This is a genomic window from Streptomyces olivochromogenes, assembly GCF_021538895.1.
GTDB classification, from domain to species: Bacteria; Actinomycetota; Actinomycetes; order Streptomycetales; family Streptomycetaceae; genus Streptomyces; species Streptomyces olivochromogenes_A.
On the sequence record NZ_JADDRL010000028.1, the window covers coordinates 1 to 57671 of the forward strand.

A 57671-nucleotide genomic window follows, 5' to 3' on the forward strand; every position below is an offset into this window, starting at 1 on the left:
CGAGTGAAGGCCGCGTACCTGCACTCATCGCTCAAGCCCCTGACCTCGTCGAACAGGGTCTACCGCTTCAGGAGGTCTGGACGGCAGCATCTGCTTCTCGTTAGCGCGATCGAGGTTGCAGTTGCAAGGTGCTCGGCATCGTCGGGGACCGAGGCGATCACTCGATGAGACACCGCGGCGAACGGGAGCCCGGCCAGAGGGTGATGCGATGAACCATCCCGCCCTACGACTTCGACGACGAAGACGAGCGATGAGCCCTGTTGTCGGCGACGGCTGAAAAGTGGTTCTGGATCACTTTCAGTGCCGGAGCCACGGAGGGTCACCACAACCGCGATCACGACCGAGTGCAGCTAGTGTGATGTGCCGGAAATTGCGGGCTTAAGTATCTTGCTGGTTTTCGGTGGCTGGAGGAGTGACCTTGGTGAGGTAGTCGGCGAGGGATTTAAGGATCTCGTCGGCGGTCTTGGTCCAGGTGAAGGGCCTGGGGTTCTCGTTCCACGAGTCGATCCAGGCGCTGATGTCATCCTCCAGCGCCTTCACGGAGGTGTGGACGCCGCGGCGGATGAGTTTGTCGGTGAGCAGGCCGAACCATCGCTCGACCTGGTTGATCCAGGAGGAGCCGGTCGGGGTGAAGTGGACATGGAAGCGGGGGTGCTTGCCGAGCCACGCCTTGATCTCGGGGGTGTTGTGGGTGGCGTAGTTGTCACACACCAGGTGCACGTCGAGTCCGGTGGGGACCGCGTTGTCTATCGTGACCAGGAACTTCTTGAACTTGATGGCCCGGTGGCGGCGGTGCAGTTCACCGATGACGGTGCCGTCGGCGATGTTGAAGGCGGCGAACAGGCTGGTGATGCCGTGCCGCAGATAGTCGTGGGTACGCCGTTCGGGCATGCCCGGCATCATCGGCAGCACCGGCTGCGAGCGGTCCAGGGCCTGGATCTGTGACTTCTCGTCCACGCATAACACCACTGCCTTCTCGGGCGGGTTGTGGTACAGGCCGACGACGTCGACGACCTTCGCGACGAACTGCGGGTCGGTGGAGAGCTTGAAGGCATCCTGCAGATGCGGCTTGAGGTCGAACCGTTTCCAGATCCGGCCGATGGTGGACCTCGACAGCCCGGTGCGGGCGGCCATGGAGGCCCGCGACCAGTGCGTATCCGGGCCCGGAGTGGATTCCAGCGTCGCGACGATGACGTCTTCGACCAGGCCGAGCAGGATAGACGGCGGCCGCCCCGGCCGCGGCTCGTCGACCAGACCGTCCAGCCGCCGCGTGACGAACCGGGCCCGCCAGCGGCTCACCGACTGCTCGCGCACACCGAGTTCCGCCGCCACCTGCTTGTTCGTCCCGCCCTCCGCGCACCGCAGCACGATCCTCGCGCGCAGGGCCAGGAACTGCGCCGTCTTCGCCCGCCTCGCCAGGCGCGTCAGCTGAGCCCGCTCGTCATCGCTGAGCACCAACTCCAGCTTGCGCCGGCCCGACCGCGGCTCATCCCAAAGCCCGGCCATCCGCCGGTCAACGAACCGCGAGCGCCACTTCCTCACCGTGTCCACGGTTACCTTGAACTCCGCCGCCACACGCGTATTCGGCTTCCCCTCCGCGCACGCCAAGACCATGCGCGCCCGCTCGGCAAGACGAGGCGCCATCGCCCCGCCTGCCCAGCGCAGCAACTCGGCGCGCTCCTCATCAGACAGCACAACTTCGACGGCACGAGGACCCCGAGACATGAAAACAGGCTACAGACTTAAGCCCGCAATTTCCGGCGCATCACACTAGGGGCCGTCCCGTACTGGGGCCCGGTGAGGCAGTGGGAATCTGCGCCTCCACTCACCGGGCCCCAGCCCCATGCGTGGCGGCTCGACCAAGGAGTTGAACGCGTTCAAAAATAGTGAGAGCATGCTGGTCGGCCGGTCCCAGGAGGAGAGGCGATGGAAGGCGGACCAGTGCGTTCGGAGGAGACAGCAGGGGGGCGGGCCCCGGCCCGACACTTGGCGGCACCCGCGGTGTGGGCGGTGGTGATCGGCGTCAGTCCATGGCTTCCGGCCGCCGCCGGCGTCGAGGAGGACCTGAGTGGCGTGTCCGTCGTGTTGTCCATGGTGGCCTGCGGCCTTATGGCCTCCCTGCTGCTGGGGGCGTCCCTCGGGCGTGCTCGCTCCTGGTCGTTGCTGGCGGCGTGCGCCGTCCTAGGCCCCGCTGTCTGGGTCTTCGACTTCACCGCTCTCGGGGACCCCGACGTCCATGCCGACCCCGCTTTCGCCGTCCTCGGGATGGGGTTCCTCGGCTTCTGGGCCCTGGACGCCCCCCTGCTGGCGGGCGCGCTGGCCGGCCGGTTCTGCTGGTCGGCCACGCGCGGACCGGTCGCTCGGGCGGGGAGCGGCTGCTCAGGCGGAGGCCGGTCGGTCGGCAACTAGAAGGCCGATGAAGATCTTGGGGCCAGTTGGTGGGGAACCCGCAAGATGGCGGGTCTCGGCCGCCTGCCCAGGGCCACAGTTGTAGGGGTGATGGGGCAATCGCGGAGCGAGTCGGTGGGGCCCGATGTGTGGTCTACCTGCCGGGAATTGATCCCGGCGGGAAGCGTGTTCGCGTTCTTGGCCGAGCATCGCGACACGCTGTTCCCGGAAGCGTTGTTCGCGGACATGTACCCCTCGCCGAACGGCCGGCCCTCGGTGCCGCCGGGTGTGCTGGCCTGCGCGATCGTGCTGCAGACGTTGCAGGGCCTGTCCGACATGGAGACCGCGCAAGAGCTTCACTGCGATCTGCGGTGGAAGGCCGCCTGCGGCCTGGGGCTCCACGATCTCGGGTTCCATCCCTCGCTCCTGGCCTACTTCCGGCGCCGCCTGGCCCGTTCGGTGCGACCGGACCGGCTGTTCGACGCGGTGCGTGAGGTGGTGGACGCCACCGGTGCGCTGAAGGGAAAGAACCGCAGGGCCCTGGACTCCGCAGTCCTCGACGACGCGGTGGCCACCCAGGACACCGTCACACAGCTCATTGCCGCTATCCGCAACGTGATCCGCGAGGTCCCAGGCGCCCACTTGGTGGCCGCCGCTCACTGCCGGGGCCACGATTACAGCGAGCCCGGCAACCCCCGGATCGCCTGGAGCGACGAGCAGGCACGCGCCGAGCTGGTGGACGCACTGGTCACCGACGCCCTGCAACTGCTGGGCCGTCTGCCCGATCAGGACCTTGGCCCCCACGCAGCGGATGCCGTGGGGATCCTGGCCCTGGTCGCCGGACAGGACGTCGAACCCGCCGACGGCTCTGACGGCACCGACCGACGCTGGCGCATCGCCCGCCGCACCGCCTACGACCGGATGATCTCCACCGTCGATCCCGACGCCCGGCACGCCCACAAGTCGTACTCACAACGACGTGAAGGATTCAAAGCCCATCTCGCGATCGAGCCGGAGACTGGGCTGATCACCGCTGTCACCCTGCGGCCGGCCGCAGGAGCCGAGCACCACGAGGCCGCCGTCGCCACCGAAGTCCTCGAAGACGAGAGGGGCTCCCTTCACGTCCTCGCCGACTCCGCCCACTCCACCGCTCACCTGCGGCAGCACCTCACCACCGCCGGACACCACCTGCTGACGTGACGAGCGTGACGGCGGCAAGTAACAGCCACTACAGGGCAACGATCAGACTGGGTTCCGATTCGGGCCTGCGACTCGTCATGGCTCATGATGCCGCTGAACCTTGTGCTCGTGTGGCCGCTTCGGGCGACTCCATGGCCCATGGCTGTACACACCTGCGCTCTGAGCCTGGGAAGCTCGTGGCCTTTGGCGGCAGTTGTTGCGCTGGCCTGCGGCGGAGTGTTGATTGAGCTTTGGTTGCCCAGTGGGCAGCCGCTGCGGGCCTTGGGGAAAGGCCCGAGCCTCAAGGCACCCACGACTCGCACCCAGCGGGGTCCGCCCCGCGCCGCCCACACCACATAGACTCACCCACCGACGACGACCACCACCAGCAAGCCGACCAGTACCAGAACCGCCATGTTCCCCACCCCTGTTGCCAAACCGCTTTTGGGAGACCGGCCGCTGTGAAAAGTCCCGCGTTCCTCTCACACGGACGGCCCGGCGCCGGCTGAACGCCCGCCGGGAGCACGGCCGATGGCACATGACCACCGTGGTCACATGCCATCTCGGGTGCCTCGGTCCGGCGGACCGTGGGGGTCAGGCCGTCCGCCCCGGCAGTACGTGGGCGTCGCGCACCGGCGGGCAGCCCAGCCGGCCGCGGGTGGCGATCAGCAGGACGGCGGCCGCGGCGGTGGAGCTGAGCAGGAAGGCGTGGGCGGCGTATCCGTCGGGCAGGGACGGGAACATGTCGGACCAGGCCAGCGAGAAGTAGTTGTTGACCCCGCAGTGCAGCAGCATGGCCAGCGGCAGGCTCTCGCCGGTGCGGTTGAACACCCACGTCATGACAAAGCTGAAGGCGATCGTGGTGGCGATGAACTCCAGCGGCGTGGTCCAGGTGACGTGCGGCCCACCCCACTCGGTCAGGAACAGCGGCAGGTGCCAGGCACCCCACAGCGGGCCGACGACGAGGGTGCCGAGCAGCGGGCCGTAACGGCGCTGCAGGCGGGGCATGGCGAACTCGCGCCAGCCGGGCTCCTCGGCGAGGCCGGTGGTGATCATCTGCAAAATCAGGCCGGGCAGGAACGCGGCAAGGACCGCGGCGGGCGGCACCGCGGGGCCGCGGTCGGACAGTGCGACCGAGGCGAGGGTCAGCGTGGCGGGCACCGAGAGCAGCACTACGAGGTACCAGCGCCAGCCGACCTTGAACTTGGTCATCCGCCCGCGCCAGGCCCGCAGTCCGCGGCGTCCCTCGGTGATCCCCGTGACGAGGAGTGCCGCCGTGATCGGGCCGAGGTAGGCGCCGGGCAGGACGCCGAGGAGCTGGGTGGTCCCGCCGACCCCGGGGAAGCCGAAGTGCAAGACGCCCACGCCGTTCTCGGACAGGATGTACGGCGTCCAGGCAATCCAACTCAGCAGGTAGGCCAGCGAGAAGAACCAGGTCAGGGGGCGGCGGCGGATGCTGCCCCGCAGGCCGGAGCCCGTATGTGCCGGTCGGTTCTCGATGCTGACGGGGGCTTGGATGCTCACCGCGGTGTCCCTTCGGATGCTGGCTGACGTGACGTGTTCAGCACACCAGTCAGGCGTCCGCGGATCATTGCCGTGCGCCCCCCAAGTGGAGGTACAGCAGGCTGTACCTCCGTCGGCGCATACGCCTCAACCGGCCGCTCGAACCGCCGCTTCGGTCAAGGTCGTCGCAGTCCGTACGGCGCTGGTGACGGCCTCGTCGGGAGTGAGCCCGCAGAGGTCGGTGAGGGTGAACAGGGCCTCCGCGCCGACCACCACCGCGAGGTCCCGCTTGAGTTGCGCGAACGCCTCCGGATCCGCCGCCCCCAGCGTGTCCTCCAGAGGTACGAGCGCCTGTACTTCCGCGACCTGCGGGACATGATCGGCGGCGGCCAGGAGTTGGACGCCGAGTCGACCGTCAGGGTCATGAGCCGCTACGCCACCGTTCCCGCCACCGACTTCGCCTGAACCGGCCGACTTCCGACTTCCCCGAGGAATCAGCATGATCAGCACCGTCCGCACCCTCTCCCTCCAGTCCGGCGGCCTCGACGTCACCGTCGACGACCAGGGGCAGGGCCACCCCTTCCTGCTGCTGCACGGCGGTGGCGGTCCGCAGACGGTCGCGCCGTTCGCCGGACTGCTCGCCGGACGGCGGCCGGCCAGGGTCGTCACCCCGGTCCACCCGGGCTTCGGCGGCACCGCCCGGCCCGACTGGCTGACCGATGCCGCCACCCTCGCCCAGGCCTACGTGCGGCTGCTCGACGAACTCGGCCTCACGGACGTCACCGTCGTCGGCAACTCCATCGGAGGCTGGATCACCGCGGAGATCGCCCTGCTCGGCAGCGACCGGATCAGCAGCATCGTCCTCGTCAACGCCGTCGGCATCAAGGTCCCTGGCCACCCCATCGCCGACACCATCTCCATCACTCCCGCCGAGCTGTCGCGGCTCGCCTTCCACGACCACGCGAAGTTCGCCGTCGACCCCGCCACCCTCCCGGAGGCCGCCCGCGCGGTGATGGCCGCCAACCGCGCCGCCCTCGAGGTCTACTCGGGGCCGTACGCCATGGAGGACCCCTCCCTTCGCGAGCGCCTGGCCAAGGTCGGGCGCCCGGCCCTGGTGGCGTGGGGGGAGAGCGACGAGGTCGTCGACGCCGAGTACGGGCGTGCGTACGCGGAGGCCATGCCTGAGGCCCGGTTCGAGCTGCTGCCCGACACCGGTCACATGCCGCAGATCGAAACCCCCGAGCAACTCCTCGCCGTGGTCTGGGACTTCGCCGACGCCCACGCCACGAACCGCCCTGAAGGGAAGCATCCCGTGCCCCGACCCCGTCGCGGCGGACCGACGTCGGTCCTGGCCGTCTGCTGTCTGAGCGTCCTGCTCGTCAGCCTCGACACCACCGCCCTCAACGTCGCTCTGCCCGCCGTCCGGCGGGACCTCGGCTCCTCGGTCTCCGGGCTGCAGTGGACGCTGGACGCGTACACCATCGTGCCGGCCTCGCTGCTGACGGCGGCCGGCTCCACGGCCGACCGGGTCGGGCGGCGGCGGGTCTTCCAGCTGGGCCTGGTGCTGTTCACCGGGGCCTCGGCACTGTGCAGCCTGGCGCCGACCACGGGGTGGCTGGTGACCTTTTGCATGGTGCAGGCGGTGGGCGGCTCCGTGCTCACCCCGGTCGCGATGGCCATCCTCGCCAACACCTTTCCCGCGCCCCGGGAGCGGGCGCGGTCGATCGGTGTGTGGGGTGGCGTGGTCGGCGTCAGCATGGCGGCCGGGCCGGTTCTGGGCGGCGTACCGGTGCAGTCGGTCGCGTGGCGGTCGGTGTTCTGGCTGAACGTACCGATCGGGCTGGCCGCGCTGGTCCTTACCGCGCTGGTCGTCCCGGAGTCGCGTGCGGCACGGGCCCGGCGCGCGGCCCCTGTGGGGCAGCTGCTGGTGATCGTCCTGCTCGACGCGCTGACGTATGCCGTCATCGAAGGGCCCGGCGAGGGTTGGACCTCCCCGCTGATCGCGGCCTGCCTCATCGCCGCGGCGGGCGCCCTCACCGGGCTCGTGCCATACGAGAACCGGCGCGCCGAACCGCTGATCGACCCGCAGCTCTTCCGCAGTCCGCCGTTCAGCGGAGCCACCCTGACAGCCGTCTTCGCATTCGCCGCACTCGGCGGCTTCCTCTTCTCCAACGCCCTCTATTTGCAAGGCGAGTGGGGCTCAGCCCGCTGGAGGCAGGGCTGCGGTTGCTGCCGATGGCGGCGCTGTCGCTGGTGTGCCCGCCGCTGTCCGGGCGGATCGTGGGCAGTCGGGGCCCGCGGGTGCCGCTGTTGATCGCCGGGGCCGGTATCACTGCCAGCGGTGTGCTGGCGATGCTCGTCACCCGCTCCATCCACCCCTCGTACACCCTTCTGGCCTTGGCCTACACGTTGTTCGGCCTCGGCTTCGGCTTCGTCAACGCGCCGATCACGGACACTGCGGTCGCCGGCCTGCCCCGCGACCGGGCGGGGGTGGCCGCCGCGGTGGCCGCGACCAGCCGGCAGGTCGGCTCCGCGATCGGCATCGCGGCGATCGGCGCCGTGGTCGCCGCCGGGTCGAGGGCGGCGCCCTGGTGGATCATCGCCGGGTGCGGGCTGGCCGTACTCGCCCTGAGCGCCGTGACCGCCGGCCGCCGCTCTCCCGGTGGCGCCGGACGTGGCGCCACCGACGTCAACTCCGAGCAGTCAAAGCCTGTTTCCCGTACTGCCAGGTAGAGTCGGGCAACCCCGGCGGAGGCCGCAACCGAACACCAGATCGGTGCGTCTCTTGCGTTCGCGGCTCGAAGAGGCGTGAGCGCCGTGCCCGAGGAGGAGGAAGCTCGTCTGCCCATCGGTGCTCTGGCGTGCGGGGCGGCCGCCATGCTGCTCTTTGCGGCCATGCTGCGGGAGACCGTGGTGGTACGGCGGTTGCGGCAGCACGGGACGCGGACGCAGGGTCTCGTGGTCGACAACGCGCGGACCCACGACTCCGACGGGCCGACATGGGTGCCGGTCATCGCCTTCACCGAGCATCGCGGGTACCGGGTGGAATTCCCACCGCGAGCCCGGGGGAGCGGGATGGGGCTGGCGACGGGGCGGGAGGTGGGAGTGGTGTATCTGTCGCACGACCCGCAAAGGGCTCGCGTGCTCATGTGGCGGCACACGACGGGCCGGTGGTGTTCCTGTTCTTCGGCAGCATCGTCTTCCTGGTCTTCGCTGTGTGGATCGCCTTGGCGGGCTGACCGCGTCTGGGGAGGCGCGCTCACTGGGCACGGATGGCGTCCGCGGGCGGTGTGCGCAGGGCCTGCCGGGTGGGGAGTTCGATGGTGAGGAACGCTGTGACGGTGACCGTCAGGGCGAGGGCGGGCAGCAGCCACACCGGGCCGGCGGGCCAGGGGCGGTCGAGGAAGCCTTGGCCCAGGAGGGCGAGGGGCACGGCAGAGAGCAGTAGAGCCGCGGTCAGCGCGGTGGCTGCCGTCACCGCTGCCTCGCGGCGCATCATGGCGCGGATCTGGCGAGGGGTCGTGCCGTTCAGGCGGAGGGCCCCCAGTTCGACCCGGCGCTGGGCGGTGGCGGCGACGAGCTTGTTGGCGATGCTGAGCAGGAGGTAGACGAGCAGGACCACGATCGTGGCCAGGTTGATCCACACCTCCGGCGGCGCGTCCTTCAGGCCGTCTCCGGAGGCCAGGTTGGTGTCTTCGAGTGCCAGGCCCGGGTGGGACGCGGCGAGGGTCGTCAGGGCCTGCCGGGCGGTCGCCGTTCCGTCCGTGCGGATCAGGATGCTCTGGTCGAGCCCCGTCGTGGTGTGGCCGGCCGCCAGGTCGTGGGAGAGAACCACCGTGCCGAAGCCGAGGCCGCGGGCGTAGACGGCGACCACCTTGGCGTCGACCTTCGCGCCGTCGCCGAGGACGAGACGGACTCGATGGCCCACCGACGCGGAGCGCGAGCGCGCGACATCGCTGCTGACGGCGACGGTGGCGCCGGTGAGACGGTCCAGGCTGCCGTCGCGTACGTCGAGGTCGAGGAGGTCGGACGCGTCCGGGGTGAGGATCATCGCCGAGCCGGAGTCGGTCTCCGGGTCGCCGAACATGTCGTACGTCCAGATGGCGGTGGTGTCACTGACGGGGACGGCCGCCCGTACCCCAGCGGTCCTCCGTACGTTGGCGAGCGTCCCGGCGGGCAGTCCGCCCAGGCCCGGCGCACTCAGCCGCTGCTGGGCGAGGGTGCCGGTGCGGGTGTCGTCCGCGGTGGCGGCCAGCACGGTGGTCTGGGTGAGGGTGTACGTCAGGACGAACACGACCGCCATGGCCAGGGTGCTGACGATCCCCGCGTTGCGCAGGGCGTAGGCACGGACGTTGGCCATTGCCAGCCAGGTCGGGGCGGAGACGCCGGACCGGGCGCGCCGGGCCGCGGCGTTCCCGATGCCCCGTACCAGCGCCGGGCCGGACAGGGCCAGGCCGATCGCGCCGAGAATGCCCGCCATGGACGTGGCCGTAGCGCCGAGGACCGTGCGGGAGAAGAGCGGCAGGACCGACATGGTGGTCGCGGCGACGATGACCAGCAGGCCGATACGGGTCCGGGTCCGCGACGGATTGCGCGGCTCGCTGCGCGATTCGGCGACCGCCTCGGTGGCCGGCATCCGCGAGGTGCGCCACGCCGAGCCCCGGGCCGAGACCTGCACGGCCAGGGCCATCAACAGGATCGTCGCGAGGGCGGGCAACGGGCTGAGGGTGAGCGGGAGTTCGGACGGAACGACCCCGCGGTCCGCCAGCAGCCCCCGAAACTGGCCCGCCAGCAGATAGCCGAGCGCGACACCGGGTACGAGGGCCACGGCCGCGACGACGGTCGACTGGGCGGCGGCAAGTCGCCTGATCTGCTTGGGAGTTGCACCGACGGCTCGCATCAGCGCCAGGTCCCGGCGCTGCCCGGCGATCGACACGGCCAGCGCGCTCGCCATCACGAACCCGGTGATCAGCAGGATGATCCCGGCGAGCGAACCGGCGAGGAGGATCAGGAGGGAGCGGGACGCGCCCGCTCCGGGGGACACCAGGTCCCCGCGGCCCGCACCGGTGACTGTCTCGAGGCCGGTGCCCTTCAGCTTCGTACGGACCTCGGCGGCGACCTGTTCCGCGGAGCCGGGTGCGGCGCGGAGGCCGATCAGGTCGACGGTTCCGGCGCGCGAGCCGCCGTCCCGCCCTGAGAGTCGTACGGCCGTCGTATCGGCGAAGAAGACACCCGCGCCCGGCGCGTCGACGACCGCCGAGACCCGGTAACCGGCGGCGGGTCGGGCATTGGCGACGACCTGGACCCGGTCGCCCACCTTCACCCCCGCCGCGGCGGCGGTGGCAGTGTCCACTGCGACCTCACCGGAACCGGCCGGCCCGCTGCCGTTTACATGCGCACCGTCCAGCAGCTTCGTGGAGGACCAGCCGTGCCCCGACGCCTGGGGAGCCCCGGTCACCACGACGCGCCCGCGGGCATCGACAAGCGCGGCGGGGAAGCCGATGTCGCCGACCGTGGCGGTGACGCCCGGCAGGTCGGCCAGTTCGCCGACCAGGCGGGCCGGGACCGTACGTCGCTCCGGGAGCGCGATCGGCAGGTCCCCGGACGGATGGAACTTCTGGTCGGCCGCCACGACGACGTCCGCGCCGGCGAGGCGGCCGACGGGCAGGTGGGAGCGCAGGCCGGACTCGGCCAGGACGCCGGTGCCGGTGATCAGGGCCGCGCCGCCGAGGACCGCGCAGGCCACGGCGATCAGCGCGGTGATCCGGTGCCGGACCATCTGTATCGCGAGACGAAGCATGGCTCAAACCTCTCCCAACGCGACGAGATGGCGGGCCAGTTCGGGGGCGGTCGGCGCTTCGAGGGCCTCGACCACCCGGCCGTCGGCCATCACCAGCACATGGTGCGCGCGGGCCGCGGCGGCCGGGTCGTGGGTGACCATCACGACCGTCTGGTGCAGGTCGTTCACCAGGTCCCGCAGAAGGTCGAGGACCTCGTGGGCGCTGCGCAGGTCGAGTGCGCCGGTTGGCTCGTCGGCGAACACGACGGCCGGCTTGGCCACCAACGCCCGGACGACGGCGGCCCGTTGCTGCTGGCCGCCGGAGAGCTCGGCCGGGCGGTGGGTGAGCCGGTCGGTCAGCCCGACCCGCTCCACCAGCGTCCGCAGCCAATCGTGGTCCGGGGCGCGTCCCGCCAGTCTCAGCGGCAGCGTGATGTTGTCCTCGATGCTGAGCGAGGGGATCAGGTTGTACGCCTGGAACACGAACCCGACGCGCTCGCGGCGCAGTTCGGTGCGGCGGGTCTCGTTCAGGCCGGCGATCTCGTGACCGTCGATGCGGACACTGCCCGAGGTCGGGGAGTCCAGCCCGGCGGCGCAGTGCATCAGCGTGCTCTTGCCGGAGCCCGACGGGCCCATCACCGCGAGGAACGTGCCGCGTTCCACGGCCAGCGACACCTCGTCGAGGGCACGTACGCCGCCCCCGTACTCCTTGCTGACCCGGTCCAGGGCGATGGCGGACGTCGGCGCGCCGGGGATGCCGGAGACGGTCGTCGCCGAGCGGCGGGCCCGGGCGAAGGCGGGGCTCATCGACGGCCCCGCAGGTTGCGCACGACGAGGGTGCCGCCGCAGAACACGGTGACCGCGCCGCAGGCCAGGCTCACCCAGGTGTTCGAGTCGCGGAACGAGGCAACCATGTTGGCGACCGCGCTGATCACCACCAGGATCCAGAGCAGGGCGTGGGCGGCGTCCCCGCGGGTGAGGGTGGGCGTCGACGACGTGCCGGGCGTGGCGTCGGCGCTGGTCAGGCGGTAGGGGTCGGCGTTCGGCATGGGGCTTCCTCTCGAGCTCGGCTGTCGTCACCGACGCTATGGATCGCGCCCCCCGTCGGCCGATCCCGCAGCCCGCCCGGTTCGAGGTACAGCAGGCTGTACTCCTCGGCCCCCGGGCGGACTGCGAACGGGCCCACGCCGTAAGGTCCTTCGCGACGAAGGGAGGGCGCTGTGGCCATCCATCAGGACGCCGCGGCCGGTGACCGGAGCGCGGGGCTCGAGGACAGTACAGGGCCCAGGGACGGTGCGGGGCTCAAGGACACCGTCGTACGACCCCTGAGCGCCGCGGGTGCCGCGACGGCGCAGCTCGCCTCCGGGCTCAATACGGCACTCCTGGCGCTGCTCGTGCTGCTCTGGCTGGCCGTCACCGCCGTGACGAGCCTGGTCGGCGTGGGGCTGCTCATGGCACCCGCGCTTCTGCGCGCGCTGCATGCCCTGGCCGGCCGGGAGCGTGAGCGGCTCGGCCGCTGGGGTCCCGAGGTCGTCGCTCCGGCCCCCTCGCCGACACGGCTGCAGCCCGCCCTCGTCGACCCCACCACCCGGCGGGAGCTGTGCTGGCTGGTCCGGCATGCCACCCTGGGGTTCCTGCTGGGGCTGCTCGGCGTCATCCTGCCGATCTCCGCCGTGCGAGACACCGCGTTTCCGCTGTACTGGAAGTTCGTGCCCAGGGACGTGACCGCCACATCCGTGGGGTACGGCAACGCGCACTCCTGGCCGGACGCCCTCGCCGTGGCCATGCTGGGCGTGGGCTGGATCCTCATCATCCTCGGACTCGGCCCCGGCATGGCCCGGCTGCAGTCCCGTCCGGGACGCCTCCTCCTGGCGGTCGGCTCCGACACCGATCTCTCATTGCGGGTGGCGGAGCTGACCGCGACCCGCGCCGCCGCCCTCGACGCCCACGCCACCGAACTGCGCCGCATCGAGCGGTCGTTGCACGACGGCACACAGAACCGGATCGTCTCCGTCACCGTCCTGCTCGGCGCGGCCCGCCGGATGGTGGCCCGCGACCCGGCCGGCGCCGACGAACTGCTCGAACGCGCCCAGTCCGCCGCCGAACAGGCCCTTGCAGAGCTGCGCACGGTGTCCCGGAGCATCCTGCCCCCGGTGCTCGCCGACCGCGGGCTGGCGGGCGCGCTCTCCGGGCTTGCCGTGAACTGCGCGGTGCCCTGCCGGATCGACGTCGACGTACCCGAACGCTGCGCCGCCTCCGTCGAGGCCACCGCCTACTTCGTCGTCGCCGAGGCCCTGACCAACATCGCCAAGCACAGCGGCGCCGAACAGGCCACCGTCATGGCACGCAGCCGCGGTGGCCGTCTCCTCCTGACCGTCGAGGACGACGGCCGGGGCTGCGCGGACGAGGACGGCGGCTCCGGACTCACCGGCATCCGCCGCCGGATCGCGGCGCACGACGGCACCCTTTCCCTGGCCAGCCCGCCCGGCGGCCCGACAACCCTGAAGGTGGATCTTCCCTGTGGAGCGTGAGATAAGGATGGTGACATGCGGATCGTGATCGCCGAGGACGACCCGTTGCTGCGCGAGGGCCTCGCCCTGCTGCTGCGCGCCGAGTCCCTCGACGTGGTGGCCACCGCGGGCACCCCCGACGAGGCGCTGGCCGCCATCGACGAGCACAAGCCGGACGTCGCCATCCTCGACGTACGGATGCCGCCGACCCACACCGACGAGGGCATCGTCGCGGCGGTCGAGGCCCGGCGCCGATGGCCCGACCTGGCCGTCCTCGTACTGTCCGCATACGTCGAGCAGAGCTTCGCCACCGAGCTGCTCGGCGGCGGTGTGGGCGGCCTCGGCTATCTGCTCAAGGAACGCGTCGGCCGGGTGGAGGAGTTCCTCGACGCCCTCCACCGGGTGGCCGCCGGGGGCACCGCCATCGACCCCGAGGTCGTCGCGCAGCTGTTCACCCGCTCCCGCCAGGACACCCGCCTCGACCGGCTCAGCCCCCGCGAACGGGACGTACTCGCCCTGATGGCCGAGGGATTGGGCAACACCGCCATCGCCGAACGTCTCGTCGTTACCGGGGGCGCCGTCCACAAACACATCCGCAGCATCTTCGCCAAGCTCGACCTGTCCCCGACGGACAAGGTGGACCGCCGGGTGGCCGCGGTCCTGCAGTATCTGGAGGATCTGCGGCGGCTGGCCTGAGTACAGCCCGCCGTATGCCTATGCCCTGATCGAGAGGTCGCCGCTCTCCCGGTCTGACCATCGCCCGACCCATCCGCAATCGGCCCTTTCCTGCCCCTCGGTTGCATGGTTGGTCAGCCGGGCGCACCCAGGCGGAGGCACGCGCTTGAAGTGCCACGCCGCCCAGACTGGTCAGACTGGCCAGGAGGGCAATGTCAGTCACGCACCACCCACGTCACGGTCCGTGTCGCCCCCTGCGCCACCGCTTCGGCCACACCCCAATCGACCATGTGCACAGTGTCACGCAACCCGAAACCCGCACCGAAGATCGGGGTGGCGAAAAGGGAAATATCGGACAGCTGTCGTTCCCGGAGTGTTCCCATCTCGACAGCAAGAAGGCCCTCCGCGCTCGCCGCGAAAGGCCTCCAAGGCGCTGAACTGCACCTTCCTGAGCCGCCTTCGGGATTCGAGCCCGAGACCTACGCATTACGAGTCGGCACATGATCTTGACTGGCCGTCGCGACCTTGCTCACTCTTCGTGATACATACAGCTCAGGCGGCATCCACCTACGCAGTCCTTCTCGGTCTTTCTCGATCGTTCTTAGAGGTCGGACAGACAGGCGCGGTGCTGGTACCCCGGCAGCGGGACAAGCATAGGTCCTGGCGATCATGGAGTTGCGACGCTCTGGGATCACTGGGGAGACCTGTGCCTGTGCTGCCATCATGGCTGACCGAACCACTCTGGGGCCAATTCGCGGCCCTGCTGCCCGAGCGGCCGGAGTACCACCAGGACCAACCGCTGGGCTGCCACCGCCCACGCATCAGCGACCGGATCATCATCACCGCGTCCGGAAAGAAGGAGTGGATCGGCTATCGCGATCATCAGAGCGAAACCTGTGGTGATGGCCCGCACGTGATCGTGCAGGTCACCACCCGGCCGGCGCCCGAGCAGGACATCGACGCCCTCGAACAGATCCATCAGAACCTGGTCCGGCAGGGATTCACGGACCTGGAACACTTCGTCGACGCCGGATACATCACTCCTGAATCCATCGACCGTGCCGAGCGCGCCCACGGGGTGGTACTGACCGGTCCGGTTCGGGCCGACCCGAGGGCTCGTGAGCATCCCGGCTTCACCAAGGCGGATTTCACGCCCAACTGGCAGGCCCGCACCCTCACCTGCCCCCGTGGAGTGACCAGTCATCCCTGGAAGGCAACACAGGGTGACGGACATGAATGGCTGTCCGTGCTGTTCCCCAAGCCGGCCTGCCGGACCTGCGAAGCCCGACAGGAATGCACGGGCACCGCTGAAGACCGCAGCCGCCACATCATCTTGCTGCCCCAGCTCCTGCAGGAGATCCAGACACGGGTCCGACGCGAGCAGGAAACCGTCCAGTGGAGGCAGCACTATGCGATCCGGGCCGGCTGCGAAGCCACCGTCTCCGAAACCGTCCACGCCCACGGACTACGGCACTGCCGCTACCGAGGCATGGCAAAAACCCACGTCCAGCACATTCTCACCGCCGCCGGAACGGACATCATCCGACTGAGCGGACACTTCCCACCAGGTACTTCACCACCACGCCAGCCCCGTCCCGCGAGTCGATTCAAGCGACTCTGCCGAACCCTGACCAACTGAAGATCACCAACAGCATCTAGTCGGTGGTTTCGTCGAGTAGCCGTCAGTGATCACGATCTTGTGATGGATATCAACTCCCTTATAGGGAAGGTGTTTTCCGGGCTGTCGGCGCTGGTCATTGAGGACGTGACGGAGGGCGGCGGCACGGTGCTGATCACGGCCCGCACTCGGGATGTAGCCGTACTGTGTCCGGTGTGCGGGACTCCGACGGCGAAAGTGCACGGGTATCACCACCGGACAGTGACGGACGTGCCGGTCTACGGCCGCCAGGTCGTCCACCTGCGCGTACGGCGGCTGGTCTGTCCGACGCAGGTTTGCCGACGGCAGAGCTTCCGGGAGCAGATTCCCTGGCTGCTGGAGCGCCACCAGCGCCGCACGGTGTGGCTTGCCCGGCAGATATCCCAGGTGGCGCGGGAGTTATGCGGCCGGGCAGCCGCACGCCTCGCCGGCTTCCTCGGCGTGCCGGAGTCCCGCAACACTGTGCTGCGCCATCTACGGCGCCTGCCGCTGCCGCAGCAGACGGTCCCGCGGGTGATCGGCGTGGACGATTTCGCTCTGCGCCGCCGCCACCGCTACGCCACGGTCATCACGGATGCCGAGACCGGCCGACGCCTCGCGGTCCTGCCCGACCGCGAGGCGGCCACCCTGGAGTCCTGGCTGCGCGAAAATCCTGGCGTCGACGTCGTGGGGTGGACGGGCAGTGCGCCGAGCTTTCTGCTGCCCCCGACATACGCGGTGATCGTTTCCCAGGTCGTCGGCGCAGTCCTGTACACGCCCGGTCAGCCGCCGCACTGACTTTACGAACTCGTATACCCCGATCAGCAGTAGAGATTGCCGCCGGGCGACGTCCCGAGGATCTGCGTGAACCGCTGGTAGGCGTCCACGCGGCTCTGTACCTGCGCCGGGTTCTTGCCATCGCACTCGAGGGAGCCGTTGATGCTACGGATTGTCTGGCCGAAGCCGGCGCTACTGACCATGGCGTTGTGGGGCGTCATGGTGCCGGGCCCGGTCTGGGTGTTCCAGTACCACAGGGCCGTCTTCCAGGCCACGGCGGCGTCGTTCTGCACCAGCCACGGGTTGTTGAGGAGGTCGATGCCGAGCGCGTCGCCCGCGGCCTTGTAGTTGAAGTTCCAGCTGAGCTGGATGGGGCCGCGCCCGTAGTAGGCCGCCTGGCCGGCCGGGCAGCCGTACGGCTGGCTCCAGTCGCAGTAGTGCGGGTAGTTGGCCGTGTTCTGCTCGACCACGTACACCAGACCGCCGGTCTCGTGGCTGACGTTGGCGAGGAAGGCCGCGGCCTCCTGCTTCCTGACCATGTCGCTGCCGGTGTTCGCGAAGGCGGGGTAGGCGCTCAGAGCGGCGGTGAGGCCGCTGTACGTGTAGAAGGAATTCCGGTTCGGGAACATCTGGTTGAACTGGGCCTCGCTCACCACGAAGGTGCCGACGGGGGTCCCAGGGCCGCTGTCGCAAGCGTAGGGCTCCCAGTACCAGGTGCTGATGGTCGGGTCGTAGCCCGGGTTGTCATGTTCGGCGATGTAGGCCTTGCCGTCGCTGTAACGCACGATGTCGCCGGTGATGTACGGCCTTCCGGCGACCCAGCTCGGATAGCTCGAACACGCGGCGGCGGACGCGTCCGCGGTCGGCAGCAGGACCGGCACGGTGCTTCCGAGGACGAGTGCGGTGACCACGGCGGAGATGCGGCGCCTCGACACAGGATCAACTCCTTTGCGGAGCACGGCCGCACCCGAACAAGGCAGCGTGTATCCGGGCCTTGGTGCGCACGTGCCGGTCGGACCGTCACGGCGTGGGCGCGGCTGTGGTGGGGGGGTGTGGAGGCACACTCAACCGCTTTGGTCTGTACCAGTCAAGGGTGTAGACCAGTCACGCGCTCCGCGGAGGGCGACGCCCCCGGCGGTGGGCTGTGGCTTGCTGGCGGCCGCGGTGACGAGGTGGGCTGCGAACTGGCAAGAGAGGCCGCGCGAGCCGCCGATGGACGGCACTGCGCCGGCGGAAAGTCGGCGAACGCGGTGATGTCCGTCGACGCTCCAGCAGCATCGTCGGGCAAGCCGCACAACGCGCCGACGGCGACGCTCAGCGCCGCGCCCAAGGGATCGAAGCCTTGCCGCCTTCGACGGTTACCCGGAGCTCAGTGTGTACGTCGGCAAGGGGTCGTCGGCCGACTCCAAGCCGATGGGGTCCACGCCGGTTCATCTGGTGCTGGAGCCGGGCCACAGCATCGCGATCCCGGTCCTTCTATGGCGCGATCGGGTCGCCTTCCGGGGTGACGAGTGCGTCGATTTGCACGGTGCCAGTGGGGTGTTCATGGTGGCGTGCGCGGTGGCGAGTATGTGCTCGGAGGGCGTGGTTCTCCGAGCAGAGGGTGTGCGCAAAGCTTGTACCAGGTCTCTGCGGAGCCCGCACCGTCACCGGTTGGCGAGTACGGCGACAGGCCCGACGCCGACCGGACACCTTTCCGCGCCACCCTCACCGTCACCAACGGCACCGGCAAGCCATGCGACCTGGACACCGTTCCGTCGACGCCCAAGGGGTCACCACAGGCCGCCGGCAAGGTCGAGGAAGAGCAGGTAGTTGCGGTGCTTGCGTTCGTGGTGCGGGCTCAGGGGTCAGTAGCGCGTTCGGCCTTGGCCTGTGGCTGGCTTTGCATCAAATGCGCTGCCTTGCTGCGCGCACGGCACAAGCGAAGGCCGCCCCGACCGACCCCACTGGGCACCGTTCGTCCCGCCTGTCGTCGCCCATGGTTCCCGCAAGGCTTGGGGCGCAGGAGCGGGGGACCGTACAGCTGCAGTGAAACCGGTAAGTCCCGCATGAGAGGCACCGGTTACACGACGTTAACGCCCGTGACTCGGCCGCGAGACCGCTTCGCCCCACCATCGCAATACCTGTCAGTCGACAGGTAACCATCGATCGGAGGTGCGGTGATGAATCGATCAGAGCTCACCCCTGGGCCACGCCCTGCCGGCGACGTCACGACCAGTGCCGTTCCCGTCGGCTACCACCAGGAACTGCGCCGCGGAATGGGTAGCTTCGCGTCGTTCGCCGCGGGATTCTCTTTCGTGTCCATACTCACCACCGTCTTCCAGCTCTTCGGCCTTGGCTTCGGCCTCGGCGGTGCGGCGTTCTTCTGGACCTGGCCGCTGGTTTTCGCGGGTCAGTTGCTGGTCGCTCTGTGCTTCGCCGAACTGGCGGCTCGCTGGCCCATTTCCGGGGCGATCTACCAGTGGTCGAGCAGGCTGGCCGGCACCACGGTCGGCTGGTTCACCGGCTGGATCATGATCATTGGGCAGATCCTCACCGTCGCGGCAGCCGCGATCGCCGCGCAGGCGGTGCTGCCGGGCATCTGGACAGGCTTTCAGATCATCGGCGGACCGCACGCCGATCCGTCGGTCGCCTCACCGACCGGGGCCCGGAACGCGGTTGTCCTGGGGTGCCTCCTGTTGGTCGTCACGACAGTGGTGAACATCCTCGGCATCCGCCAAATGGCCGCCGCCACCAGCATCGGCGTCACGGTCGAGATCGTCGGTGTGATCGCACTGGTGCTGGTGCTCTTCTTCCTGCCCGAGCGGGGCCCGCAGGTCGTGGCTCACGACACCGGCGCGGCCGGCGACGGCAGCTACTTCGGTGCCTTCCTCGCGTCTTCACTGATGGCGGCTTACGTCATGGTCGGCTTCGACTCTGCGGGCGAACTGGCGGAGGAGACGCACAGCCCACGCCGGACCACTCCCCGGACCATCCTGCGGGCACTGATCGTTTCGGGCGTCGGTGGCGCGCTGCTGATCCTCGCAGGGCTGTTGGCGGCGAGCAGCCTGACCGACGGTAACCTGGCCGCCGGCGGTCTCTCCTGGGTACTCACCGACCGGCTCGGAGGCGCTCTGGGACGGCTGTTGCTGTGCTGCGTCGCGGTCGCGGTGTTCGCCTGCACCCTGGCCGTGCAGACCTCAGGCGCCCGAATGATCTACTCCATGGCGCGTGAGGGCGCCTTGCCTTTCCACCGGCACCTCGGGAAGGTCTCAGCCCGCACCGGTGCGCCGATCATCACGTCGGTCGTGGTGGGCGTGGGCGCCGCGATTGCGCTCCTGGTGAACGTCCGCCAGTCGGCGATCTTCACCGCGCTCTCCAGCCTCTGCATCGCGATGCTCTACCTGGCCTACCTGGGCGTGACGCTGCCGCTGTTGGTCGCCCGGTTCCGGCGCCGGGACACCGGCCGCCTCCCGGACGGCGTCGACGAGACGGGCCGACCGCTGTTCTCGCTGGGACGCTGGGGAATCGTCGTCAACACGCTCGCCGTGCTCTTCCAGGTCGGCATGACGGTCAACTTGCTGTGGCCACGCACGGAGATCTACGACCTCACCCAGGGCACCTGGTGGTTGCAATGGAGCGCCCTGCTCTTCATCGGGCTCAGCCTCGCCGTCGGTGTCGGCTACTTCCTCGCCCGCCGGCTGCACCGCCGGATCGAGCTGAGGCACGTACCCCACACGCACATCGAGCCGATTGCCGAGGCGGTCGCCGAGCCGGCCTGACGGCTTGGCGGCCCGCCCGCCCCGCACCACCGGACGCGCTGACGCCGCACCGACGAAGGGACGACGACACACCCATGTCCACGACCGAAGGGCCGACGGCCATCACACCGCACGGCCGGCACTTCACCGCACACCCCACCGGGAACGCTCGCGAGCAGCAGCCCTCCGGGAGGGCTCCTGCCGGCGTCCGTGATCTGCATCTGACCGACAGCGTCCGCAGCGCCCGGGACGACGCGCGTGCCCAGGGCGGGCAGACCGGCCAGTGGACGCCGTATCTTCCGGCGTCCGCCGGCCCGTACTGCCCGCCGGGAGTGGACCCGGCCGCCCTTGTGTGGGCGGAGACGGTCGCACCCGGCGGCTACACCCACAAGGTTCTCGCCCGTGGTACCCGGCTGCGTTTCGACGACCCGACCGGTGACGCCTGCGCCCATCTGCTGCTCTTCAACGCTCTGGAACCGGTGGAGCGGCTCAACGTCGCCGATACACAGAAGATCCCCTGGCAGGCCTACCTGGGCGAGGACCACCCGCTGTTGTCCGGCGACGGCCGGGTCATGGCCGTCGTCACCGGCGACTCCTCCGGTCGGCACGACGCCTTCTGCGGCACCACCACGGACACCTGGAACGAGCGCAAGTACGGTGACGCCCGGCCCGAGGGACCGTCCCCGTCAGGCCGCGGACTCTTCGTCAAAGCAGCCGCCAAACACGGCCTGAGCCGGCGCGATCTGCCGCCCAGTGTGTCCTTCTTCCAGGGGGTCCGTGTCGAGACGGACGGCACCCTCGCCTGGCGGGGCAGTGCGGGACCGGACGCGCACGTCGAACTCGTCGCGGAAATGCCCCTCTTGGTGCTGGTCGCCAACGTCGCCCATCCGCTGGACCCGCGCTCGGACTACGTCGTGGGGCCACTGCGGGTGCACGCCTGGCGCGGCACCGCGACCGGCCCCGACGACCCGCGGTTCACCGCAACACCCGAGCTGCACCGGGCTTACCTCAACACCGTCGACTACTGCGAAGCCCAGGGACTGTGACATGGCGACCATCCATCAGGCCGAGAACACCGTGATCACCTACCCCACTGCCTCGGGCGGCACCGTCGCCTCAACCGTCCCTGTCGGCGCCGTGTATGCCGAGGGCTCCGCCCTGGACTGGGGAGCGAGCCTGGTCGAGGGCGCCGTCGTCCAGGACGAGAACGTGGCACCCAACGCGCCCTGGTCAACGGTGGTGACCGAGGGGCACGTGCTGACGATCGTCGATGTCGGCGGCAACCAGTCCGCCGACTGCCTGCTCTACAACGCCGACGACCCCGAGGAGCGCTACAGCGTCCCCGACACCTTGGCCTGGCAGGGCAACGCCTATGTGCGCACCGGCACTGTTCTGCGCAGCAGTGAGGGCCGCCCGCTGATGACCGTCGTCGGCAACGAGATCGACCGCCAGGACACCATTGGGGGAGCCTGCGGCAAGGAGTCCAACACCCTGCGCTACGGCCACCACGTGATGTTCCATCACGGCTGCCGCGAGAACTTCCTCGCTGAGGCGTCCCGGCGCGGCCTCGGGGTGCGGGACCTCGTCTCCAACCTCAACTGGTTCATGAACGTGCCCGTCGAGGCCGACGGCGCGCTGGGCATCGTGGACGGCATGTCGGCACCCGGCCGCCGGGTCGCGGTGCGTGCCGAGACGGACGTTCTGGTGATGGTGTCCAACTGTCCGCAGATGAACAACCCGTGCAACGACTTCAATCCGACCCCGCTGCGGATGATCGTCGTGGACCCGTGCGGCCCCGCGAGCCCCGACGACGCAAGGCCGCCGTCCGCGCAGGACACGAGCACCCCGGAGGACGCCGCGTGACCCGCCCCGCCACTGTTCTCGTCGCCAACCGCGGTGAGATAGCCCGCCGTGTCATCCGCACGGCCAACCGGATGGGCCTGGCCACCGTCGCCGTCTTCTCCGACGCCGACCGGGCCGCTCCGCACGTACGCGAGGCCGACCACGCGGTCCGCCTCGGTCCGGCGCCCGCCCGCGACTCGTATCTGCGCGGCGACGCGATCATCGAGGCCGCACTTGACCATGGCGCCGGAATCATCCACCCGGGCTACGGTTTCCTCTCCGAGAACGCCGCCTTCGCCCGCGCCGTCGAGGAGGCCGGGCTGCGTTTCGCGGGCCCGACCGCCGACCAGATCACCGCATTCGGTGAGAAGCACACCGCCCGCGCCCTGGCCAAGGCGGCCGGGGTGCCGCTGTTGGCCGGGACAGAACTTCTCGCGAGCGCCGAGGAAGCCGTCACCGCAGCCGAGTCGATCGGGCTGCCCGTGATGGTGAAGGCCACCGGTGGTGGCGGCGGCATCGGCATGCAGGCCTGCGCCACCACCGACGAGGTGCGTGAGGCCTTCGCCCGCGTGGCCGCGCTCGCCGAGGCCCACTTCGGATCGGCCGGAGTGTTCCTGGAGCGCCTGGTGTGCCCGGCCCGCCACGTCGAGGTGCAGGTTTTCGGCGACGGCACCGGTCGGATCGCCGTCCTCGGCGACCGTGACTGCTCTCTGCAGCGCCGCAACCAGAAGGTGATCGAGGAGGCGCCGGCCCCCGCCCTGCCCGACCCTGTCCGCGCACTGCTGCACGACTCGTCGCGCCGACTGCTTGCATCGGTCGGCTACCGCGGCGCGGGGACCGTGGAGTTCGTCTACGACCCCGTGCGCGAGGAGGCCGCCTTCCTCGAGGTCAACACCCGGCTCCAGGTCGAGCACCCGGTGACCGAGGAGGCATACGGCGTCGACCTCGTCGAGCTCATGTTCGCCCTGGCCCGCGACGGCCGGGTCGACGAGGCGATCTTCGAGCGGGAGTGGACGCCCACCGGACACGCCGTTCAGGCCCGGGTCTACGCCGAGGACCCCGGCAAGGACTCGATGCCCTCCTCGGGCCTGATCACCCGGGCGTTCTTCCCCGGCCAGGGCACCGACGAATGGCCCGGTGTCCGGGTCGACGGTTTCGCTGAGACCGGCCTGGAGATCTCGCCGTACTACGACCCCATGCTCGCCAAGGTGATCGCCCACGGCCCCACCCGCGACACGGCGTTCGACGTGCTCGGCGAGGCCCTGGGCGCGAGCCGGGTCGACGGCATCGTCACCAACCTGGGTCTGCTGCGCTCGCTGACCGTGCGACGAGAGGTGCGCGAGGCCGTGCACAGCACCAGCACGCTCGCCACCACCGCCGACCCCGAGCCACGCATCGATGTCCTGGTGCCGGGAGCGATGACCACTGTCCAGGACCTGCCCGGCCGGCTCGGCCACTGGCACGTGGGCGTGCCGCCGAGCGGTCCTTTCGACCCCGTCTCCTTCGCCGAGGCCAACCTGGCCGTCGGCAACCCGGCCGAGGCTCCCGCGCTCGAGGTCACCGCGGGCGGCCTGACCCTGCGCTTCTCCGCCGCCACCGTGGTCGCCGTCACCGGCGCCCCCGTCCCGGTCGCCGTGGACGGCATCGTGGCGGCCCCGTGGGAGCCGGTTCCGGTCCCGGCCGGCGCCACCCTGGCTCTCGGTACCGCACAGGGGCCCGGCCTGCGCAGCTACGTGGCCTTCCAGGGCGGCATCGACGTGCCCGATTACCTGGGTAGCGCCTCGACGTTCACCCTCGGTGGCTTCGGCGGGCATGGCGGCCGGGCGCTGCTCGCCGGAGACGTGCTGCGGCCCGCGGCTCCCACAGCCGGCACCGGTGGCCCGACCCCGCCCGAGAGGCGTCCCGCGATCACCTCGCACTGGCGGATCGGTGTCACCGAAGGGCCGCACGCGGCACCGGAGTTCTTCACCCGCGAGGACATCGACACCCTCTACACCACCGACTACACGGTGCACCACAACTCGGCGCGCACCGGCATCCGTCTGATCGGCCCCAAACCGCGGTGGGCCCGCCAGGACGGCGGCGAGGCAGGGCTGCACCCCTCCAACATCCACGACACGCCGTACGCGGTGGGCGCTCTGGACTTCACCGGCGACACGCCGATCATCCTGGGCCCCGACGGGCCGTCCCTGGGCGGGTTCGTCTGCCCCGCGGTCGTCGCCAGCGGTGAACTGTGGAAGCTCGGCCAGCTCCGCCCCGGCGACACCCTTCGGTTCGTACCGGTCAAGGAGGCCGATGCGGCCGCCCTCGACGCCCGCCGCGCCTCGCCCGCGCTGATCAGCACCGGCGGAGACGGCGACGACGGCGTACTGGGCCGCCTGGAGGCCACCGACGCCCGGCCCTGCGTCACCTACCGTCGGGACGGTGACGACAACGTCCTCGTCGAGTACGGCCCCATGGTGCTCGACCTCGGCCTGCGGATGCGGGTGCACGCCCTCCAGGAGACCTTGGCCGCGCACGCGCCCGACGGCATCGTCGACGTCACCCCGGGCATCCGGTCACTGCAGATCCACACCGACGCCCGTCGGCTGAAGGCCCGTGACCTCACCACGCTGCTGCGCGAGCTGGAGGAGGAGGTCCCGCCCACCAACGAGCTGGTGGTCCCCTCCCGCACGGTGCGGCTGCCGCTCAGCTGGGACGATCCGGCGACTCGCCTCGCCATCGAGCGGTACATGGCCGGGGTCCGCGACGACGCTCCGTGGTGCCCGTGGAACATCGAGTTCATCCGCCGTGTCAACGGCCTGGAGACCGCCGACGATGTCTACCGCAGGGTCTTCGACGCCTCCTACCTGGTGCTCGGCCTCGGGGACGTCTACCTCGGCGCCCCCGTGGCCACCCCGCTCGACCCGCGGCACCGCCTGGTGACCACCAAGTACAACCCGGCCCGCACCTGGACCGCGGAGAACTCCGTCGGCATCGGCGGCGCCTACCTGTGCATCTACGGCATGGAAGGTCCCGGCGGCTACCAGTTCGTCGGCCGCACCGTGCAGATCTGGAACCGGTTCCGCCGGGGCGGCCTGTTCCAGGACTCCCCGTGGGCCCTGCGCTTTTTCGACCGCATCGAGTGGTACCCGGTCACCGCTGAGGAACTCCTCGAACTGCGCGCCGAGACCGACGCCGGACGAGGTCCCGTCGACACGGAAGAGGGCACCTTCTCGATCGCCGAGTACAACGCCTTCCTGACCGCCAACGCCGACTCGATCGCCGCCTTCCGCAAGCGGCAGAGCGCCGCGTTCGAGGCCGAAAAGGAACGCTGGCGGGTCGCCGGAGAGTTCGACCGGGACGATGATCCCGAGCCCTCGGCCGCCGACGCCGTCGCTGTCCCGGACGGCGCGGTCCCGGTCACCGCGCCGTTCACCGCCACCGTCTGGCAGACCGTCGCGCAGCCGGGTGCCACCGTCGCCGAGGGCGACCCGATCCTCTCCCTGGAGGCGATGAAAATGGAGTCCAAAGTGAGCGCCCCCGCCGCCGGAACAATCCTGGCGATCTACGTCAAATCCGGTGAACAGGTCGCTCCCGGCCAGGTCCTCGCGGCGGTGAAGGCATGAGCGCCCTGACACCGGCCGAACGCGTCGAGGCCGCCTACGACCGCATCGAATCCGTCGGCCGGCCCGAGATCTGGATCCATCTCAGGCCCCGCCACGAGGTCCTGGCCGAGGCCGCGGGGATCGATCCGAAGCTGCCGCTGGCCGGCCTGGTCGCAGCCGTCAAGGACAACATCGACGTGGCCGGCCTGCCGACGACCGCCGGCGCGCCGTCCTACGCCTACCGGCCGGACGCCGACGCGCCCGCGGTGGCACGGCTGCGCGCGGTCGGCGCGGTGGTGCTCGGGAAGACCAACCTGGACCAGTTCGCCACCGGCCTGGTCGGCACCCGAAGCCCCTACGGCGCGGTGCGCAACGCCTGGGACACGGCCCGCATCTCCGGCGGGTCGTCCTCCGGCTCCGCCGTCGCGGTGGCATTGGGCATCGCCGACATCGCGCTGGGCACCGACACGGCCGGCTCCGGGCGCGTGCCCGCCGCCCTCAACGGCATCATCGGCGTCAAGCCCACCAAGGGGCTGGTGCCTGTGACCGGGGTGGTCCCCGCCTGCTACACCCTCGACTGTGTGACCGTCTTCGCCCGAGACCTACGGCTCGCCCGCACAGCCGCGGAGATCGTCGAGGGCCCCGACCCGGCCGACCCGCTCTCCCGCACCGGTACCCAGCTTCCGCCGCCACCCGCGCGCCCCAGGGTCGCCGTTCCGGCCCCGGAGCACCTGCAAGGCATGGCCGACGGCTGGTACGAGGCCTTCGACGCCGCGACTGCCCGCCTGGCGAGCACGGGAGTGGAGATCGTCGAGGCCGATGTCACCCCGCTGCTGGAGGCCGCTCAACTGCTCTACGGCGGTGCGTTCGTGGCCGAGCGGTACGCCGCGGTGGGCGAGCACCTGGACAAGCACCGCGACCTGATCGGTACGGACCTCGACCCCACCGTCGCGTCCATCGTCCTGGCCGGCCAGGCCAGGACCGCCGCCGACTGGGCCGCCGACACCGCCCGGCTCGCCGCCCTCGGCGCCGCCGCACGTGCGGTTCTCGACGGCTGCGCGGCGCTCCTCACCCCCACCACCACCTGGCACCCCACCCTCGACGAAGTGGCGGCCGATCCGGTTGGCGCCAACGCACGGATGGGGCGCTTCACCAACTTCGCGAACCTGCTGGACTACGCCTCGCTCGCCGTTCCCGCCGGGTTCGTGGACGGCCTGCCGTTCGGCGTGATGCTCACCGGCCCGGCCTTCTCCGACCGCGCCCTGGCCGCCGTGGCCGAACGGTTCACCAATCCGGGGCTCGACCTGTTCGTGGTCGGCGCCCACCTCACCGGACAGCCCCTCAACGCCCAGCTGGTCCAGGCAGGCGGCACGCTCGTGGGCCCGGCGCGCACCGCCGACAACTACCGGCTGCACGCCCTGGCCACCGAGCCGCCCAGGCCGGGCCTGGTCCGGCTCGCCGAAGACGGGCCGGACGCCGGAACCGGCACACACGGTCGTACGGGAACAGGCATCGAGGGCGAGATCTGGCGGCTGCCCGCCTCCGGGTTCGGGACGCTGACCGCCGCTGCTCCCGCGCCGATGGCCATCGGCACCGTCGAACTGGCCGACGGACGGCACATCAGCGGCTTCCTGGTTGAGCCGTACGCCGTCGAGGACGCGCCCGACATCACCCGATTCGGCGGCTGGCGGGCCTATCTGGCGTCCCCGTGACCGCAGGCGGCACCGGCGGGCACCCCGGTGCCGGCCACGACCGGGATCCTGTCACCCGGGTGGCAGGATGGGGTCATGAAGACGACGCGGCCACGCCAAGGAAGACCCCGGCACACGCCGCCGTCCGACCCCAATACCTCTGCTCGGGAGCAGATCCTCGACGCCGCAGGTGCGCTCTTCGTCGAACACGGCATCGCCGCCACCAGCACCCGCATGATCGCCGAGCGGGTGGGAATGAGGCAGGCCTCGCTGTACTACCACTTCACCACCAAGGACGAGATTCTCGCCGAGCTGTTGGCCACCTCGGTCAGGCCGAGCCTGGAGATGGTGGAGCGGATCCAGGCATGGGTGCCCGAGCGCGCGAGTGCGGCCGCGGCGCTCTACGCGGTGGCCGCGACGGACGTACGCACCTTGTCCCGCACCCCGTACAACATCGGCACGCTGTATCTCCTGCCGGAGGTGTCGGCGGAGCGGTTCGACGTCTTCCGTTCCTACCGGGGCCAACTGCAGGAGAGCTATGGGGCTCTCGGCGCTTTGGCGGGGGCCGGGAACGTCGCCCGCGACCTGCCGTCCGAGCGAATCGGGGAACTGCTGATCCAGCTGGTGGAGGTCGTCATTCAGATCCGGCGTTCCCGCGAGCCGGAAGCCGCCGACACGGATGCCATCGCGTCATCGTGTCTGCGGCTTTGCGGGCTCGGCGAGTCGGCGGTGGCGGCCGCCAGGGACGAGGCACGCGTCCTGCTGAGCCGCCTGGCGTGACCAGCGGCTCGCCCGGCGTGCGCGGCCGATGGCGAGCATGCCGTACGGCATAGGTGGCAAAGCCCTGCCTTCGGTTCATCCCCGGGCCGGTGCCACGGTGCCACGGTGCCACGGTGCCACGGTGCCACGGTGCGGCGGTCGCCCAGTGCCAGGCACCTTCGACGCACTTGGCGCCCGACTTGCCGGTGATGCCCAGGGCGCTGTTCGTCAACGAGGCCGGACGGCGACCGGCAGGAGGGGCACTCCGGCCAGGTCTGGGTGACCTGCCCGTCCTGTGCCCGGTCGGCGGCCTGCGCGAGCGGGGGATCGGTCCGGGTGCTGGTGGTGTCGAGCGCGGCCAGGTTCGTGGGGCTGAAGGCGTCCGGCACGTCGATCTCGTGCCCGTCCAGGAGCTCGCTGGCGTGGGCGTGCCGGTGTCCGATCCCGTGCGGGTCATCAGGTGTCCCAGTGTTCGGGTCACGGGGTGGCCAGTACCAGCACCGGGCTCGTGACGGGGCGTGCAGCACGTCCCGCAGGCGCGCCGCGACTGCACGCCGGTGAGTCCGGCGGCCTGAACGAGGCGACCTGCGACATCATGGCCAACGGCCTGGAGTTCTTCGCCAAGCACAGCACGGACGTCGGCGGCGTATCGGCGGGACGTTCGACAGCCACGGTGCCGGCAAACCTCGCCACGGCCTGACCCCCGGCGAATCACCGGCTCGATCTCTGTTCCGGTGTTCTCCAGGGCCGGGAAAGGCTTCCAGGTCAAGCGGAGGACGGAAGCGGACTGTTGAGGAGGGAACGTGCCGACCGTGCTGCTCGGGGAACGCGCAGACCTCTCTGACCGGGTCTGCTTCTCCGGTGGTCGACTGATCAGGCTCCGCTGCGGGGTGTGCGGAGTGCGACGACCTGTGTGATGCGGACACACTGGGTGTCCTGCTCGTCGTTGATGTCGACTTCGACGGTGACCGTGTTGCGTCCGACGTGCAAGGGCCGGGCCGTCGCGAATGCGCCGGCGCCGCGCACCGGCCGCAGGAACAAGGTGTTGGACTGCATGGTCGCAGGCAGGGCGCCCTCCGGCCCGTTCACCGCGGCACACACAGCGGCCGCCACGTCTGCCAGCCCCATCAGCGCGCCGCCGTGCAGCCCTCCACCCGTCGTGGACAGAGCCGGTGTGTAGTCGAGCCGGGCGCGAACCTCCGGCGCGCTGATGGTGGCAAAGCGCACGCCGATCGTTTCGGCGAACGGCGCAAGGGCGTAGATCTCTTCAGCGGTGACGGTCATTCGGTGCCCCTGTCGAGTAGTGTTAAGTTAACGCCGACAAGTTACATGTGGCGGTCCTGATCCACAACACGGAGACGAGTGACGTGATGACATCCAGCACATCTCGCGGCACCGGCGTCGGCTTCGGCGGCGGCTCGGGTGATCCCGCCCTCGCGGGCGCGGCCGGCTCCTCCGCTCCGCTGGGCCGGTGCTGACGATGGACCCACTCGACTCCGAGCCCTCCGTCCCGGCCGTCGTTGCGCCGCGGCGGCGACGGGCGCGACGCGGGGACGGTGCGCGACTGCGCAACGAACTTGTCGAGGCGGCCGAGCGGCTGCTCGACAAGGCTGGTGAGGACGCAGTCACCATCCGAGCCGTGGCGCAGGCGGTGGGGGTCAGCCTCCCGGCGGTCTACCTGCACTTCGGTAGTCGGCTCGAAGTGCTGCACACCGTGTGCCTGCGGGTTTGGGGCGAGTTGGGCGACTGGATGGACGATGCCGGCGCCGGCTCCCAGGATCCGTTCACCGCGCTCCACCAACGCTCGGTCGCCTACGTGCGGTTCGGGCTGGCTCACCCGGTCCGCTACCGTCTCGTGATGACCGGCCCCGCCACCGCCGCCAGCGAGCAAGTAGCCTCGGCCTGCTTCCGGTTCCTGCGTGGAACCGTCCAGCAGTGCCTGGAGGCAGGCGCGCTCCGCGGCGACGAGACAGCCCTCACCAGAGCCATCGCAGCCGCGTTGCACGGCGCTGTCTCCCTGCTCATCTTCCAGCCGTCCGAGAGCTGGCCCGAAGATGTCGACGGCTTCGCCCGCGACATCGCAACCCTCGCCACACGAGGCGCGGCAGCGATCGAACCCCGGTAGCCGGACGACAACGACGTGACGAGACCCGCGCGGCTGGCCGCGCGACTCGACGGCACGACGGCGATCGAGTTTCTATCGAACCCGGAACGGTTCAGGGAGAGGTGCGCGTCTGGCTGGGCCCGGGGTTGCCGGTTGTGGCGGCCGGGTGGAAGGGGTGTGGTTCAGGCAGGGACGCGAGGTCGGGCTTGGTGCCGATGAGGGTGGCCGACTGGGCGGCGAGTTGCCGGGAGACAGCCACGCGGCGGGCGGCCTCGGCGTTGTGCCGCTGCTGGTCGCTGGTCCGGCTCTGCTGCCAGGCGATGAGGCCCGCGGTGAGGGCGGGGGTGTAAGGAGTCGCGTGCAGCGGGTAGTACACGCGGCCGTCGGTCCACACCGTGGTCACCGTGACGATGCCATTGTCGGTCTTGCCGTACCGGCCCAGCCACCGCCGGACCACGTGCGCGGTCGCCGTGCCGTCCTTGCGGTCCCCGGAATCGTCGATCACCATAACCCCGCCATCGTGCGGAGCCGTCGCCGACTCCTCGCGCAGCAGCTCAAGCCGCCGGTCGTTGACCAGCTCGGCCTCCCAGGGCGGCTCGGACAGGAAAAACTGCAGCCGCTGCACCCCCGGCATCCCCGCACCCGCCACCGGCTCCGCCCCTGCCGTAGAGACCGCGCCCCCGCACCGGCCTATGGGGGGCGGGAGGGGGCTCCTTCGGCGTCAAGCGCGTCCTGGACCGGGTCCGGTTGTCTCAGCCGGGCAGGCCTGCCGAGGTCATGGTGTGTCTTGCATGAGGTCGTGGATGTCGTCATGGACGTCGCTTGGGTCGGGCAGTTCTGACCAGGGGTCGTCCTTGCGGTCCTTGCTCTTGCAGACGGTGGCGGTGGAGGGCTCGTAGGTGTCGTCACCGGCGAAGGTGGCGGTGTAGCAGATCTCGTTGGGCTGCTTGCCGGGCACCTTGCAGGTGGCTTTGCCCCTGTTGTCGGTCGTGTCGGTGCACAGCGCGGTGGAGTCGGTGGTGAACTCGATCTCCTTGCCTGCCAGTGGCCGGCCTTCTGCGGTCAGCTTGGCTTTGAGGGTGACACCCTCGTTGCCGCCGGCGCCCAGGGAGCTTGATCGCCGTGTCAGGCAAGTCAGGCAAGTTGCTCGACGTTGGGTAGCGCGGCGAGCCGCCGACAGGGATCAGGCCGTCGAGGACGTCGACGACGAACTGGGACGCGGGGCATCGCTTCGAACTCGTCTCGTGAGTCGTCGTTCAGCACCGTGTGCGTATCAGGTGACGGATGCTCAGCGATGGTTGGGCCCGCCGGTCAGTCGATGCCTTCGATGATGCGGAAGTCGCGCTCGACGCCGTCGGGGAGGGCCACCAGCGCCTTCTGGTATGCCTCGCTCTCGTATGCCGCGACGGCCTGTTTAAAGCTGTCGAACTCGATCAGAACGACGCGTTGGGTGATTCCGGCCTCGTGGGCGACGACTCGACCGTCACGGGACAGGAGGCGCCCGCCCGCAGCCTGGACAGCCGGACGGGCCAGCTTGTTGTAGGCAGTCAGCCTCTCAGGGTCGGAAATGGCAGGGTAGACACTGACCCAGTAGCCCTTAGCCATGGAAACCTCCTGTGTTCGGCCGGACACGTCCGACTTCGAATTGACACTCAGATCGATCGATCCCGGCGACGGGTAGTGCGGTCAGTTGAATTGTCATATGCGCAGGTTAGGGCTGGATGTGCGGTCGAGGGAAAGACCGGTACGGGATAGACTCAGAACGGATCGTTATCAATCGGCAGGGAGGGCACGTGGCGCCGGATACGGTGAGCCTGCGGTACTTCCTGGTGCTGGCGCAGGAGTTGAACTTCACCCGCGCGGCCGCACGGATCGGTATCGCACAGCCCGCACTCAGCGCCCGGATGCGCCGATTGGAGGCGGAACTCGGTACGGCCCTGCTGGTCCGCAACACGCGTAGCGTCGTATTGACCACGGCCGGTGCGGCTTTGGCGGAGTCCGCGCCGCCCGCGCTGGCGGCGCTGGACCGGGCGTGGGACACCGCCCGGAGCGCGGCGGCCGGTGAACTGGGCGCGCTGCGCATCGGATACAGCCTCAGCACGGGGGCTGAGACGGCACCGGTCCTGGTGGACAGGCTCATTCGCAGCAGCCCGGGACTCGAGGTCGGCGCGGTCCCGATGACGACACCGGAGATCTCCCCCGCGGTCGCCGACGGCCGCATCGATGCCGGGATCACCCGCGGTGAACAGCCGGGCCGTGGCGTGCGCCGGTTCCTGCTGCGGCGTGCGCGCGTCGGGGTCCAGCTGGCGCAGCACCATCCGCTGGCCGAACACCCGGAGATCGAGATCGCCGACGCGGCCGTGTATCCGCTGCGACTCCCGGACCGTGCGGCCAACCCCGTGATCCACGATCAGCTGTCCGCACTGTTCCGAGACACCCGACCACACCCCCGATTCCACACGCCCGCAGTCTCTTTCGACATGTCTCAGCGCGACCTGCGCGACGGGGTCACCCTTGCCCCGGCCGGAGAAGCCGCGGTCACGGCACAACCGGCCGGTCTCACCTGGCGGCCGCTGCGGGGCGCGCCCAGCCTGACGATCCACCTGGTCCTCCCACGCGAGCAGTCGCCGCTACACCGCCGCATCCGTGCCGTCGCCAAAACCCTGGCGCTTGAGCTGCACTGGCTGCCGGACTGACGCGCAAGAGGTCAAGCGAGACGGACGCCTGCGGTGGCGAGGCCGAAGACCTTGCGCCCGGCGGACTTTGCGGTGATGACGACGGCGGTCTTGCTGAATGTCCGACACGACCTCGCTACGCCGGCGATCAGCATCCGATGATGGCCCCGGCTCCGGTCCGAGTCGTACACCGCGGCGACGTCCTCGCCCAGCCCGAGATCTCGGTGGATACCGCGCCTTCGCCGACGCCGAACCGGACAAGCACGGGTAACCGGCGGGAATGCCCGCCGTCAACGGCGTCCATGACGTCGGTCAATCCTTAACGCCAACCACTGTTCCATTGCTCCAAGCGCCGCTGCGTCGCTAATGGGCAGCGGGGAGCCGGCCGCCAGATGGTGGCCAGCGGGTGGGGGCGTCGTGCAGTAGCAACTCGAGCACCGAGTCGACGTAGTCAGCGAGTTGGCCGCCGTCATCGAGCGGCAGCACACCCGGCAGCCTGGTTGCCAGCTCATAGTGGCCGACGTACGCCGCATAGCCGAGCATGGCACGCCTGACTGCAACGGCCAGCGGAAAGCCGATCTCCTCGAAGATCCCGATCGTGAAGTCGATCCGTCGCTGCACCACGCGGCGCACTACGGGCGCGACGAGCTCGTGGGCGGCCGCCGCGAGCAGATTGACCCCAGCGGCGTTCTGCCCGGCGCTCCCGCTCACCTGCGTGAACAGCATCCGCAGCCGGGCTGCCGGATCGGGTTCGGCGGCCAGTGCCGTGATGGTCGCCTCAGTGAACCGCCGCTCCCACAGTTCAAGCGCCGCCACGACGAGTGCATCGCGGTTGGCGAAATGCCAGTAGAAGCTCCCCTTGGTGGTGCCCAGCCGGGCGGCGATCGGCTCGACGGCCAAGGCATTGAGCCCACCCTCGCCGATCGCATCCAGCGCTGCCGGCGCCCAGTCATCCGCAGTAAGTCGCCGTCGCCCTTGCTCCACATCCATACGCTACCGTACGGTCACCGCCATACGCTCCGTATGTCAGGCTCGCGCAAGGAAAGGAGACGTCGTGCAGAACATCCACCGCCGCACCATCGACGCGCCCGCCGCCGACGTCGGTGCCCTTCTGAACCAGCTGGGTACCCCGCAGGACCGGATATGGCCCGTCCCGGCCTGGTCGCCACTGCGCCTCGACGCCGGCCTGGCCGTCGGCTCGCGCGGCGGACACGGAAGGATCCGCTACTCGGTGGCCGAGTACGAGCCCGGACGAAGAGTGCGGTTCACCTTCGCTCCCGGACTTGGCATCAACGGCTATCACGAATTCCTCGTCATCCCCGATGGGCCGATGCGCTGTCAGATCTCGCACACTCTCGCAGGACGCACAGACGGCAGGATGCGTGTGATGTGGCCGTTGGTGATCCGCTGGCTGCACGAAGCCCTCCTGCGCGACGCGTTCGACAACATCCAACGCGCGGCAACGAACCACCTGCCCCACGCGGCCCACTGGTCGACCTGGGTCCGCTTGCTGCGCCTCGTGTTCGCGCCGCGCCACCGGTGAATGCCGACCCACTGAGCACCCACCGGAAACGTGACGGCTACACAGTTACGAACGAGCCGCCCAACCGGAGAACTCGCGACAGTTGAATACGCGGGCTCACCAGTACCGAGGCCGGCCTCGGAGCCGACCCAGGGGCCGACGGGGTGCAGAACGTCCAGCGGCACGGGCCCGGACGCGAAGTCCGGCCCTGCACAGTCGAGTTGGAACGGCTGCACTGCAGTCGGCGGCGGCCAGAAGGGTGCCAGCCGCGGGCCGCGCCGTGGAGGGTGCACGGGTCGTAGTGGAGGCATGGGCGGAACCCTTCACCGCACCCACTCTTCGGGATGCTCCCTGACAGCCCAGCTCTTCTGAGACGCCGAGGACACGGACGCCGTCCGATCCTGGAGGGTAAGGCGAAGGCCCCGGGGGTCAAGACGTCCCGGGGTCTCGCGGTGCACTTCGCCGACCTACCAGCTCAACTAGAGTGCGTTTCAAAAGTGCTGGTCACAGCCATTCGTTGATGGCTGCGACCAGCACGGTCGCCTCGTAGCGGACCGCCAACTTGTCGTACCTTGTGGCCACCGCTCGGTGCCTCTTGAGGCGATTGATCCCGCACTCCACCGCGTGGCGCTCCGTGTAGTCGGCCGGGTCGAACTTCGGCGGCCGGCCCCCGTGGGAACCTCGCTTCTTGCGGTTGGCGATCTGGTCGAGCTTCTCCGGGATTGTGCAGCGAATGCCCCGCTTGCGCAGATAGCCGCGGTTCGCGCGGGAGCCGTACGCCTAATAGGCAGTGTGGATTGGCAGTTGTCAGTCCTGGCAGGGGTCGTGCGAGACGTCTGGGCTGTATGCAGCGCCGGGGAGTGCTTCGACAAGAGGGACGCGTGCACGGCCTCTGCCGCTTCGAGTTCGGTCGCCATACCGTGCCGTGGTTCGAGCCGTTCCCAGGAACACCTCCCGATCAGCCGGAGCCGTGGAGCTCTTCACGAGAGCGAGGACCCTGGACACCGCTGGGGCCACGGACGGCTGATGGGGTGGTGCGCCCATGAGCGCTTCTATTAGGTCGCCGGGTGGTCCTTCCACGGCCCGACACCGCCGGACAGGGCAGGCCCGAAAGGAGCACGCGTTGCACGTGACCTGTGGAATCGACTGGGCTGAGGATCACCACGACGTGGCCGTGGTCGACCAGGACGCCCGACTGCTCGGCAAGCTCAGGATCGGCGACGACGCAGCGGGCTTCCAGGACCTGCTCGGGTTGCTCGCCGAGCACGGTGACAGGCCGGACGATCCGATCCCGATCGCGATCGAGACATCTCGTGGACTCCTCGTGGCCTGTCTGCGGGCCTCTGGCCGCCGGGTGTACGCGATCAACCCGATGGCTGTCGCACGCTACCGCGACCGGCACGTCGTCTCCGGCAAGAAGTCCGACCACCAGGATGCAGTTGTCCTGGCCAACATCTTGCGGACCGACGCTGAGCTGCATCGGCCGCTGCCGGACGACTCTGACCTGGGCACTGAACTCTTCTCTGCGCAGCCGGAATCGAGGATCTGCGCACTGATCTGTTCAGTGCGCAGACACCCGACGGTGCGGCTATTTGGGGCGTTCGTAACCGACACCCCCCGGCGCTGCCAGCCGCCACGGTGCGGTTCGTTGCCGGGCTGCTACGCAGCAGATCTGTAATTGCCGCATTCACGGATGGGCGGCGTCCTGACACAGATACGGTCATCGACGCCGGGCGGGGCCATCAGGCCCCATGTGAACGTGTCCGGGGCACGAGCATCGCCGCGGTTAGAGAAGCGACGGAAAGTAGCAGGGTCAGGTTTCCGCGGACCGTGCCGGCCGCGACCGACACGGCCAGCACCAATGCGTAGGGGCCCGGCACCGCCGCAAAGGCTGCGGTCGTGATACCTCCGAGGGCGATCAGCAGCATGGTGCGGGCCGTTGGGCCGGTAGGGCGGGCGAAGGCGGCGCACAGAGTGCTGTCCGGCGCCGCCGAGGCCGAGTGCCCAGGCTGCCTGCGTGGTGCTGTATCCCCGTTTTAGACACCGTTTCAAGGAGGGCGAGGAGGACCCGTACCCGACGGGAACCCCGCATCCGGGAGACCGAGACTGATCTCGACGGCGGGGTTCCCCGGTCCCCTGTCCCTGGTCCCGGAAGCGCGTCCCGGGTTCCTACTGGACGTCGACGAAGTCGCTGGCAGACGTCGCGGCGTCGGTGGCCGTGGTACCTGCGTAGGAGAAGCGGTAGTACCCGTCGCTCGTCGCCGTGGTGGTGGCCGTCACTGCTCCGCCGGAGCCGCTGGTGACGGTCTTGAGGGTGGTGTACGTGCTGGTGCCCGACTTGCGGAACTGGAGCTTCACCGACGCGTTGCTCAGGCCCGCGTACGCATGGGTCTCCCAGTTGGCGCGGGTGAGCGCGCCCTTGACCGTGATCGTCCGGCCATGGACCACCGGCTCGGGCGAGGCGTTTGCTGTCAGTGTGGTGTTGCGCTTGATGTGCACGGAGCCGGCGTATCCGTCGCTGGTTGAACCGCTCGGGCGGCCGTATGCGATGGCGTACACGTGCCAGGTGCCCGCATAGGCGTTCTTGGTCATGTCGGCCTTCGGGTCCACGGTGAAGTGGACCGTGCACGTCGCCGTCTGGGCACTGGTCGCCACGCAGGAGCCCCATCCCTGCTCGGCGGGCACCAGAACGCCGTCCCTGCCCTGGTCATCGAAGGAGGTGCCGTGCCACAGGGCGACCCAGCCGCCGGTGACGCCGTCCGGGTCGGCCGCGTCCACCGTGGCGGTGAACGACTGCTTGGCGGAGGTACCGAGGACGATGTCCTTGCCGCCGTTGACGACGACCTTCGTGATCGTCGTGTCGTCACTGTCCATCGGTCCCGCGTGCGCCTGCGCGGCGGCGGGAAACACCAGAGCCGAAGCGAGAACCAGGGCGCCGGACAGAGCGGCGGCTGAAGCGCGTATGCGCATATGCATCCCCACGGTGAGAAGAAGGGCCCCCGCGGGGCGTCTCCCGACAAGAGCCCATGGGCGCACGCATCGTACAGACTCTTTCGAGTCACGACGAGATGCGGGAATCCCTCGATCCCTCCCCGGGACTCGCGCCCGCGTTCCCCTCCCCAACACCGCGCCCGCCTCTGCCACCGCCGTTGGCACGCCTACGCCGACACCACCATGATCAGAAAGCTCGGCAGCAGCTATCTACAGCTGCCGTAACCCTGCCGGGCCAGGACCCCGATGACCTCCCCTGGTTGACGGCAACGTCGGCGCCCAGGAGCGGTCAAGTGCACCTTCCTCGTGTCGGCGCTGCTGCTGAGGGGCTTGCCCACACGTGCTCCGGGCTAGCGGCCGTCCCACGAACACTTCTCTTCGCGACAACCGGCCATTCACCAGCGCCCTGCCTGCCACGCAAGCGGCTTGACTCCGCCATTGAGACTCGCTCCGCTCCCCGCGCGCGGCCCGGCCCCCGGCCGGGCCTGCGCTCATGTCTCCGCCCTGCTCCAGCCCGGCCGGCGCCCGTGCCGTGCTGCGACTCCATGGTCTCCTTGATGCAGCGAGCCCCGCCGCTGCGGGGTGCGCGGCGAGGCCTGCAGATGGTGGTCGGCGTCGCGCGACGTCAGCGATCAGAAGTCAGTTCGCGACGCTTTGATGGTCTTGCACTCGACCTTCTTGGCGTCCTTGATCTCGTCCGCGGTCACCAGCGCACCAGCGTTCTTGTCAGTGAACTTCTGGCCCGGGGCGAGGTTCTCGGCGGTTGACATGAAGTCGTCGACCTTCTTGCCGTCGGCCAGGACCTCGCCCTCAACGAAGTACGAGTATCGGCGGTCGCCGTTGTTGGCGTAGTCGACGTGGATGGCCATCTCCTTGATGCCGAAGTCTCCGGTGACCACGTCGCACTTAGTGACCTTGAAGTCCTTCATGACCTTGGACTCCTTGGCGCCGCCGGTCTTGGACTTACCGTCGCCGACGGTGGTGGAGTCGTACGACTTGTCCAGCTCCTTACTGGCCTTGTCGACGGCGGAGAAGAACAGGGCGTTCATGGCGAAGAACATGATGATCGCTACGGCCGACGTGACGAGGCCGGTGATGCCGGCGCCCTTGCCCTTGCGGACCTTGCCCGCCTTGGAGAGGCCGATGGCGCCGAAGATGATGCCAAGGATCGCGAGCGGCCAGACGACAACGTTGAGGACAGGGATGAAGCTGACTACGACGGCGATGATGCCGAGGACGAGTGCGGTGGTGGCCAGGCCGTTGCTGCCGGGCTGCTGGGGCTCGCCGTAGCCGGGCTGCTGGGGCTGGGGCGGGTACTGCTGGCTCATGGTGCTCCTCACGGGTTTCTGCTGTGTTTGCGCGTGGGTGACCGGTGAAGGACCTGTGTGGTTGCCTCGCAGATACCTAAAGTGATTAGTTCGTGATTGAACTTTCCTCATAGGCAAAAGATTTGGTGTGCAGGGCGCGGCTGTGGTCTTTTAGGAGGTCATCGGCGGTGACGGCGGGATCGGGCAGGGGTCTCACCTCGGCGTCCGGCCGCGATGCGTCACGCGGCTCCACCGTCGTCACCCGCAGTGCGGTGTGATGCCTCGCGTTGAGGAAAACGAGTCGTCCTGGTTGCCCGACATGACTTGTGTGGGCGTCGATGCGCGGTGGTGTGGACAGCACGCCGCACTGCCGCCTCCGTAGTCACTGTGGGCGCCACGGCTTGGAAGGTGTTCGGGCTCTTCGAGGGGCATGGTCTGCCTGCGACCGACAAAGGATGGACGACCTCGGCTATCACCTGGGTAAGCCCTTCGCACTCCAGCGGCGTGCCCTGCTGGCCCAGCGGCTTGCGGCCAAGGCGAAGTGGCCGAAGGCCACGGCCAGCAACAGACCGGGACCAGCCGCCTGTCCGCACTCGACACAGCACACCCGATCGGACGATTTCCGCTATGCGGCGCTACTGAACAGATGCCTGCGCAACTGAACCTTTGGTCGCATGGCTGAACTTCCGGTTGCCGCACTACAGTTCGCCTGGCCGTGGTCCCAGCATCATCGGGAAACGGCTGCGACGACCCAAGCGGGGCGAAACATCCAGAGATGCACCTTATGGCGCTGAACAGTTCACTGCGCTGCTGAACTCTTTTGTGCTGTTCAACAAGACCGGGGCGGTGTAGGTGCGGGTGGTCGTCCATAGGTGGCGCCGTGGGAGGCATTGTAGGAGCGCTGGCCGTCCGACGCTGTCGTGCGGCCGAGATCCAGTGCCGTGTACCCCGCCTCCGTCAGGTCGTCGCACAGGCAGTGCAGCAGCGCATGCCCCGGTGACAGGTCGCGGTGGGCGGGGTCCATGGCAGTGATCAGGGAGTAGGCACGGGTGGCGGTGGCCAGGCACAGCTGGGCGGCCAGGGGCTGGGCGTCCAGGGTGAGCGTGGCGATGAAGGCGATGTCGGCGCACTCCTCGAGGACGTCCCGCCAGGGCAGGTTGAGGTCCGGTGCGTGAGGGGTGGGGATCCGCAGGGCGTTGCGTCGCTGGTGCAGGTCATCCAGTGCGTCGAAGGCGGCCAGGAGTTCGGTGCGGGTGCTGGTGCGGCGATATCCGACTCGGTCGCCCAGGGCCTGCGCGGTCCGGCGGCGGCGACTGTGCTCCCGTCGCGTTGACCGCGACAGCGCCGCGAGGTCCACGGGCAGGGGGACGGTGGCGTAGAGAGTTTGGGAATTGGGATCGCCCCACCAGCCGTGCGCCTGCCGGGCCAGGATGGAGTGGTCCGGCAGATCGGCGATCACCACGTCGTCTCCGAGGCCGGGCAGCCGGTGGATGAGTACGCTCACCGCCTCCTCGCTCTCGCCCACCGGCCGGATTTGCTCGGAGGCGGGGTAGGACAGCGGGGTGATCCGGGTGCGGCCGTCGCGGGCGAGCTCCCGGGCCAGGGCGAGGGCGGCGACGGGCTGGTCTTTCTCCAGGACCGCCAGGACGAGCGGCTCGCAGGAGGCGGGCAGGTGCCGGGCCCACGCCAGCAGCCAGGCCGGATCCTGGTAGGCGGTGGCCGCTGTGTCCCGCCCGGCCAGGGCAGGCCAGATCCGCGCTAGGAAGTCCATGGCTGACTCCCCGCTGTGCTCACGTGCGTGAAGACTGCCGGCCGTCAGGCCGCCCGAGTTTTCTGGCCTCATGTACGCCAGGACAGCGCATCGGGGAGGCGTCGGGTGTCTGTGGTCCTGGCTGTCCCTCGCGGCGGGAGCTGGGGCTATGCCAACGCCCGCGGCGTTCCGCGCTGCGGGCGTGCCTCTGGTTGTGGGTTCGCGACGGAATCCCTCAGCCGGCCCGTGGCCGCTCGCTCTCGCGGAGGGCGTCGTCCAGGACCTTCCGCCGCGAGGTGACGTTCGGCTTGCGGCGCAGCAGTGCTCTGCGCTCGCGTTCGGTCATGCCGCCCCAGACGCCGAACACGAGTCCGTTGTCGAGGGCTTCGGCCAAGCACTCGATGCGCACCTGGCACCCTGTGCAGACCGCCTTGGCCCGATTCTGGTGCGGACCGTCCACGAAGAGCTCATCCGGGTTGAAACTTCGGCAGGCGGCGTCCTCACTCCAGTGGTCCCGAGTACTCGGCATGGCTTCCCTCCCTCGTTGCAACCAACGACAGTTCCACCTTATTGCGCTGGTCAGGACGGGGGTCCCGGCCGTGGGGCGCGAGCAATTGTCAAATCCTGTGGATCTGGTCCGCGCGGCCGGACGTCAGTTGGTTCAGAACCGAGTCCCGTCTCACAGGGTGGTGTTCGCCTGCCGCATGGCGGATGAGCTGCTAACTTCCGCGTCATGGCGAACCAGAGCGACGGCACAGATCTCCGAAGCCGGGTGGCCGATGCCGACAGCGGTGTCCTGTTGTTCGGCATCACGCCGCCCCGCCTGAGCAACACTCCCGAGCGGATCCGGGAGATCACCGCAGCCACCCTGGCACGGTTGGAGTCCCTCGATGTCGACGGTCTGGCTCTGTACGACATCGACGATGAGAGCGACCGTAATCCGGCGCAGCGACCGTTTCCGTACCTGCCGACCATCGACCCTGTCGTGTACCACGCGGACTATCTCGGCAAGTGGAACCGCCCGGTGGTCGTCTACCGGTGCGTCGGCAAGTACTCCCAGACGGAGCTGCGGACCTGGCTGCGGACGGCCGACGCCGACCGGCTGCTCGGCGTCTTCGTCGGCGCGTCCTCGAAGGGGAAGGCGGTGCGGACCGGCCTGTCCGAGGCGCAGGACCTGCGCCGCGATGTCCGCCCAGACCTGCTGCTCGGCGGCGTGGCCATCACCGAACGCCCCGAGGAGCATCTGCGGCTCGTCGCCAAGCAGGTGGCCGGATGCGCGTACTTCATCTCGCAGGTCATCTACAGCGCCGACGCGGCGAAAAGCATGGTCTCCGACTACTACTACGCCTGCCGCGAGCGGGACCTCGAACCGAGGCCCGTCCTGTTCACGCTCTCGGTGTGCGGTTCGGTGAAGACGCTGGCGTTCCTCCAATGGCTCGGCGTCGAGGTCCCGCGCTGGCTGGAGAACTCCCTGCGCCATGCGGACGACACCCTGGCCGAGTCATACCAGCACTGCCTGGCGAACGCCCGGGACCTGATCGCCTTCTGCCGCAAGCTCGGCATGCCGCTCGGCTTCCTCGTGGAGAGCGTGTCCATCCGCAAGGTCGAGATCGACGCCTCGGTCGCCCTGGCCCACGAGCTCAGCAGGCTGCTCGGACGAGGTACACCCTCGGTGTGAAGCCAGGCACGAACGCGCGGCTGTCGAATCCCGCGATCAGGACGCGGCTCAGGCCGCGCTGGCGTCCTCCCGTTCGACGAGGACGCCACGCTTGAAGCGGGCTCCGACTCGCACGAGGGCGACCAGGTGCGGCGCATTGTCCGCGCGCCAGCGTTCCTGGGCGGACTCGATCAGCTTGAACGTCATCGCCAGAGCGGCCGACCGCGACCCGGCGCCACGGGTGACCTTGGTGCGCAGCCGCACAGTGGAGAAGGTCGACTCGATCGGGTTCGTGGTACGCAGACACCTCACGTTGCTAGGCCGTCAAGCGGGTCGGCCGTGAGGGCCGGGGTCTTCGAACAGTTCTGACCGGGCTTGAGAGAATCCCGGCATGGCGATGGCACGGCACTGGTACTCCTCTTCGCCCGTCGTGGACGGGCACCCGCTCCTGGATGAGCCGGGCTTCTGGCCTGCCTACTTGGCGGACATGGCCGAGGGGTTCGCGCCGGAGGTCTTCGGATCGGACGCGGGCGACGCGGAGGCCATGCTGGACACGCTCCATGAACCGTCGGCATGGCCCATGTTCACAGTGCCGCTGGCCGGCGGCTTCACGATCGTCGTGCACTTCAACAGCGGCGAGGAGTTCACGACTACGGACTACTTCCTCACGCATCCCGACTGGAGCCAAAATCTCGTCCTGGCCAGCGACGATCAGGACCGCATCGGCCCCGGGCTGTGCTGGCCCGAGCTCGCCGCTCTGCTGGAGGCACCACCGGGTGCGGCAGGCGTCACCGACCCTCACGCCCGTCTCCTCCTTCTTCTGCCGGTCCTCGGCGACGCGGCGGTTCCGGAGGAGGCCGTTTCGGCAGTGGTCGAGGCTCTGGTCGAACAGGGTGCGCCCGAGGCGAGCGAGGCGTTGGCCAGACAGCTGCTTCAGGGGCATCCCATGTGGGGCGCCGAGGAGTGGTGGTTCGACGATGACGAGCAAAGCTGGCTCTGCGAGGGCGATCACAGCCCGCGCAAGACCCCTCTGGGCGACCATCTGCCGCCACGACAGCGAGCCGCTCTCGAAGCCTGTCTCACTCCCCGCTGACCGATTCAAGCCGCGGTGACAACGGCCTCGGTGGGAGAGGCCCCGAAGGCGAGCGACTCGTCGCAGGTCGTGCCCTGCTTCAGGCAGTGGTAAAGCTGGCCGATCATGCGGTTGAAGAGGTTGCGCTGGGCGGCTGCGTGCCAGTCGCCTTGTTCGCGCCGGCGCCGGTAGTGGGCGTTGGCCCCGGTGGATGCCCGTAGGGAGGCGAAGGCCCAGAGGTAGCCGGCGTGGTTGAGCCGGTCATTCTTCACCCAGCGTCTGGTGATGGCGGACTTCTTGCCCGAGGCGCGGGTGATGGGTGAGGAGCCGGCGTAGGCCTTCAGGCCGCGGTCGTCGGCGAAGCGGGTGCGGTCGTCGCCGATCTCGGCCAGGACGCGGGCGGCGAGCTGGATGCCGAGGCCGGGGAAGCTCAGCAGGATCTCGGCGTCCGGGTGCTGGGGGAAGGCCTCTTCGACCGCTTCGGCGAGTTGGTCGGCGGCGGTGCAGGCGGCGTCCAGTTGGATGAGGAGGGCGAGCATCTGCTTGCCGAGTGCGTCCTCGATCAGCGGAGGTTGGTGGGCCCACTCGTCCCGGAAGACTTCGCGAAGGCGATCGGCCTCTGCTTCGATGCCGCGCTGGCGGCCGGCTCGCTTCAGCGCGGCCTGGATCTGGGTGCGGGTCAGCCATGCGGCCCGGGACGGGGTCGGCGCGGTCTTGAGGAGTTCTCGGGCCTCGGGCCGGCACAGGCCGTTGGTCCAGGCGGCGAAGGCGGCCAGGGCAGCGGGGTAGTACTCGCGCAGCAGGGACCGGAGCTGGTTGGCGAGCTGCTGCCTGTTCCAGAGAGAGTCCTGCTGGGCCCCGGCGAGGACGGCGATCGCACGGCCGAGGTCGGAGTCTTCGGGCAGAGGCCGGTGGGCATGCATGTCGGTGCGGAGGATATTGGCGAGGACCAGGGCGTCGCCGGGGTCGGATTTCTTGCGCGAGACGCTGTGCCGGTCTCGGTAGCGGGCGGCGGCCATCGGGTTGATCGCGAACACCTTGCGCCTGCCGCTCCGCAGGACGGCCACCAGCAGGCCGCGGGAGGTCTCGATCGCTACCGGGATCGGGTTCTCCTCGCTGTCGCCGTACTCGGCGAGCAGTTCCAGCAGGATCTTGTAGCCGGCCGCGTCGTCGGTGATGTGCCGTTTGGCCAGCAGCTGGCCAGTGTCGTCGACCAGGGCGACGTCGTGGGTTCGTTCCGCCCAGTCGATTCCGCAGTAGATCAAGATTCCCCTCCCCAGATTTCGGCGTTTGCACTGGTCACGAGCGCATGCGGGCCACGCAGCGACCTAATCCCAGGCCTCGACCGCAGCGCGGTCGGGCCGCCACCTCACTAGCCGTTCGTGACACCAGCGCACCCCACGGGCCTCGGTTTATGCGGGAGCTCGTACGGCTCGGGCGTATCGAGAGGTCACCGTGAGATGGGCTCGCACCACCAACGCAAACGAATGATCAGGTCGAGAGGTGTTGACGCGCGACGGCCCTGGACGCCGCCGCTCTCTTAATAGGCATCGATGCCGGGTGAGTTTTGGGCATCCGTCCAGCGCCGACGGGCGCCAACACCGCTCGTGGTGGCGGTCACAGAGACGCCGAACGCCACCGCTCTGCCTGGAGACGTCGAGGTCTGGGCGTTAGAAGGCATCCGCCCGGCGCCGCATGACCGCCACCACTCGCACCAGACCGTGCACCGATCTACGTTGAGGCCTCCACACGGCCCGGCTGCACCTGGATGTCACGGTCTGGTACTCGAACGCTCCGAGAAGCCCCTGCGTCTGCGGATCGCTCATAACTACGGATTAGGTGGATTCAGTGCTCGGCCGGGTAGTCGTAGAACGCCAGCAGCACGTCCTCGTCGTCGACGACCTTCGCCACGGACTTGGGGAACTTCGCGCCATAATAAACAAAGACGGTTTCATCGCGTACAATTGGGACGTTGTACTTCGACAGTTTCATCGATTTTCTCCACAGTAGGCTAGCAACGCTTCCATTTTGACTCAGGGCGGGCGCGCGAATCAGCCGCAGAGTAGGGAATTCTGATTCTGGGTGGGTCGACCCGTCGCCAATCTGAGCACGGGTCGGCCAACCGTGCAGATGTTTCCGCCGACACGTTTGTCAGGTAGGCATCTCGTCCATGAAGTTGTCGAGCTCGCATGACTGGTAGCCCTGATAGCCCTGGCATGTCGCTGGCTCCACGGCAACGTCAGCTGCCTGGAGTTCCTCCATCAGGTGCTTCACCGCGTTACGTGCACGGTCTGGGAGGCCTTGGGGGACAGTGATTCTCACCAGCAGCTTTTCATTTTCCTTTTCAGCTGTCATCCAAGACACCTTCCTTGGTTCGCTGGGCAGGCGCTCTGTTTAACGTCCGCTATTTCAACGTATGTGGATCTTTGGCTTGCCTCAAACAGCAATACGCCGTTCGGTCGATTTGCTACGAGCGAACGAGTGGTCATATATATCCCTGCTCATCCGAGGGGTCGGGCTACCCACGCGGTCGGCGTAGCGACTTTGGCCGGGAGTTTCAATGACCGAGTCAAGCCACTCCCGCCGGCTTGTCCCCTCGATGCGAACTACGGGCAGGTAGGTCGCTGAGGTCTCCTGAGCTGGTCACGAGGGTGCGCTGTGCCCGTTGCAGCTCGCACCTCGGGCATGTCTTCGAGGGGGAGGGGTACGGCACGCCGACGGACCAGCGGTACTGCATGAACAGTATCTCGCTGCGGCTGGCGTCGGACGAGGACTGAGCAAGCTTCCTCGGAGGGTCAGCATTCCACCCCGGCAAGAGCCAAGTGGCGCGCTAGATCCGTGCGGGAGCGGATATCGAGTTTTCGGTAGATCCGAGTCAGGTGGGCCTCGACCGTCTTGCGCGACAAGAAGAGAGCGGTTGCCGCCTCCATGTTGCTGAGGCCCTTGCCTATCGCGCGCGCCACCTGGAGTTCCTGCGCTGTCAGGAGTTCCACGTGCGCTGACCCTGGTGCTCCTTGCCCTGTGGCGGCCAGCTCTGCACAGGCTCTCGCCTGCCATGAGGAGGCGCCGAGGACGCCGAAGGCCCGCCGAGCGGACATGAGCGGCTCTCGGGCGGCCGCGGGGCGACGCAGCCGGCGCAGCGCCGCTCCGGCCACCAGCCGGGTCCGCGCCAGTTCGAAGGGCATGTCACGGCGTGCGTGGTGCTGCTCCGCGACAGCCAGCCATTCCTCGGCTCCGTCGGCGGACTCGGCGAGCATGGCGCGGCACCGCGCATGGGCTGCTGCGGGCCAGGCCAGCTCTGTTGCCGCCGCGCTCTCATCGAGCCAGGCGGTCAGTTCCGTTGCTCGCTGCCTGTTTCCTGCGCGGACCTGTGCCTCCGCGAGGTCCGGGACGAATGGCAGAAGGCCGGGGTTGGTCAGGCCCATCTCTTCGGCCAGTGTGAACGCCCGTTCCAGCCGGGCTTGACAGGAACGGAGGTCCCCCACGGCCAGCGCTGCCGATCCGAGGGCCGCCTCTGCGAAGACGTCGAGGCCTCGGACATCGCGACCACAGCGCTGCTCGTACTGCGCGATGCGCTCCTCGGAAGCCGTCCGGTCTCCGCGCAGTCCGTCCAGACGGGCCAGCAGGGTCAGCACATAGCCGGTCGTGGCCGCATGCCCCAGTTTCCTTGACCAGCGCAGCGCTTCGTTGCCGTCGGCGCGGGCCGCGGTCCAGTTTCGCCACGACTCCATGGCGCAGCGGTTCACCAGAGCGGGCGCCAGCAGGGACGGGACGTCGTCGCGCCTGGCGCAGTCGATCACGGTGTCGAGCACCTCACGGGCCGCGTCGTCCTCGTCCACCCAGGACAGCCCCATCCCGATCTGCGTCGCCCAGAACCCTGCTTCCAAAGTCCATCTCTCGCGCACCTGAACCGTACGCTGCGCGGGCAACAGAAGGGCGCGGGCCTCGGGAACCTGCCCCGTCAGCGCCCGGGTCATTCCGTTGACCGCGGCGGCGAGGAGCTGTAGCTCTGCAGCCGGCTCGGCCAGGTCGGCGCAGCGCGCGGCGGCAGCGGTCGCCGACGTGATCCGCCCGTCCATCAACGCCGGCACGGCGGCTGCTCCGTAGAGTGCGCAGGCCCGCGCCCGATCAACGGATTCGACTGCTCGTGCCGCAGTGGTCAGCAGCTGGTGCGCACGGCCCGGCATCCCCAGCCATCCGCATGCCTGTCCCCGGAGAAGCTCGATGTCGGCGGTGAGCCGGGGGTCGGCGCTCCAACGCAGCGCCTGGTCGCACCAATGGGCTGCGTCGCTGGTGTCACCACTGTGGAAGGCGTCCGTGGCCGCGCGCAGCAACCGCACTGCCTTGTCTGGCTCGTCCGGCGACAGTTCCGCGGCTCGATGCCACGCCCGGGCCGCCATCCCGAGGGCGCCGCGCTGTTCCTCCCGGCAGGCCGTGGCGGCGAGGGCTACGGCCAGGGAAGCGTCCGGTCCAGCCGTGGCTGCTGCCAGGTACCAGGTGTGCAACTCGCCCGAGGAGGTCTTGGCCCAGGCCTGGTACGCGCGCAGACGCTCGGAGGTTGGGCAGCGCCCCAGGAGCAGCGGTCGCAGCACCGGGTGCCCAAGCTCATAGGTCCCTGCCACAGCCCGTACCAGACCCACTTCCTCTGCGGCATCGAGCGCGCCCAGGAACAGCCCGGCCATGTCCAGCACACGTTCCAGCGCCGCGACGTCGGCTGAAACGCTGGTTGCCAGATACAGCAGGGCTTCCCGAGTCTCACCGGGAACGCTGTTCATGAGCCGCTGCCAGGCCCGCTCCACCCGTGCCCCTGGTATTTGCCAGGCCTCGTCCCACGGCGGGGTGCCCGACTCGAGGACCCGGCTCAGCACTGCCGCGTACTCCACCAGAACGAGGGGGTTCCCCCTGCTCAGAGCGACGATGCGGTCTGCCGGGAAAGCGAATGGATCCAGTTCGCGGCTGCTCAGCACTTCCCTGCTCGCATCCTCATCCAGCGCCTCCAGCGCCAGGTGCGGTACGCCCTCCCAGCCGTCCTGGCGCCCCGGTCCGGTTCCCGTCGCCATCACCAGCACGACCCGTTCGGCAGCCACTCGGCGCGCCACGAACTGCAGGACGCGGCGCGAGGCAGGATCCACCCAATGCAGGTCGTCGACCAGGACCACGACCGGCTCGACCTTCCCGGCGGTGGACAGCACACACAGCGCACCCGCACACGCGGCGTACGGATCGGGGTCATCGGCGTCCGACAGGGCGAAGCACCCTTCGAGCGCCCTGAGCTGTCGTGGCGGCAGCTGTGCGAAGTGCGGGCGGAGCGGCAGCAGAAGGTCGGCGAGCACCGCGTAGGGAAGCAGAGTTTCCGACTCGGCGCCGCGGGATCGGAGCACGCGGATGCCGTCGCGTCGTGTGGCGTAGTCAAGCATCGTGCTCTTCCCGATGCCCGGTTCCCCGTACAGCAGCAGGGCCGCACCGCCATCCATTGCGGATTCGAGCAATCCGTCAAGGAGCCGGCACTCCCGCTGCCGTCCGGTTGGCACGTTCTGACAGGTCCCGGCTCCGGCCGGGGGCGCATCTGCGTCCCTCTGTGGCACCGGATGGCTCATAGCTCCCCCCGACTTCGCGTCCCGGCGCCCACGAGCACCGCCCCATGACCAGAGTGCCCGTACCAGCGCGTGCGCGCCGCCGGTGTAGGGACTTCCCGTGTAGCGCTGCTGCACGGAAAGGAGTTGGGTGTGCCGCGAACGGCGTACAGGAGGTGACGCCTTGACGGCAGCCGACGAACCGCGCCGGGGCAGAGAAGCACGCAACGTGTGCCACTGCCCTTCGGGAGAAGGGAACCAGCCATGGCCGAGGCCGTGCATGAGGGGGCGCCCGAAGCCGCCCGGCACGACGATGCTCTCGCGCTTCCCGCGGTCTGTCTGCCGCGGGGCGGCGGTGCGATCCGCGGCATCGACGAGACCTTCACCACGATGCCCGCCACCGGCACCGGCGCGCTGACGATCCCGCTCGCCCTCAGTCCCGGCCGGCCCGGAGCCACCCCGCAGCTGGCTCTCACCTACAGCTCCGGTACGGGCAACGGACGGTGGGGCATCGGATGGGACCTCTCCCTCGCCTCCGTCACCCGACGGACCGATCGGGGGCTGCCCCGGTACCGGGACGTCGCCCCGGACTCCGACGATCACCTCTTCCTCGGGCAGGAACTCGTCCCCGAACTGCGGGCGACCGGCGGCGTCTGGCGGCACCCGGCGACCGACCGCGACGGCTGGCGCATCGAGCGCTACCGCCCCCGCGTCGAGGCGGCGTTCACCCGTATCGAGCGCTGGACCGAGATCGCGACCGGGGTCGCCCACTGGCGCACCGTCAGCCGCGACAACGTCACCACGCTCTACGGCACGAGCAGCGAGAACCGGATCGCCGACCCCGACGACGCCCGCCGAGTCTTCACCTGGCTGGCCTGCGAGAGCCACGACGACAAGGGCAACGCCGTCCTGTACCGGTACACCGCCGAGGACGCGGCCGACGTGGACCTGCGCCAGACCCACGAGTACGGGTCGCGCCCGCGCGCGACCCAACGGCACATCAAGCGAATCCTGTACGGCAACCGGGCACCGTACGTACCGGGGGAGCGGCTGACCGACCGTGCGGACTGGATGTTCGAGGCGGTCTTCGACTACGGAGAGCACCTCGGCGAAGCACCGTCACCGCAGCCGGCGCACGGACGGACCTGGGCCTGCCGCCGGGATCCGTTCTCGACGTACCGTGCCGGGTTCGAGATACGCAGCTACCGCCTCTGCCAACGGGTCCTGATGTTCCACCACTTCCCCCAGGCCGCCGGTGTCGGTCGCGACTGCCTGGTCCGCTCCATGGACTTCACCTACCGTGGGGACCCGGTCCGGGGCGAGCCGCGCGGGTCACTCCTCGCCTCGGTCACCGTTCACGGCTACACCAGGCATTCCGGCGGCTACCAGAAGAAGTCCCTGCCGCCGCTCGACCTCACCTACAGTACGGCCGAGGTGAGCGACGAACTGCGCACCCTGGATCCCCGCAGCGCTGCCCAGCTGCCGGCCGGTGCGACGCAGTGGGCCGACCTCCAGGGCGAGGGGCTGGCCGGCGCGCTGGTCGAGGTGCCGGACGGCTGGCTGTACAAGGCCAACCTCGGTCCGCTGAGCGCCGACGGCGCCGCCCGCCTGGGACCGGCGATGCCGGTGGCTACGCGTCCGACGACCGGCCGCCACGGGCGACTTGCCGACCTCGCGGGCGACGGGCGCCCCCAACTCATGGACTTCACGCGCCCCGTCGCCGGGTTCCACACCCGCACCCAGCCGGGCGGCTGGTCGCCCTTCACCCCCTTCCGCTCGTTGCCGGACATCGACTGGGCCGACCCGAACCTGCGGCTGCTCGACATCACCGGAGACGGCCGGCCCGACGCCCTGCTGACCGATGACGAGGCGCTGACGTACTACCCGTCACTGGGCGAGGAGGGCTTCGGACCGCCGCTGCGCATCCCGTGGGAGCGCGACGAACGGGCGGGCCCGCGGCTGCTGTTCGACGACGGCACGCAGACCGTCTTCACGGCCGACATGTGCGGCGACGGCCTCGCGGCTCTGGTGCGCATCCGAAACGGCGAGATCTGCTACTGGCCGTGTGTCGGAGGCCGGTTCGGCGCGAAGGTCACCATGGACGACGCTCCGTGGTTCGACACGGCCGAGCGGTTCGACCCCCGGCGCATCCGGCTCCTCGACACCGACGGCAACGGCTGCGCCGACATCTGCTACCTGGGCCCCGACTCGGTCCGCCTCTGGCTCAACCAGTGCGGCAACCGCTGGGACCCGCCGCGCAGCCTCACCGCACTGCCCCGTGGTACAGGCTCCGCCGACGTCACCGTCACCGACCTGCTCGGCAACGGCACCGCCTGCCTCGTCCTGACCCCGACCGGCCCGGACGGCGGCCGCGCCGAGGTGCGCTACCTCGACCTCATGGGCGGGACGAAACCCCATCTGCTGACGGAGATTCGCAACAACCTCGGCGCGGAGACCCTCATCACCTACGCCCCGTCGACGAGGTATTACCTCGCGGACCGGGCCGCGGGCACCCCCTGGGTCACCCGGCTGCCGTTCCCCGTCCACGTCGTCGCCTCGGTCCGCACCCGCGACCGGATCGCCGACAGCCTCTTCACCACGCGCTACTCGTACCACCACGGGCACTACGAGGACCGCGAGTTCCGCGGCTTCGGCCGCGTGGACCAGCTGGACACCGAGGAGTACGACGTCCTGCGCGGCAGCGGCCCGCCGCCCGCCAACGTCGACGCCGCCTCGCACGTCCCGCCCGTCCTGACCCGCACCTGGTACCACACCGGCGCCTTGACCTGGGGTGGCCGCATCTCCCGCCAGTACGAGAGCGAGTACCACCGCGAACCGGGCCTGCCCGCCGGGGACCTGCTGCTGCCGGACACCGTGCTGCCGCGGCCGGCCATGTCACCGGCCGACGAGCGCGAGGCCCGACGCGCGCTGAAGGGGTCGGTGCTCCGCCAGGAGATCTACGCTCTCGACTCCGCCGGCGGTGTGCCGTACCCCGGAACCGGTGTGCCGTACACGGTCTCCGAGCGCAACCACACCATCGAGCAGTGGCAGCCGGTGGCCGCGGGCAACCGGCACGCCGTGACCTCGGTGCACGCGCGCGAGACGGTCGACTTCCACTACGAGCGCACCACGGACCCCAGGGTCAGTCACACTCTGACGCTGAAGACGGACGCCTACGGCAACGTGCTTGCCGCCGCCGCGATCGCCTACGGCCGGCGCGGCGACGACCCGGACCTGCCGGCCGAGGACCAGGCACGGCAGCGGCACACCCACGTCACCTGCACGGAGACCGACCACACCCGGCCGGTCGAGGAGGCGGACGCCTACCGTGCCCCGATGCCGTGCGACGCCCGCACCTACGAGCTGTACGGCCTGAGCTCGCCCGCTCCGCGCCACCGGCTGCTGTCGTTCGCCGCCGTCGAGGCCGCGTGTGCCGCCGCCGCGGCCGCGCCCGAAGTGCCGTACGAGGACGACCTGGGCACCGGTGTGCCCGCCGGAGCGGTGCGACGGCGGCGGATCGAGCACGTCCGGACCCTGTTTCGGCGCGAGGACCTGGACGACGGCCAAGGGGCGCTCCCGCTCGGCCGGACGGGGCCGCGCGCGCTGCCGCACACCACCTTGAAGCTGGCCCTCACCCCCGGCCTCCTCACCCGGGCGTACCAGCGCGACGGCCAGGACCTGCTGCCGGCCCCGGACCGCGCCGCGATGCTCGGTACCGAGGGTGGTTACCGGGACGAGGCGGGCGGCTGGTGGCTGCCGTCGGGCCGGGTCTTCTACTCGGAGGACCCTCTGGACACACCCGCCGTCGAACTGGCGGCCGCACAGGGCGGGTTCTTCCTGCCGACCCGCTTCCGCGACCCGTTCGGACACGACAGCCTCGTGGCGTACGACGACGAGGCACTGCTGGTCCGCCGGACCCGGGACCCGGTGGGGAACGTCGTCACGGCCGACAACGACTACCGGGTCCTCAAGCCCCGCCTGGTCACCGACGCCAACGGCAACCGCACCGAGGCCGTCTTCGACAGCCTGGGCCTCGTGGCCGCAACCGCGGTCATGAGCGAGGCGACCGAGTCGCTCGGTGACTCGACGGCCGGGCTCACCGCGGACCCGACCGACGGCCAGGTCGCGGACTACCTGCGCGACCCGCTCGCCGACCCGCACACGCTGCTCGCCGGGGCCACCACCCGCCTGGTGTACGACCTGTTCGCCTACCACCGCACCCGCGCATCAGCCCGCCCCGCCCCGCCGGTAGTGGCGACCCTGAGCCGCGAGACCCACGCGTCCGCACTGGGCGCCGGAGAGAAGACCGCCGTCCAGCACCGGCTGATCTACGGCGACGGCTTCGGCCGCGAGATCCAGACCAAGGTATGCGCGGAGCCCGACGCGGCGGGGGCACCGCAGTGGGTGGGCTCCGGCTGGACCGTCTTCAACAACAAGGGCAATCCGGTACGCCGCTTCGAACCCTTCTTCAGCCCGCGGCCCGGCTTCGAGTACGAGAAGACCGTCGGTGTCAGCGCGATCCTGCTCTACGACCCGTTGCAGCGCGTCGTCGCCACCGTGCACCCGGACCACACCTACGACAAGGTCGTCTTCGACGCCTGGCAGCAGACGACGTGGGACGTCAACGACACCGTGCTGCGCGCGGACCCCGTCTCCGACCCCGACGTGGGCGCACTGATCGCCCGGCTGCCGCGAGACGACGTACTGCCGACCTGGTACACGAGCCGCGCGGACGGCAGTCTCGGTCCCCGTGAGCAGGCCGCGGCCGTGAAGGCGTCGGCCCACGACGGCACCCCCTCCCGCACGGACCTCGACGCGCTCGGCCGGGTCTTCCGCACCGTGACCCTCTCCGCGAAGAACACCGTGCACATCGCGCGGCAGCGCCTCGGCATCGAGGGGAACGTGCGCGAAGTGCGGGACGCGCGGGGTCGGTTGGTCATGCTCTACGACTACGACCTGCTGGGCCGCCGGATCCGTACGGCGAGCATGGAGGCGGGGACGCGGTGGATGCTGCCGGACGCGACGGATCGGCAACTGTACGGCTGGGACAGCCGGGGCCACCGGATGCGTACGGTCCACGACGCGGCACGGCGGCCGGTGGAGGTGTGGCTGCGGGACGCGTCCGGGGCGGACGTGCTCACTGACCGGACGGTCTACGGAGAAGGGCAGGGCGCGGGGGCGAACCTGCGGGGCAAGCCGTACCGGATCCATGATCAGGCAGGGGTCACGACCTTCACCGACTACGACTTCAAGGGCAACCTCGTGGCGTCCCGCCGCGCCCTGGCCACGGCCTACCGCACCCTCCCGGACTGGTCGGCGAATCCGCCCCTGGAACCGGAGTTCGCCCCGGCGACCACGGCGTATGACGCGCTGAACCGCCCCGTCGCCGTGACGACGCCGGACGGCAGCACGACCGTGCCCGGCTACAACGAGGCGGGTCTGCTGGAGACCGTGTCCGTGTCGGTGCGCGGTGCGGCACCTGGGACCCTGGTGACGGACGTCGACTACAACGCCAGGGGGCAGCGCACCCGGGTCGAGTACGGCAACGGGGCGGCCACGGAGTACAGGTACGACGAGCGGACCTTCCGCCTGCGGCGACTGCACACGCTGCGCGGCGGCACGGCTTATCAGGACCTGTTGTACACCTACGACCCAGCCGGGAACATCACCGCTGTCCGGGACGACGCGCAGCAGACGGAGTTCTTCCGCAACGTCCGCGTGGAGCCGGAGGCAGGGTTCACGTACGACGCGCTCTACCGCCTGACGGAGGCCACCGGCCGCGAGGACCTGAGCCTCCTCACGGCCGGCGCGGTCGCCCCGCTGACGGACCACCCCGGCGACCGCAACCTGCTGGGCCGCTACACCGAGTCCTACGTCTACGACCTCGCGGGCAACCTCGACCGGCTCACCCATGTCGGCAGCGACCCGGCCCACCCCGGATGGGTCCGGCTCTTCGGTCACGAGGAGCCGAGCGCCCTCGACGCGGCGGAGCACAGCAACCGCCTGTCCTGGACCCGCTTCGAGAGCTCGACGGCGAAGGAGCCGTACACGTACGACGCCCACGGCAACACCACGACCATGCCGCACCTGCCGGTGATGACCTGGGACCACCGCGACCAACTCCATTCCACGGCCTCGACGGTGACCGCGCCGGACGCGACCCCCACCACCACGTACTACGTGTACGACAGCGCGGGCACCCGCGTCCGCAAGGTGACCGAGTCACCGTCCGGAAAACGCCTGCACGAACGCGTCTACCTGGGCGGCGTCGAGTTCTACCGCGCCTACGACCCCAACGGTACGACGGTGACGCTGGAACGCCAGACCCTTCACGTCATGGCCGACACCCACCGCCTGGCGTTGATCGAAAGCCGCACCACAGGCAACGACGGCTCCCCGGCGAAGCTGGTCCGCTACCAGTTCGGCGACCATCTCGACTCCGCCACACTGGAGTTGAGCGACACCGGCCGGGTCATCTCCTACGAGGAGTACCACCCGTACGGCACGACCGCCTACCGAGCGAGTGGCAGCCGAACCGATCCCCCGAAGCGGTACGGCTTCACGGGCAAGGAACGGGACGAGGAGAGCCGACTGGGGTATCACGGGGCTCGGTATTACGCGGCTTGGCTGGGGAGATGGACCAGTGCCGATCCGTCAGGTATCACCGACGGCCTCAATGCGTACGCGTATGTGCGAGGGAACCCGGTACGGAACGTGGACCGAGACGGCGAGCGTTGTATAGAGGCGGAAGGCGTGGTCTGTCTCACTTACCGGATGGATGACACGCTGGGCAAAGGGCCCTCGCACCTTATTCAGGTGCCGGGTATTGAAAGCATGGGCTGGCCCAAGAATTTCCAAGGGAGCCGCGCGTACGTGGGGACGTTGGTCGACGTCCAGTACCCGAAATCAAGAACGGAATTCGAGGTCGTCCCCCCGCCCGAGTCGACCGCGCCTCGCCCTGACGTTCCCGAGAAGAAGGCCCCGGCTCGGCCGATGGTCACCGTCAGTGCCCCCAAGAAGTCGGTCCCGCTCGTGGCACGCACCCGCGTGGAACCGGAGAAGTCGGCAAGCAAACCGGTCGGCACCCAAGTGGCGGAACCGCCTTTCGTTCCCATCTCGGACAAGGAGTGGGAAGAGGGGAAGAGGAAGCTGCTGGAGGAGCACGAGCGAGGCCTGCGGCTCATTCACGAGAAGCTGATCGAAGACATCAAGAGGGCGCTGTTCACCGAGGTACCGGACAACGTGTCCACGGGGATGGGGTACATCGGGGCGGCTTGTCGCTTCGTGCGCTGCGGGCCTTACGGAAAGCTGGCGGAAGGCATAGGTCTGTTCGCGGACGTGATCGGCATCATGGGAACCGCCTACTACGAAGGCCTGGATGCCGGCGGGGGCAAGTTGGGCAGGAATGCTGCCGGACGTGCTTTTGAAGCCTTGATGAAGGCTGGGTTGAAGGCGAAGAACGTCCCGGAGCCACTCGCCGAGAAAATCACCTCCATCCTCTCGTTGGTCTTCGACAAATTGCTGGGAGACACAATTGAAAAGGGAATTCGCGGAATACTCCCGCACCCTGAGGGACCTCGGCTTCCCGAATCTCAACGGTCACCGCACGAATGACGAACTCGAGGAGGCTCGGCATGGCAACGAGCGATGCACCGGCCGCGCAGACCGAACGTACCGTCCGTGGCCGGGTCCTGCTCGAGTCCGGGCAACCCGCCGCAGAACTCGGACTCCGGCTATATCGACACGGCTTCGGCGACGAGGTGTCCATGCTCGCCGAGACCCGGACCGACCACCTGGGGGAGTACGCGTTCACCTACGGCTCCGCCGATGCAGTGCCCGCGGTCAACATCGAGGTGAGGGCAGTCGACCGGTCGAACCGTGAAGTGTCCCTCTCTCACACCAAGTTCAACGCAACCGAGCACGAAGTGCACGACCTCGTCGCCCCGCAGAGTCTCCAGCCGCCCGGCATCGAGTACACACGGCTCCTCGCCGATGTCACGGAGCATCTCGGTGACCCTGTGCGGCTCGTGAGGGTGCGGGAAGAGGAGGGGCGCCAGGATCTTCGGTATTTGCGACGGGTCAGTGGGTGGGATGCGCGGATTCTGGCGCTTGCCGTGCGGGTTGAGGAGATGCATGTCGATCCGCGGGTCGAACTGCCTCGTGAGCTGCTTTACGCGCTGTTGCGCACCGGGTTGCCCAGCGATCGGGAGCGGCTTGCTCTTCTCGGGCCCGAGGTGGTGCGGGATGCCGTGGCGAAGGCCGTGAAGGAGGGGCTTGTGCCGGCCGACACCGTTCGGCAGGTCGGCCGTTTCGCCGCTTTCGCCGAGCGGGTCCGACGGGAGCTCAAGACGCCCGGCACGTCATCGACGTACGGCGAACTGCTCGCCGCCTCCGGGTTGTCGCAGGCGGACCAGGACGCCTTCTTTCCCGTGTGGACCCGTCACACCGGCACCGCCGAGGAGTTGTGGAGTGCCGCCGAGCGGGCCAGGGTCAGCGCCCAGGGTGTGCGGCGGCTTCGGCTGCAGGGGCGCCTCGCCCATCTCACCCGCAACAACGCACCCCTTGTCCAGTCCGTGATGCGCACCCTCGAAGGCCCGGACGACCTGCCCCGCCTCGTCGACGACGGGTTCTACAAGGCGGACACCTGGCTGGAGCGGCTCAACCGACTCGCCGACAGCAACAAGGACCGGCTCGACGACCTCGTACCGCCGGCCTTCGAGGGTCGCGACCTCGCGGACAGGTTGGCCGCGTACACCGGCGACCTCGCAGCCCGGATCAGGCTGGAGTACCCGTCCCATGTCGTACGGGCGATGCTGCGCGGCGACGAGGTGCGGCTCGGGCGCCGCCACGGTGAACTCAAGCGTCCCGTCCTGGACTTCCTCGACCGCGCCCTGCCCCTCGGGTACCGGTTCGGCGAGACCCCGTTCGACCGGTTCGTCGCCGACCACCGCCAC

At 69.4% G+C, this 57671-nt stretch carries 37 protein-coding genes and 11 pseudogenes (1 of these 48 running past the window's edge); 26 read left to right on the forward strand and 22 right to left on the reverse strand.

The genetic code is table 11. The annotated features are described in order from the left end of the window. Window positions 1-378: 378 nt before the first annotated feature. The gene (locus IPZ69_RS16455; protein ID WP_235454884.1) at window positions 379-1725 is read right to left on the reverse strand and encodes an IS630 family transposase; all 1347 of its coding nucleotides are present in this window, start codon (window positions 1723-1725) and stop codon (window positions 379-381) included. A 348-nt stretch (window positions 1726-2073) separates the two neighbouring features. Here IPZ69_RS16455 and IPZ69_RS16460 point away from each other — a divergent pair, with 348 nt between their 5' ends. Both IPZ69_RS16460 and IPZ69_RS16465 read left to right on the forward strand, forming a co-directional pair. Next, window positions 2074-2409 carry a hypothetical protein gene (locus tag IPZ69_RS16460; protein ID WP_235454885.1) on the forward strand — a complete coding sequence of 112 codons (336 nt, stop codon included), beginning with the start codon at window positions 2074-2076 and terminating at the stop codon, window positions 2407-2409. Between the two features lie 87 nt (window positions 2410-2496). After that, window positions 2497-3573, forward strand: a pseudogene (locus tag IPZ69_RS16465) (transposase); the annotation flags it as partial. A 588-nt stretch (window positions 3574-4161) separates the two neighbouring features. Here the strand turns inward: IPZ69_RS16465 and IPZ69_RS16470 are convergent. After that, complete coding sequence (locus IPZ69_RS16470; RefSeq protein ID WP_235454886.1) at window positions 4162-5091, reverse strand: CPBP family intramembrane glutamic endopeptidase; 930 nt, start codon at window positions 5089-5091, stop codon at window positions 4162-4164. Window positions 5092-5364: 273 nt separating this feature from the next. Between IPZ69_RS16470 and IPZ69_RS47795 the strand changes: the two genes are divergently transcribed. From IPZ69_RS47795 to IPZ69_RS16485, 3 genes and pseudogenes are all read left to right on the forward strand, one after another. Then, complete coding sequence (locus IPZ69_RS47795) at window positions 5365-5535, forward strand: hypothetical protein (protein ID WP_374293287.1); 171 nt, start codon at window positions 5365-5367, stop codon at window positions 5533-5535. A 34-nt stretch (window positions 5536-5569) separates the two neighbouring features. Next, window positions 5570-6313: pseudogene (locus IPZ69_RS16480) on the forward strand (alpha/beta fold hydrolase); the annotation flags it as partial. A gap of 69 nt (window positions 6314-6382) precedes the next feature. Beyond that, a pseudogene (locus tag IPZ69_RS16485) lies at window positions 6383-7803 on the forward strand (MFS transporter). A 526-nt stretch (window positions 7804-8329) separates the two neighbouring features. On the opposite strand, the gene IPZ69_RS16490 reads toward IPZ69_RS16485, so the two are convergent. The 3 genes from IPZ69_RS16490 to IPZ69_RS16500 are packed head-to-tail and all read right to left on the reverse strand — an operon-like array spanning window position 8330 to window position 11898. Then, window positions 8330-10870, reverse strand: coding sequence for an ABC transporter permease (locus IPZ69_RS16490; protein ID WP_235454887.1), 2541 nt, complete (start codon window positions 10868-10870; stop codon window positions 8330-8332). Window positions 10871-10873: 3 nt separating this feature from the next. After that, window positions 10874-11656 carry an ABC transporter ATP-binding protein gene (locus tag IPZ69_RS16495; protein WP_235454888.1) on the reverse strand — a complete coding sequence of 261 codons (783 nt, stop codon included), beginning with the start codon at window positions 11654-11656 and terminating at the stop codon, window positions 10874-10876. Continuing rightward, on the reverse strand, window positions 11653-11898 hold the full coding sequence (locus IPZ69_RS16500; RefSeq protein WP_235454889.1) for a hypothetical protein: 246 nt from the start codon (window positions 11896-11898) through the stop codon (window positions 11653-11655). Before IPZ69_RS16500 ends, IPZ69_RS16495 begins: the two co-directional genes overlap by 4 nt. Window positions 11899-12069: 171 nt before the next feature. On the opposite strand from IPZ69_RS16500, the gene IPZ69_RS16505 reads away from it, so the two are divergent. From IPZ69_RS16505 to IPZ69_RS16525, 5 genes and pseudogenes are all read left to right on the forward strand, one after another. Beyond that, window positions 12070-13380: a sensor histidine kinase gene (locus IPZ69_RS16505; protein WP_374293288.1), complete on the forward strand. Its 1311-nt coding sequence runs from the start codon at window positions 12070-12072 to the stop codon at window positions 13378-13380. 15 nt (window positions 13381-13395) lie between these two features. Continuing rightward, window positions 13396-14055: a response regulator gene (locus IPZ69_RS16510; protein ID WP_235454890.1), complete on the forward strand. Its 660-nt coding sequence runs from the start codon at window positions 13396-13398 to the stop codon at window positions 14053-14055. A 685-nt stretch (window positions 14056-14740) separates the two neighbouring features. Further along, window positions 14741-14872, forward strand: a pseudogene (locus IPZ69_RS16515) (IS5/IS1182 family transposase); the annotation flags it as partial. A 240-nt stretch (window positions 14873-15112) separates the two neighbouring features. Then, the gene (locus IPZ69_RS16520; protein ID WP_308407481.1) at window positions 15113-15673 is read left to right on the forward strand and encodes a transposase; all 561 of its coding nucleotides are present in this window, start codon (window positions 15113-15115) and stop codon (window positions 15671-15673) included. Between the two features lie 63 nt (window positions 15674-15736). Next, window positions 15737-16378: pseudogene (locus IPZ69_RS16525) on the forward strand (transposase family protein); the annotation flags it as partial. A 113-nt stretch (window positions 16379-16491) separates the two neighbouring features. Here the strand turns inward: IPZ69_RS16525 and IPZ69_RS16530 are convergent. Continuing rightward, complete coding sequence (locus IPZ69_RS16530; RefSeq protein ID WP_235454891.1) at window positions 16492-17382, reverse strand: glycoside hydrolase family 19 protein; 891 nt, start codon at window positions 17380-17382, stop codon at window positions 16492-16494. 1227 nt (window positions 17383-18609) lie between these two features. Between IPZ69_RS16530 and IPZ69_RS16535 the strand changes: the two genes are divergently transcribed. The 7 genes from IPZ69_RS16535 to IPZ69_RS16565 all read left to right on the forward strand — a co-directional run bounded on the left by IPZ69_RS16535 (window position 18610) and on the right by IPZ69_RS16565 (window position 28766). Beyond that, a complete protein-coding gene (locus IPZ69_RS16535; RefSeq protein ID WP_374293289.1) occupies window positions 18610-20208 on the forward strand; it encodes an amino acid permease in 1599 nt (532 codons plus the stop codon). Between the two features lie 74 nt (window positions 20209-20282). Beyond that, window positions 20283-21233, forward strand: a complete 951-nt coding sequence (locus IPZ69_RS16540) for an urea amidolyase associated protein UAAP1 (protein ID WP_235454893.1) — start codon at window positions 20283-20285, stop codon at window positions 21231-21233. A 1-nt stretch (window position 21234) separates the two neighbouring features. Then, complete coding sequence (locus IPZ69_RS16545) at window positions 21235-22050, forward strand: urea amidolyase associated protein UAAP2 (protein ID WP_308407475.1); 816 nt, start codon at window positions 21235-21237, stop codon at window positions 22048-22050. Beyond that, window positions 22047-25637, forward strand: a complete 3591-nt coding sequence (gene uca / locus IPZ69_RS16550; RefSeq protein ID WP_235454894.1) for an urea carboxylase — start codon at window positions 22047-22049, stop codon at window positions 25635-25637. The genes IPZ69_RS16545 and uca overlap by 4 nt, the downstream gene beginning before the upstream one ends. After that, window positions 25634-27328 carry an allophanate hydrolase gene (locus IPZ69_RS16555; RefSeq protein ID WP_235454895.1) on the forward strand — a complete coding sequence of 565 codons (1695 nt, stop codon included), beginning with the start codon at window positions 25634-25636 and terminating at the stop codon, window positions 27326-27328. Before uca ends, IPZ69_RS16555 begins: the two co-directional genes overlap by 4 nt. Before the next feature lie 75 nt (window positions 27329-27403). Beyond that, window positions 27404-28087 carry a TetR/AcrR family transcriptional regulator gene (locus IPZ69_RS16560; protein ID WP_235454896.1) on the forward strand — a complete coding sequence of 228 codons (684 nt, stop codon included), beginning with the start codon at window positions 27404-27406 and terminating at the stop codon, window positions 28085-28087. Window positions 28088-28550: 463 nt separating this feature from the next. Beyond that, on the forward strand, window positions 28551-28766 hold the full coding sequence (locus IPZ69_RS16565) for a hypothetical protein (RefSeq protein WP_374293290.1): 216 nt from the start codon (window positions 28551-28553) through the stop codon (window positions 28764-28766). A gap of 173 nt (window positions 28767-28939) precedes the next feature. Here the strand turns inward: IPZ69_RS16565 and IPZ69_RS16570 are convergent, their stop codons facing one another. After that, the gene (locus IPZ69_RS16570) at window positions 28940-29350 is read right to left on the reverse strand and encodes a PaaI family thioesterase (RefSeq protein ID WP_235454897.1); all 411 of its coding nucleotides are present in this window, start codon (window positions 29348-29350) and stop codon (window positions 28940-28942) included. A 196-nt stretch (window positions 29351-29546) separates the two neighbouring features. On the opposite strand from IPZ69_RS16570, the gene IPZ69_RS16575 reads away from it, so the two are divergent. Next, the gene (locus IPZ69_RS16575; protein WP_235454898.1) at window positions 29547-30191 is read left to right on the forward strand and encodes a TetR/AcrR family transcriptional regulator; all 645 of its coding nucleotides are present in this window, start codon (window positions 29547-29549) and stop codon (window positions 30189-30191) included. 154 nt (window positions 30192-30345) lie between these two features. On the opposite strand, the pseudogene IPZ69_RS16580 reads toward IPZ69_RS16575, so the two are convergent. From IPZ69_RS16580 to IPZ69_RS16590, 3 genes and pseudogenes are all read right to left on the reverse strand, one after another. Next, window positions 30346-30834, reverse strand: a pseudogene (locus IPZ69_RS16580) (transposase); the annotation flags it as partial. 111 nt (window positions 30835-30945) lie between these two features. Next, window positions 30946-31350, reverse strand: a complete 405-nt coding sequence (locus IPZ69_RS16585; RefSeq protein ID WP_308407482.1) for an Ig-like domain-containing protein — start codon at window positions 31348-31350, stop codon at window positions 30946-30948. Between the two features lie 131 nt (window positions 31351-31481). Next, window positions 31482-31775 carry a DUF1330 domain-containing protein gene (locus tag IPZ69_RS16590; protein WP_235454900.1) on the reverse strand — a complete coding sequence of 98 codons (294 nt, stop codon included), beginning with the start codon at window positions 31773-31775 and terminating at the stop codon, window positions 31482-31484. A 188-nt stretch (window positions 31776-31963) separates the two neighbouring features. Here IPZ69_RS16590 and IPZ69_RS16595 point away from each other — a divergent pair, with 188 nt between their 5' ends. Next, entirely contained in the window at window positions 31964-32866 is a 903-nt protein-coding gene (locus IPZ69_RS16595; RefSeq protein WP_235454901.1) for a LysR family transcriptional regulator, read from the forward strand. 342 nt (window positions 32867-33208) lie between these two features. Here IPZ69_RS16595 and IPZ69_RS16600 read toward each other — a convergent pair whose 3' ends face one another. Then, a complete protein-coding gene (locus tag IPZ69_RS16600; protein ID WP_235454902.1) occupies window positions 33209-33835 on the reverse strand; it encodes a TetR/AcrR family transcriptional regulator in 627 nt (208 codons plus the stop codon). Window positions 33836-33899: 64 nt separating this feature from the next. Between IPZ69_RS16600 and IPZ69_RS16605 the strand changes: the two genes are divergently transcribed. Continuing rightward, window positions 33900-34388 (forward strand): SRPBCC family protein, encoded by a 489-nt coding sequence (locus IPZ69_RS16605; protein ID WP_235454903.1) that lies wholly within the window; start codon window positions 33900-33902, stop codon window positions 34386-34388. Between the two features lie 483 nt (window positions 34389-34871). Here IPZ69_RS16605 and IPZ69_RS48090 read toward each other — a convergent pair. Next, window positions 34872-35147: pseudogene (locus tag IPZ69_RS48090) on the reverse strand (IS5 family transposase); the annotation flags it as partial. 343 nt (window positions 35148-35490) lie between these two features. Between IPZ69_RS48090 and IPZ69_RS16615 the strand changes: the two are divergent. Beyond that, window positions 35491-35874: pseudogene (locus IPZ69_RS16615) on the forward strand (IS110 family transposase); the annotation flags it as partial. A gap of 286 nt (window positions 35875-36160) precedes the next feature. On the opposite strand, the pseudogene IPZ69_RS16620 reads toward IPZ69_RS16615, so the two are convergent. From IPZ69_RS16620 to IPZ69_RS16640, 5 genes and pseudogenes are all read right to left on the reverse strand, one after another. Next, window positions 36161-36407 (reverse strand): annotated as a pseudogene (locus tag IPZ69_RS16620) (MFS transporter); the annotation flags it as partial. A 129-nt stretch (window positions 36408-36536) separates the two neighbouring features. Further along, the gene (locus IPZ69_RS16625; protein WP_235454904.1) at window positions 36537-37337 is read right to left on the reverse strand and encodes a DUF5707 domain-containing protein; all 801 of its coding nucleotides are present in this window, start codon (window positions 37335-37337) and stop codon (window positions 36537-36539) included. Window positions 37338-37990: 653 nt separating this feature from the next. After that, complete coding sequence (locus IPZ69_RS16630) at window positions 37991-38686, reverse strand: DUF4190 domain-containing protein (protein ID WP_235454905.1); 696 nt, start codon at window positions 38684-38686, stop codon at window positions 37991-37993. Window positions 38687-39494: 808 nt separating this feature from the next. After that, window positions 39495-40436 carry a GNAT family N-acetyltransferase gene (locus tag IPZ69_RS16635; protein WP_235454906.1) on the reverse strand — a complete coding sequence of 314 codons (942 nt, stop codon included), beginning with the start codon at window positions 40434-40436 and terminating at the stop codon, window positions 39495-39497. A 214-nt stretch (window positions 40437-40650) separates the two neighbouring features. Beyond that, window positions 40651-40944, reverse strand: a complete 294-nt coding sequence (locus tag IPZ69_RS16640; protein WP_235454907.1) for a WhiB family transcriptional regulator — start codon at window positions 40942-40944, stop codon at window positions 40651-40653. A 204-nt stretch (window positions 40945-41148) separates the two neighbouring features. On the opposite strand from IPZ69_RS16640, the gene IPZ69_RS16645 reads away from it, so the two are divergent. Beyond that, window positions 41149-42093, forward strand: a complete 945-nt coding sequence (locus tag IPZ69_RS16645; protein WP_235454908.1) for a methylenetetrahydrofolate reductase — start codon at window positions 41149-41151, stop codon at window positions 42091-42093. Window positions 42094-42141: 48 nt separating this feature from the next. On the opposite strand, the pseudogene IPZ69_RS16650 reads toward IPZ69_RS16645, so the two are convergent. After that, window positions 42142-42375 (reverse strand): annotated as a pseudogene (locus IPZ69_RS16650) (IS256 family transposase); the annotation flags it as partial. An 88-nt stretch (window positions 42376-42463) separates the two neighbouring features. On the opposite strand from IPZ69_RS16650, the gene IPZ69_RS16655 reads away from it, so the two are divergent. Beyond that, on the forward strand, window positions 42464-43165 hold the full coding sequence (locus IPZ69_RS16655) for a hypothetical protein (RefSeq protein ID WP_235454909.1): 702 nt from the start codon (window positions 42464-42466) through the stop codon (window positions 43163-43165). A gap of 5 nt (window positions 43166-43170) precedes the next feature. Here the strand turns inward: IPZ69_RS16655 and IPZ69_RS16660 are convergent, their stop codons facing one another. From IPZ69_RS16660 to IPZ69_RS16670, 3 genes are all read right to left on the reverse strand, one after another. Next, window positions 43171-44409, reverse strand: coding sequence for an IS110 family transposase (locus IPZ69_RS16660; RefSeq protein ID WP_445330173.1), 1239 nt, complete (start codon window positions 44407-44409; stop codon window positions 43171-43173). A gap of 580 nt (window positions 44410-44989) precedes the next feature. Next, window positions 44990-45136 carry a hypothetical protein gene (locus IPZ69_RS16665; RefSeq protein ID WP_235454939.1) on the reverse strand — a complete coding sequence of 49 codons (147 nt, stop codon included), beginning with the start codon at window positions 45134-45136 and terminating at the stop codon, window positions 44990-44992. A 159-nt stretch (window positions 45137-45295) separates the two neighbouring features. After that, window positions 45296-45499: a hypothetical protein gene (locus tag IPZ69_RS16670; RefSeq protein WP_235454910.1), complete on the reverse strand. Its 204-nt coding sequence runs from the start codon at window positions 45497-45499 to the stop codon at window positions 45296-45298. Between the two features lie 290 nt (window positions 45500-45789). On the opposite strand from IPZ69_RS16670, the pseudogene IPZ69_RS16675 reads away from it, so the two are divergent. After that, window positions 45790-45921, forward strand: a pseudogene (locus IPZ69_RS16675) (peptide-methionine (R)-S-oxide reductase); the annotation flags it as partial. Window positions 45922-45939: 18 nt separating this feature from the next. On the opposite strand, the gene IPZ69_RS16680 reads toward IPZ69_RS16675, so the two are convergent. Then, window positions 45940-48741, reverse strand: coding sequence for an AAA family ATPase (locus tag IPZ69_RS16680; protein WP_268834660.1), 2802 nt, complete (start codon window positions 48739-48741; stop codon window positions 45940-45942). Between the two features lie 240 nt (window positions 48742-48981). On the opposite strand from IPZ69_RS16680, the gene IPZ69_RS16685 reads away from it, so the two are divergent. Together IPZ69_RS16685 and IPZ69_RS16690 are read left to right on the forward strand one after the other, a co-directional pair. Further along, window positions 48982-56331, forward strand: coding sequence for a SpvB/TcaC N-terminal domain-containing protein (locus tag IPZ69_RS16685; protein WP_235454912.1), 7350 nt, complete (start codon window positions 48982-48984; stop codon window positions 56329-56331). 20 nt (window positions 56332-56351) lie between these two features. Continuing rightward, window positions 56352-57671, forward strand: partial view of a neuraminidase-like domain-containing protein gene (locus IPZ69_RS16690; RefSeq protein WP_235454913.1) — the start only. The gene runs 5277 nt beyond the window's last position; only the first 1320 of its 6597 coding nucleotides appear in the window; the start codon lies at window positions 56352-56354; its stop codon lies off the right edge, out of view.

Bases quoted from the DNA above. Each gene is read 5' to 3' on its own strand.
- IPZ69_RS16455 (WP_235454884.1), bottom strand. From the start codon at position 1,725: ATGTCTCGGGGTCCTCGTGCCGTCGAAGTTGTGCTGTCTGATGAGGAG.
- IPZ69_RS16490 (WP_235454887.1), bottom strand. From the start codon at position 10,870: ATGCTTCGTCTCGCGATACAGATGGTCCGGCACCGGATCACCGCGCTG.
- IPZ69_RS16495 (WP_235454888.1), bottom strand. From the start codon at position 11,656: ATGAGCCCCGCCTTCGCCCGGGCCCGCCGCTCGGCGACGACCGTCTCC.
- IPZ69_RS16500 (WP_235454889.1), bottom strand. From the start codon at position 11,898: ATGCCGAACGCCGACCCCTACCGCCTGACCAGCGCCGACGCCACGCCC.
- IPZ69_RS16510 (WP_235454890.1), top strand. From the start codon at position 13,396: ATGCGGATCGTGATCGCCGAGGACGACCCGTTGCTGCGCGAGGGCCTC.
- IPZ69_RS16535 (WP_374293289.1), top strand. From the start codon at position 18,610: ATGAATCGATCAGAGCTCACCCCTGGGCCACGCCCTGCCGGCGACGTC.
- IPZ69_RS16540 (WP_235454893.1), top strand. From the start codon at position 20,283: ATGTCCACGACCGAAGGGCCGACGGCCATCACACCGCACGGCCGGCAC.
- IPZ69_RS16545 (WP_308407475.1), top strand. From the start codon at position 21,235: ATGGCGACCATCCATCAGGCCGAGAACACCGTGATCACCTACCCCACT.
- IPZ69_RS16555 (WP_235454895.1), top strand. From the start codon at position 25,634: ATGAGCGCCCTGACACCGGCCGAACGCGTCGAGGCCGCCTACGACCGC.
- IPZ69_RS16560 (WP_235454896.1), top strand. From the start codon at position 27,404: ATGAAGACGACGCGGCCACGCCAAGGAAGACCCCGGCACACGCCGCCG.
- IPZ69_RS16570 (WP_235454897.1), bottom strand. From the start codon at position 29,350: ATGACCGTCACCGCTGAAGAGATCTACGCCCTTGCGCCGTTCGCCGAA.
- IPZ69_RS16575 (WP_235454898.1), top strand. From the start codon at position 29,547: ATGGACCCACTCGACTCCGAGCCCTCCGTCCCGGCCGTCGTTGCGCCG.
- IPZ69_RS16590 (WP_235454900.1), bottom strand. From the start codon at position 31,775: ATGGCTAAGGGCTACTGGGTCAGTGTCTACCCTGCCATTTCCGACCCT.
- IPZ69_RS16600 (WP_235454902.1), bottom strand. From the start codon at position 33,835: ATGGATGTGGAGCAAGGGCGACGGCGACTTACTGCGGATGACTGGGCG.
- IPZ69_RS16625 (WP_235454904.1), bottom strand. From the start codon at position 37,337: ATGCGCATACGCGCTTCAGCCGCCGCTCTGTCCGGCGCCCTGGTTCTC.
- IPZ69_RS16630 (WP_235454905.1), bottom strand. From the start codon at position 38,686: ATGAGCCAGCAGTACCCGCCCCAGCCCCAGCAGCCCGGCTACGGCGAG.
- IPZ69_RS16635 (WP_235454906.1), bottom strand. From the start codon at position 40,436: ATGGACTTCCTAGCGCGGATCTGGCCTGCCCTGGCCGGGCGGGACACA.
- IPZ69_RS16640 (WP_235454907.1), bottom strand. From the start codon at position 40,944: ATGCCGAGTACTCGGGACCACTGGAGTGAGGACGCCGCCTGCCGAAGT.
- IPZ69_RS16645 (WP_235454908.1), top strand. From the start codon at position 41,149: ATGGCGAACCAGAGCGACGGCACAGATCTCCGAAGCCGGGTGGCCGAT.
- IPZ69_RS16655 (WP_235454909.1), top strand. From the start codon at position 42,464: ATGGCGATGGCACGGCACTGGTACTCCTCTTCGCCCGTCGTGGACGGG.
- IPZ69_RS16665 (WP_235454939.1), bottom strand. From the start codon at position 45,136: ATGAAACTGTCGAAGTACAACGTCCCAATTGTACGCGATGAAACCGTC.
- IPZ69_RS16670 (WP_235454910.1), bottom strand. From the start codon at position 45,499: ATGACAGCTGAAAAGGAAAATGAAAAGCTGCTGGTGAGAATCACTGTC.
- IPZ69_RS16680 (WP_268834660.1), bottom strand. From the start codon at position 48,741: ATGAGCCATCCGGTGCCACAGAGGGACGCAGATGCGCCCCCGGCCGGA.
- IPZ69_RS16685 (WP_235454912.1), top strand. From the start codon at position 48,982: ATGGCCGAGGCCGTGCATGAGGGGGCGCCCGAAGCCGCCCGGCACGAC.